At 69.7% G+C, this 56,115-nt stretch carries 51 protein-coding genes (1 of these 51 only partly in view); 31 read left to right on the forward strand and 20 right to left on the reverse strand.

Annotation, left to right across the window (positions count from 1 at the left end):
• Positions 1-1,017: hypothetical protein (locus D7X32_RS09565; RefSeq protein ID WP_120602267.1), on the forward strand; the 1,017-nt coding region annotated here is incomplete at its 5' end.
• Between the two features lies 1 nt (position 1,018).
• On the opposite strand, the gene D7X32_RS09570 is transcribed toward D7X32_RS09565, so the two are convergent.
• The gene (locus tag D7X32_RS09570) at positions 1,019-2,128 is read right to left on the reverse strand and encodes a ferrichrome ABC transporter substrate-binding protein (RefSeq protein WP_167506459.1); all 1,110 of its coding nucleotides are present in this window, start codon (positions 2,126-2,128) and stop codon (positions 1,019-1,021) included.
• Between the two features lie 91 nt (positions 2,129-2,219).
• Complete coding sequence (locus D7X32_RS09575) at positions 2,220-3,389, reverse strand: LLM class flavin-dependent oxidoreductase (RefSeq protein WP_244238929.1); 1,170 nt, start codon at positions 3,387-3,389, stop codon at positions 2,220-2,222.
• 85 nt (positions 3,390-3,474) lie between these two features.
• Between D7X32_RS09575 and D7X32_RS09580 the strand changes: the two genes are divergently transcribed.
• The gene (locus tag D7X32_RS09580) at positions 3,475-5,283 is read left to right on the forward strand and encodes a CBM96 family carbohydrate-binding protein (RefSeq protein ID WP_120602213.1); all 1,809 of its coding nucleotides are present in this window, start codon (positions 3,475-3,477) and stop codon (positions 5,281-5,283) included.
• Between the two features lie 195 nt (positions 5,284-5,478).
• On the opposite strand, the gene D7X32_RS44925 is transcribed toward D7X32_RS09580, so the two are convergent.
• Positions 5,479-5,883: a hypothetical protein gene (locus tag D7X32_RS44925; protein WP_147450093.1), complete on the reverse strand. Its 405-nt coding sequence runs from the start codon at positions 5,881-5,883 to the stop codon at positions 5,479-5,481.
• Positions 5,884-6,019: 136 nt separating this feature from the next.
• Here D7X32_RS44925 and D7X32_RS09590 point away from each other — a divergent pair, with 136 nt between their 5' ends.
• Positions 6,020-6,292, forward strand: coding sequence for a DUF2277 domain-containing protein (locus D7X32_RS09590; RefSeq protein WP_120602215.1), 273 nt, complete (start codon positions 6,020-6,022; stop codon positions 6,290-6,292).
• 10 nt (positions 6,293-6,302) lie between these two features.
• On the opposite strand, the gene D7X32_RS09595 is transcribed toward D7X32_RS09590, so the two are convergent.
• Complete coding sequence (locus tag D7X32_RS09595) at positions 6,303-7,892, reverse strand: glycoside hydrolase family 43 protein (protein WP_120602216.1); 1,590 nt, start codon at positions 7,890-7,892, stop codon at positions 6,303-6,305.
• 161 nt (positions 7,893-8,053) lie between these two features.
• Between D7X32_RS09595 and D7X32_RS09600 the strand changes: the two genes are divergently transcribed.
• The 6 genes from D7X32_RS09600 to D7X32_RS09625 all read left to right on the forward strand — a co-directional run bounded on the left by D7X32_RS09600 (position 8,054) and on the right by D7X32_RS09625 (position 12,968).
• Positions 8,054-9,064, forward strand: a complete 1,011-nt coding sequence (locus tag D7X32_RS09600; RefSeq protein WP_120602268.1) for a siderophore ABC transporter substrate-binding protein — start codon at positions 8,054-8,056, stop codon at positions 9,062-9,064.
• Entirely contained in the window at positions 9,027-10,061 is a 1,035-nt protein-coding gene (locus D7X32_RS09605; RefSeq protein WP_244238930.1) for an ABC transporter permease, read from the forward strand. Before D7X32_RS09600 ends, D7X32_RS09605 begins: the two co-directional genes overlap by 38 nt.
• Positions 10,051-11,022 (forward strand): iron chelate uptake ABC transporter family permease subunit, encoded by a 972-nt coding sequence (locus D7X32_RS09610; RefSeq protein WP_120602217.1) that lies wholly within the window; start codon positions 10,051-10,053, stop codon positions 11,020-11,022. Before D7X32_RS09605 ends, D7X32_RS09610 begins: the two co-directional genes overlap by 11 nt.
• A complete protein-coding gene (locus tag D7X32_RS09615; protein WP_120602218.1) occupies positions 11,019-11,777 on the forward strand; it encodes an iron ABC transporter ATP-binding protein in 759 nt (252 codons plus the stop codon). The genes D7X32_RS09610 and D7X32_RS09615 overlap by 4 nt, the downstream gene beginning before the upstream one ends.
• 17 nt (positions 11,778-11,794) lie before the next feature.
• Entirely contained in the window at positions 11,795-12,385 is a 591-nt protein-coding gene (locus tag D7X32_RS09620) for a hypothetical protein (RefSeq protein WP_120602219.1), read from the forward strand.
• Positions 12,386-12,464: 79 nt separating this feature from the next.
• Positions 12,465-12,968 (forward strand): nuclear transport factor 2 family protein, encoded by a 504-nt coding sequence (locus tag D7X32_RS09625; protein ID WP_120602270.1) that lies wholly within the window; start codon positions 12,465-12,467, stop codon positions 12,966-12,968.
• Between the two features lie 30 nt (positions 12,969-12,998).
• On the opposite strand, the gene D7X32_RS09630 is transcribed toward D7X32_RS09625, so the two are convergent.
• Positions 12,999-13,922 carry a LysR family transcriptional regulator gene (locus D7X32_RS09630; RefSeq protein WP_158625647.1) on the reverse strand — a complete coding sequence of 308 codons (924 nt, stop codon included), beginning with the start codon at positions 13,920-13,922 and terminating at the stop codon, positions 12,999-13,001.
• Positions 13,923-14,023: 101 nt separating this feature from the next.
• On the opposite strand from D7X32_RS09630, the gene D7X32_RS09635 reads away from it, so the two are divergent.
• Positions 14,024-14,467 (forward strand): DUF4437 domain-containing protein, encoded by a 444-nt coding sequence (locus D7X32_RS09635; protein WP_120523419.1) that lies wholly within the window; start codon positions 14,024-14,026, stop codon positions 14,465-14,467.
• A gap of 24 nt (positions 14,468-14,491) precedes the next feature.
• On the opposite strand, the gene D7X32_RS09640 is transcribed toward D7X32_RS09635, so the two are convergent.
• Positions 14,492-15,286 carry an intradiol ring-cleavage dioxygenase gene (locus tag D7X32_RS09640; RefSeq protein WP_120602221.1) on the reverse strand — a complete coding sequence of 265 codons (795 nt, stop codon included), beginning with the start codon at positions 15,284-15,286 and terminating at the stop codon, positions 14,492-14,494.
• 143 nt (positions 15,287-15,429) lie between these two features.
• On the opposite strand from D7X32_RS09640, the gene D7X32_RS09645 reads away from it, so the two are divergent.
• Complete coding sequence (locus D7X32_RS09645) at positions 15,430-15,837, forward strand: DUF3224 domain-containing protein (protein WP_120602222.1); 408 nt, start codon at positions 15,430-15,432, stop codon at positions 15,835-15,837.
• Position 15,838: 1 nt separating this feature from the next.
• On the opposite strand, the gene D7X32_RS09650 is transcribed toward D7X32_RS09645, so the two are convergent.
• Both D7X32_RS09650 and D7X32_RS09655 read right to left on the reverse strand, forming a co-directional pair.
• The gene (locus D7X32_RS09650) at positions 15,839-17,398 is read right to left on the reverse strand and encodes a putative metal-binding motif-containing protein (RefSeq protein WP_147450094.1); all 1,560 of its coding nucleotides are present in this window, start codon (positions 17,396-17,398) and stop codon (positions 15,839-15,841) included.
• Positions 17,399-17,473: 75 nt separating this feature from the next.
• The gene (locus D7X32_RS09655; RefSeq protein ID WP_120602224.1) at positions 17,474-17,965 is read right to left on the reverse strand and encodes an anthrone oxygenase family protein; all 492 of its coding nucleotides are present in this window, start codon (positions 17,963-17,965) and stop codon (positions 17,474-17,476) included.
• Between the two features lie 77 nt (positions 17,966-18,042).
• Here D7X32_RS09655 and D7X32_RS09660 point away from each other — a divergent pair, with 77 nt between their 5' ends.
• From D7X32_RS09660 to D7X32_RS09680, 5 genes are all read left to right on the forward strand, one after another.
• A complete protein-coding gene (locus D7X32_RS09660) occupies positions 18,043-18,831 on the forward strand; it encodes a helix-turn-helix domain-containing protein (RefSeq protein WP_120602225.1) in 789 nt (262 codons plus the stop codon).
• Between the two features lie 182 nt (positions 18,832-19,013).
• A complete protein-coding gene (locus D7X32_RS09665; protein WP_120602226.1) occupies positions 19,014-19,688 on the forward strand; it encodes a hypothetical protein in 675 nt (224 codons plus the stop codon).
• A gap of 43 nt (positions 19,689-19,731) precedes the next feature.
• Positions 19,732-22,602, forward strand: a complete 2,871-nt coding sequence (locus D7X32_RS09670) for an endo-1,C4-beta-glucanase (protein ID WP_120602227.1) — start codon at positions 19,732-19,734, stop codon at positions 22,600-22,602.
• Between the two features lie 173 nt (positions 22,603-22,775).
• Positions 22,776-23,843 carry a lipocalin-like domain-containing protein gene (locus D7X32_RS09675; RefSeq protein ID WP_120602228.1) on the forward strand — a complete coding sequence of 356 codons (1,068 nt, stop codon included), beginning with the start codon at positions 22,776-22,778 and terminating at the stop codon, positions 23,841-23,843.
• Between the two features lie 95 nt (positions 23,844-23,938).
• A complete protein-coding gene (locus D7X32_RS09680; RefSeq protein WP_120602229.1) occupies positions 23,939-25,177 on the forward strand; it encodes a serine hydrolase domain-containing protein in 1,239 nt (412 codons plus the stop codon).
• A 17-nt stretch (positions 25,178-25,194) separates the two neighbouring features.
• Here D7X32_RS09680 and D7X32_RS09685 read toward each other — a convergent pair whose 3' ends face one another.
• The 5 genes from D7X32_RS09685 to D7X32_RS09705 form a co-directional block, all read right to left on the reverse strand.
• Positions 25,195-25,740 (reverse strand): tetratricopeptide repeat protein, encoded by a 546-nt coding sequence (locus tag D7X32_RS09685; RefSeq protein WP_244238931.1) that lies wholly within the window; start codon positions 25,738-25,740, stop codon positions 25,195-25,197.
• Positions 25,741-25,797: 57 nt separating this feature from the next.
• Complete coding sequence (locus tag D7X32_RS09690; protein ID WP_120602230.1) at positions 25,798-26,904, reverse strand: DUF1521 domain-containing protein; 1,107 nt, start codon at positions 26,902-26,904, stop codon at positions 25,798-25,800.
• Positions 26,905-27,063: 159 nt separating this feature from the next.
• Positions 27,064-28,467 (reverse strand): hypothetical protein, encoded by a 1,404-nt coding sequence (locus tag D7X32_RS09695; RefSeq protein WP_120602231.1) that lies wholly within the window; start codon positions 28,465-28,467, stop codon positions 27,064-27,066.
• A 277-nt stretch (positions 28,468-28,744) separates the two neighbouring features.
• On the reverse strand, positions 28,745-30,439 hold the full coding sequence (locus D7X32_RS09700) for a hypothetical protein (protein WP_158625648.1): 1,695 nt from the start codon (positions 30,437-30,439) through the stop codon (positions 28,745-28,747).
• Between the two features lie 46 nt (positions 30,440-30,485).
• Complete coding sequence (locus D7X32_RS09705) at positions 30,486-30,914, reverse strand: helix-turn-helix domain-containing protein (protein WP_120602233.1); 429 nt, start codon at positions 30,912-30,914, stop codon at positions 30,486-30,488.
• Positions 30,915-30,989: 75 nt separating this feature from the next.
• Here D7X32_RS09705 and D7X32_RS09710 point away from each other — a divergent pair, with 75 nt between their 5' ends.
• Positions 30,990-31,853, forward strand: a complete 864-nt coding sequence (locus D7X32_RS09710; RefSeq protein ID WP_120602234.1) for a class I SAM-dependent methyltransferase — start codon at positions 30,990-30,992, stop codon at positions 31,851-31,853.
• Here D7X32_RS09710 and D7X32_RS09715 read toward each other — a convergent pair.
• On the reverse strand, positions 31,841-32,578 hold the full coding sequence (locus tag D7X32_RS09715; RefSeq protein ID WP_120602235.1) for a dienelactone hydrolase family protein: 738 nt from the start codon (positions 32,576-32,578) through the stop codon (positions 31,841-31,843). The two genes, D7X32_RS09710 and D7X32_RS09715, sit on opposite strands and share 13 nt — an antisense overlap.
• 260 nt (positions 32,579-32,838) lie before the next feature.
• Here D7X32_RS09715 and D7X32_RS09720 point away from each other — a divergent pair, with 260 nt between their 5' ends.
• Entirely contained in the window at positions 32,839-33,606 is a 768-nt protein-coding gene (locus D7X32_RS09720; RefSeq protein WP_120602236.1) for a zinc-dependent metalloprotease, read from the forward strand.
• A 53-nt stretch (positions 33,607-33,659) separates the two neighbouring features.
• Here the strand turns inward: D7X32_RS09720 and D7X32_RS09725 are convergent, their stop codons facing one another.
• Together D7X32_RS09725 and D7X32_RS09730 are read right to left on the reverse strand one after the other, a co-directional pair.
• On the reverse strand, positions 33,660-36,767 hold the full coding sequence (locus tag D7X32_RS09725) for an efflux RND transporter permease subunit (protein ID WP_120602237.1): 3,108 nt from the start codon (positions 36,765-36,767) through the stop codon (positions 33,660-33,662).
• Positions 36,768-36,786: 19 nt separating this feature from the next.
• Positions 36,787-37,965, reverse strand: a complete 1,179-nt coding sequence (locus D7X32_RS09730; protein WP_120602238.1) for an efflux RND transporter periplasmic adaptor subunit — start codon at positions 37,963-37,965, stop codon at positions 36,787-36,789.
• A gap of 454 nt (positions 37,966-38,419) precedes the next feature.
• Between D7X32_RS09730 and D7X32_RS09735 the strand changes: the two genes are divergently transcribed.
• The 4 genes from D7X32_RS09735 (at position 38,420) to D7X32_RS09750 (ending at position 43,669) form a co-directional block, all read left to right on the forward strand.
• Positions 38,420-39,670: a tellurite resistance TerB family protein gene (locus tag D7X32_RS09735; protein ID WP_120602239.1), complete on the forward strand. Its 1,251-nt coding sequence runs from the start codon at positions 38,420-38,422 to the stop codon at positions 39,668-39,670.
• Positions 39,671-39,845: 175 nt separating this feature from the next.
• Positions 39,846-42,803 (forward strand): cation-translocating P-type ATPase, encoded by a 2,958-nt coding sequence (locus tag D7X32_RS09740; RefSeq protein ID WP_120602240.1) that lies wholly within the window; start codon positions 39,846-39,848, stop codon positions 42,801-42,803.
• Positions 42,800-43,039, forward strand: a complete 240-nt coding sequence (locus tag D7X32_RS09745) for a hypothetical protein (protein WP_120602241.1) — start codon at positions 42,800-42,802, stop codon at positions 43,037-43,039. Before D7X32_RS09740 ends, D7X32_RS09745 begins: the two co-directional genes overlap by 4 nt.
• A gap of 9 nt (positions 43,040-43,048) precedes the next feature.
• The gene (locus D7X32_RS09750) at positions 43,049-43,669 is read left to right on the forward strand and encodes an HMA2 domain-containing protein (protein ID WP_120602242.1); all 621 of its coding nucleotides are present in this window, start codon (positions 43,049-43,051) and stop codon (positions 43,667-43,669) included.
• Between the two features lie 54 nt (positions 43,670-43,723).
• Here D7X32_RS09750 and D7X32_RS09755 read toward each other — a convergent pair whose 3' ends face one another.
• From D7X32_RS09755 to D7X32_RS09770, 4 genes are all read right to left on the reverse strand, one after another.
• Positions 43,724-45,232: an aldehyde dehydrogenase family protein gene (locus tag D7X32_RS09755; RefSeq protein WP_120602243.1), complete on the reverse strand. Its 1,509-nt coding sequence runs from the start codon at positions 45,230-45,232 to the stop codon at positions 43,724-43,726.
• A gap of 229 nt (positions 45,233-45,461) precedes the next feature.
• Positions 45,462-46,295, reverse strand: a complete 834-nt coding sequence (locus tag D7X32_RS09760) for a hypothetical protein (protein ID WP_120602244.1) — start codon at positions 46,293-46,295, stop codon at positions 45,462-45,464.
• Between the two features lie 222 nt (positions 46,296-46,517).
• Complete coding sequence (locus D7X32_RS09765; protein WP_171446304.1) at positions 46,518-47,429, reverse strand: RluA family pseudouridine synthase; 912 nt, start codon at positions 47,427-47,429, stop codon at positions 46,518-46,520.
• 91 nt (positions 47,430-47,520) lie between these two features.
• Positions 47,521-48,339: an SDR family NAD(P)-dependent oxidoreductase gene (locus D7X32_RS09770; protein WP_120602245.1), complete on the reverse strand. Its 819-nt coding sequence runs from the start codon at positions 48,337-48,339 to the stop codon at positions 47,521-47,523.
• Between the two features lie 164 nt (positions 48,340-48,503).
• Here D7X32_RS09770 and D7X32_RS09775 point away from each other — a divergent pair, with 164 nt between their 5' ends.
• The 9 genes from D7X32_RS09775 to D7X32_RS09815 all read left to right on the forward strand — a co-directional run.
• Positions 48,504-49,049, forward strand: a complete 546-nt coding sequence (locus tag D7X32_RS09775) for a DUF2378 family protein (protein ID WP_244238932.1) — start codon at positions 48,504-48,506, stop codon at positions 49,047-49,049.
• Positions 49,050-49,079: 30 nt separating this feature from the next.
• Entirely contained in the window at positions 49,080-49,586 is a 507-nt protein-coding gene (locus D7X32_RS09780) for an SgcJ/EcaC family oxidoreductase (protein ID WP_120602247.1), read from the forward strand.
• 149 nt (positions 49,587-49,735) lie between these two features.
• Positions 49,736-50,683 (forward strand): 3-hydroxyacyl-CoA dehydrogenase family protein, encoded by a 948-nt coding sequence (locus D7X32_RS09785; RefSeq protein ID WP_279635570.1) that lies wholly within the window; start codon positions 49,736-49,738, stop codon positions 50,681-50,683.
• The gene (locus D7X32_RS09790; protein ID WP_120602249.1) at positions 50,680-51,279 is read left to right on the forward strand and encodes an MPN domain-containing protein; all 600 of its coding nucleotides are present in this window, start codon (positions 50,680-50,682) and stop codon (positions 51,277-51,279) included. The genes D7X32_RS09785 and D7X32_RS09790 overlap by 4 nt, the downstream gene beginning before the upstream one ends.
• Positions 51,280-51,656: 377 nt before the next feature.
• Positions 51,657-52,565, forward strand: coding sequence for an ABC transporter ATP-binding protein (locus D7X32_RS09795; protein ID WP_158625649.1), 909 nt, complete (start codon positions 51,657-51,659; stop codon positions 52,563-52,565).
• Positions 52,562-53,371, forward strand: coding sequence for an ABC transporter permease (locus tag D7X32_RS09800; protein WP_120602251.1), 810 nt, complete (start codon positions 52,562-52,564; stop codon positions 53,369-53,371). Before D7X32_RS09795 ends, D7X32_RS09800 begins: the two co-directional genes overlap by 4 nt.
• Positions 53,358-54,608 (forward strand): aminotransferase class I/II-fold pyridoxal phosphate-dependent enzyme, encoded by a 1,251-nt coding sequence (locus tag D7X32_RS09805; protein WP_120602252.1) that lies wholly within the window; start codon positions 53,358-53,360, stop codon positions 54,606-54,608. Before D7X32_RS09800 ends, D7X32_RS09805 begins: the two co-directional genes overlap by 14 nt.
• Positions 54,605-55,516, forward strand: coding sequence for a nucleotidyltransferase domain-containing protein (locus D7X32_RS09810; RefSeq protein ID WP_120602253.1), 912 nt, complete (start codon positions 54,605-54,607; stop codon positions 55,514-55,516). The genes D7X32_RS09805 and D7X32_RS09810 overlap by 4 nt, the downstream gene beginning before the upstream one ends.
• On the forward strand, positions 55,513-56,115 hold the 5' end (the start) of the coding sequence (locus D7X32_RS09815) for an alpha-amylase family glycosyl hydrolase (RefSeq protein WP_120602254.1). 1,098 nt of this gene lie beyond the right edge of the window; the window shows 603 of its 1,701 coding nt (coding positions 1-603); the start codon lies at positions 55,513-55,515; the stop codon falls past the right edge of the window. Before D7X32_RS09810 ends, D7X32_RS09815 begins: the two co-directional genes overlap by 4 nt.

Here is a 56,115-nt window from a genome sequence, read left to right on the forward strand (position 1 = left end):
GTTCCTCCACCGGTCATCCCCGAGCCGCCGCCCCCCGAACCCAAGCCTGTCCCCGAGCGCCTCCAGTGGATGGAAAGGGGCGCGCCCGCGTTCGTGGACGTCAACGGGGATGGGACGGAGGACATCGTCGGCCACGTGAGCCGACACGAAGGAGGCTCCGAGTTCCGCCATTTCATCGCCGCGTTCGACGGCCGGACGTTCCAGAAGCTCTGGGAGTCGCTGCCTTCGGAAGGCCCGGACGCCTCCAGCCGGACGAAGGTCATCGCGCAGAACGGCCGGCTGGTGATGAGCGAGCAGCGCGCGGTGGACCTGCTGGAGTTGGAGACCGGCAAGCGGCTGGGGCGCGTGCCGCTGACCGACTCGCCGCGCCGGCTCTGCATTCCTCCGGGGGACACGACGTCCGTCTGGGTGGAGGTGGTGGACCACCAGCACCTGCTCTTCGACACGCGCACGGCCACCGCGAAGCCCGCGCCCCGGGCCCCGAAGGGCTGCGCCACACCGCCCTTGAGCCCCCAGACCTGCAACATGAGCCGGCCCGCGGAGCACCCCACCACCTGCGAGCGCTCCAGCTATCCGCCCTCCGACATCCGCGGCTTCTCCACGAAGTACCTCTACCGCGCGAACGGCTACACCCTGTCACTGGGCACGCGGTGGCCGGGGACGCAGGTGCCCCTGGTGGCGCTGTACGCGCCGGGCAACCGCAAGCCGCTGTGGCACGGCGTCGTGGCGGAGCGGGACCCGCTCGAGCTGCGGGACACCGCGCCAGAGGTGGGGGAGATCACCCAGGACGCCGTCTACGTGGTCTACGAGTTGGAGAAGGGCGGCCAGCGGCTCGTCCGGCGCGACCTGCGCACCGGCGCCGTCACCTGGGACGTGGCCCTGCCCGAGGCCCGCTCCATCTCCATGCTGACGGCCCTCTGGGTCCGCGATGGCCGGGTGTACGTACCGCAGTGGGGCGACCTGCACGTGCTCGACGCCGCGACGGGCAACCGCATCGGCGGCATTGGAGCGCCCTGAGTCAGTAGATGGAGATGAGGTGGACCCGCACGCGGGGGTTGCCCAGGTACTCCTCCAACCGCCAGCGGGTCCGCATCCCGTCCTCGCGGATGCCCACGCCGCCGTCCTCGGGGGCGTCCGCGCTGGCGAGCGCGTCGCGCAGATGGGACACCGCCCAGCTGTCGAACTTCGGGTCGCCGGAGCCCTCCAGCACCTGGAGGTCGATGAGGCTGCCGTCGCGCGCCTGCCGCACCTCCACGATGGCGACGAGCGCGAGCACGGGGGCCGTGACGTCAGCCATGTACATGTTCGCCGCGCGCCCGGCCTCCACGGCCGCGCGCATCCGGTCGGACGTTTCGCGGCGGACGTCCCGCTCCTGGGGCGCGAAGGGCGTGCCCGTCCGGCCGAACCGTTCGATGGACTCCAGCTGCTCGCGCTTCAGCCGTCCAAGGACCACCTGCTTGTTGGGAGGCGGCGGGTTCACGAGCCGGTCCGCGAAGCCCTGGCGCAGCTTCGCGAAGTACGGAGGCGTCGCGCCCGAGCCCCTCGCGGACGCGGTCGCATCCTTGGCCCAGCCATCCACCCGCTGGCGCGCCTCCTCCGCCTCACGGGCCGCCAGGGCCTTGGGGTCCGGCTCCGAGCCGGGGACGTTGCGAAGGGTCCGCCCCGTCGACGGAGGTCCCTTCAAGAGCCCACCGCCCAGCAGCCCGGGAGGTTCCAGCTGGAGCGGGACGTCCCGGCCCCGGGGTGGAGCGCTCCTGTCGGGTGCTTCCGCGAGAGGCTCCCGAACCGCATTCCCGGTGGGCGGGGGCGCCTCGGCAAGCGCGGGCGCTTCATCCTTCTCCCGCGCGCGCTTGGGGGGTTCGCGCTCCGTCAGGTGCGCCGGCGCTTCGTCCTTCCGCGCGCGCGGAGAAGGTTCACGCTCCGCCGGCCGCGCGGGCGAGCGAGGCTCCGCTTGGGATGCAGGCGGCGCGGGGCGTGCGTCCCGGGTGACGACCTCCAGCTCGATGACCTGCGACGGCGCGGGGCGCGCGACGCGGGCGGACGGGCTCCGCGACAGCGCCACGAAGAGCGCCGCGTGCAGGAGCCCCGACACCAGGAGCAGGAGGAACAGCTGTTTGCGGCGGGACACGAAGGTCAGCTTGCTCCGTCCCGCCGCGCGGGAGAAGTGGCGCGGAGCGTGGGTGTTGGACCTCCACGCTCCCCTGCCCTCTCCACGCCCGCTACGGCGCCGCCGGTGTCTTGAATTCCGGGATGAGCTCGCCCGTGAGCCGGATGCTCTTCAGGACCTTGTCGTGCGCCAGCGCGCCCACCTGGTGGAAGGACATGAGCGCATCGATGCCCAGCGCCTGATAGCGCTTGAGCCCCGCGCGCACCTGGTCCTGGGTGCCGACGATGAGTGAATCCTGCGCGCTCAGGACCTCCCAGACCTGTTCGTCCGGAACGGTCTCACCAGACATGATGCGCCCCAGGATGCGCTGCGCCTGGGACTGCGGCGCGTTCGGGTCCTTCTTGCGCAGGTACTGACCCGTCAGGCCTCCGCCCGCCGGGTCCTTCGCCAGCACCTCCAGCTCCGCGGCCGTCTTCACGAAGGCGTCCTTCGCCTCGAAGAAGGTGAACGACCCGCTCGTATACCAGGCGGCGGCCTTCGCGGCGCCGTTCTCCATGGCCTCGCGCTCGCTGTCCGCGCAGTGCACGAAGGTGAAGAAGGCGACCTGGTTGTTGACGGACGCGCCCACCGGCTCGCAGCGCGTGCGCAGGGCCTCGCGGTAGATGTGGATCATCTCCGCGACCTCTTCCGGAGAAGCCCAGAGCGTCACGCCCAGCGCGCCCACGCCGTTGCGCCCCGCCTGTTCGAACGACGCGGGGCTGGAGCACGCCTGCCACAGCGGCGGGTGCGGCTTGCGGTACGGCTTCGGGATGACGCTCACGTCCTTGAGCTTGAGGTCCGGCCCGTCCCAGGACACCTTGTCCTGCGTCCACAGCTTCGGAATCAACTCGAAGGCCTGCTGCATCTGCCCGCGCGTGGAGTCAGGCTCGATGTTGAAGGTGCGCCACTCCGGGATGGTGCTGCGCGCCAGCCCCAGCTGGAAGCGGCCTTCGCTCAGGTGGTCGATGAAGGCCGCGCGCTCCGCGATCCGGATGGGATGGTTGAAGCGCGTGGGCGCCAGCACCGACGAGTGTCCGACGTGCAGGTTCTTCGTGCTCCGCGCGATGGCGGTGAGCATGACCTCCGGCGCGGAGCTGTAGCTGAACTCCACCGCGGCGTGGTGCTCCACCTGCCACCAGACGCCGTACCCCATCTCGTCCGCCAGCCGCGCCTGCTCCAGCGTCTCCAGGATGATCTGGTGCTCGTGGTCCGGACCGCTCCAGCGCTCCTTGGGATGCTGCATTTCCGAAAAAATATCGAGTCGCACGATGCCCCCCTTTTAATCAGCTTAAGCTGATTTCAACCCGAAACACGGGATCGAACCCACCATGCGCACGAACATTCCGGGGGCGCGGCTCCTGCGCGTCACCTCCCTGACCCTGTCCTTGTCTGGCTGCGGCACCGAGACAGGCAATGAAACACCTGACACACAGCGGCAAGCGCTCACGACGCTGCCCGCGTCCGAGGACGCCTACGTCCATGAGAGCAACGCGGGCTCCAACTACGGCTCCGCCACGTCGCTGTACGTGAAGACGGATGCGGGCGCGAGCCGGCTGGCCTATCTGAAGTTCTCGCTGGCGGGCATCTCCGGCGTCACCAGCGCGAAGCTGCGCGTGTACGGAAGCGCGTCCTCCAGCACGACGCTCCAGGCGTTCCAGACCCTGGACGGCTGGGCGGAGTCCTCGCTCACCTGGACCAACAAGCCCGCCGTGGGGAGCCTTGCGGGCAGCGTGGCGTTGACGACCACCGCGCAGACCTACGACCTGGACGTCACGGCCTACGTGAACGCGCAGGCCGCGGGCGACGGCACGGTGTCCTTCGTGCTGCAGGAGAGCGTGGGCAAGTACACCACGCTGGTCAGCAGCGAGGGCGGAGCGAACACGCCGCGCCTGGAGCTCACGACAAGCGGCGGCACGGGCGACACACAGGCTCCGTCCGTGCCCACGCAGCTCACGGCCACCGCCGTCTCCAGCGGTCAGATCAACCTGGCCTGGAGCGCGTCCACGGACAACGTGGGCGTCACCGGCTATGCGCTCTCCCGCGACGGCGCGTTCCTCAAGAACGTCACCGGCACCTCCACCAGCGACACCGGCCTCGGCGCTTCGACGTCCTACAGCTACACGGTGAAGGCGCTGGACGCCGCGGGCAATGCCTCCGCGAGCAGCGCCGCCGTCACCGCGACGACCCCGGGCGGAGGCGGCACGTCGTGCGCGAACGCGCTGGGCTCCACGGCGGCCATCCAGGCGGCCCTGAAGAACGCCGCGCCCGGCGCGGTCATCCTCCTGGCGCCCGGCACCTATACCGGCGACCGCAAGAACAGCGGCGACCCGGGCGGCCAGGGCCTCTTCTACTCAGGCCAGAGCGGCAGGTCCGACAGCCCCATCGTCCTGAAGAGCTGCGACCCCGCGAACCCGGCCACGCTCCAGGGCACCTCCGTGAAGGACGGCTCCTACGGCCTCCACCTCACCGGCGATTCCTGGCAGGTGCGCGACCTGCGCGTCATCACCGCGCAGAAGGGCATCGTCATCGACAATGGCAACCGCAACCTGCTCTCCCACGTGGAGGTCCACACCATTGGCGACGAGGCGGTCCACTTCCGCGACGGCAGCTCCTACAACACGCTCGAGGCGTCGCGCATCCACGACACAGGGCTGTATCAGGCGAAGTACGGGGAAGGCGCCTACGTCGGCTCCGACGAGAGCAACCCGTACGAGCACGTCGTCGTGGGCAACGTCATCCGCACCACGGTGTTCGCGGGAGGCATCACGGCGGAACACATCGACATCAAGGAGGGGGCGGACGGCACGCTCGTGGAGGGCTGCACCTTCCAGGGCGCGGGCATCTCCGGTGAGAACAGCGCCGACAGCTTCGTGGACGTGAAGGGCGTCAATACGGTGGTGCGTGACAACCGGGGCTACCGCCAGGGCAACCCCCAGGTGCTGGATGCCTTCCAGGTCCGCACGCACGGCAGCAGCTACGCGACGGGGCAGAACAACGCCTTCTCCGGCAACATCGTCGACCTGGACGACTCGCCGGGCTACGTCGTGTACGCCACCAGCCAGGCCACGGGGACCACCGCGCAGGGCGACGTGCGCACCGGGGGCGGCAACCTCTACAGCAGCAACGTGAACGACTGACGCACGCTCCCGCGCCGTCCGGAAACAGGGCTCCGGACGGCGTGGAGTCAGACGGTCATTCCGACCAGTGGACCTTGCCCAGGCCGGCGGGGATCAGGTCGCAGACGTAGAAGATGTCGGGATAGGGCGCGTTGAACTCCGCGGCGAGCTGCTGGCAGTAGGCGTTGTCGCCCGTTCCACCGCACTCCTCGGGGCCTACGGCCCCTCGGGGGGAAGGGTGCAGGTCCAGGTGTTGTCGAACTTGCAGTAGCAGCTGCCCGTGGGCAGACCGCTCAGACAGCAATCCCGATAGGTGCCGGCGGAAGGACAGGAGGTGCCGTCAATGAACGTGCACGTATTGGCGCGCGAGCAGGTGATGGGCGGAGGAGTCGAGGGGCAGTACTGGTAGGCGCCATTGCACTGCACGTACTGACCGTCGGAGGAGGAGCAGGAGCTCCCCGAGCACGACAGCGTCGTCCCCGACGCGCAGGTCGTCGAACAGGTGGACAGGGCACCGGTGACCTGCCCCAGCTCCTCCGGCACGTCGCCGGAATCCGTTCCACCACAGGCCGCCAGCGTCGCGATGACCAGGGCCGCGAACACACCCGAGACAAGCTTCATGAGAACCACCCTTTCTTGCGGAGACATCCAGCTAGACAGTTTATCCCCACAAGAGCTGGCTCGGTAGGGTTCACCCGGGCGGCGGGAGCGCGGGCGTGGGGTACGCTGGGGGCTCTTCACGTCAGGGGACCCGCCCATGTGCCGGAGCATCAAGACGCTGTTCAACTTCGCGCCCCCCGCGTCCGACGCGGAGGTCCGGGCGGCGGCCCTGCAGTTCGTGCGGAAGCTGAGCGGCACCAGCGCCCCCTCCAAGGCGAACGAGGAGGTCTTCAACCGTGCCGTCGAGGACATCACCGAGGTCGCGCGGCGGCTGATGGACTCGCTGGTGACCACCGCCCCGCCGCGCAATCGCGACATGGAGGCCATGAAGGCGAAGCTCCGGTCCGCGAAGCGCTTCGCCCCGCGCTGACGCAAGCGCCTCAGGGGATGTTGATGCGCGAGTGCATGGCCCGCCCATCGTACGCGGCGGCGCCGCAGCGGGCATGGGCCCAGTCGCCATTCACCGCGGAGCAGACGCGGAAGGCCTGGATGTTGGAGGCCGCCACGTTGATGCCCGGCGTGTCACAGCGCCCCTGGTACGTCCACGCGAGGCTCTTGTTCACGGCGCCCACGCCGATGCACGGGCCAATCCACGCGCCCGTGTCCCGCCGCTGCACGTCGATGGAGTACTGGGCCGCCGTCTCCTCCTCGCTCCACTCCAGGTCCACGAAGGGCGTGACGCCGCCCGGCAGCTCCAGCAACACGTCGTCGGAGATGCCGTCGTAGGCCTTCTCCACGGAGGGGCCCCAGACGTTGTTGTTGGAATAGAAGAGGCGGAACGCGGCGATCTCCCCCTTCGTCACCACGCGGTCCCCCGCGCTGCGGCACACGCCGTCGAACACCGTCTTGTTGGACTGCCCCAGCAGCACCACGGATGAGCACGGGCCCACCACCGACCCGTCGCGCAGGACGACATCCAGCGAGTAGCTGTACCCGGCGAGCCGGTTCCACCGGACGTTCACCTGGTTGAGCGACGTCATCGCCCCGTCCGCCTTGAACGCGACGCGCTGCTTGTACGTGCTGCGCGAAGTGAGGTTGCCCGCGCTGTCGAAGGCGCCCATGTGGAAGATGTTGAAGTACTCGCCCCGCCGCTCGACGATGACGTTGTGGCCGTGGGACTGCACCAGCCGGCCCGCGGAGTTCTTCAAGGGCAGCGACAGCCGCCGCACCGCCCGCGCCCGCGTGAGCTGGGGGATGGAGTCCGCCATCACGTAGTACATGGCGTACTGGCTGTTGTACCAACCGCCGCTGAAGAGCAGGTAGTAGCGCCCGTCGCGCTTGAACAGCTCCGGCGCCTCGTTGATGCCCTCCTCGTAGGAAGGCGTCGCGAACACCGCCGGGCCCGCGTGGTTGTAGACGGTGCCGGGGGCGGCCAGGTTGAACGAGGAGATGTTGTTGCCGTTCTGGAACCAGACATAGAAGAGCCAGCGGTCCGCGCCGTCGTTGAACGTCGCGGAGTCGATGCGGATGTTCCGGTTGCACCCCTGCGGCAGGCACGCCGTGCCGGTGGTGGTGCGCGGCCAGGTCGTGTTGGCGTTGAGGGGCTGGGGCGCGCCGAAGGCCAGGTTCAGGTCCGGCGCCGTGGCGACGAAGGTCGTCACCTCCTGGCCGGCCGGTGGACACGCCGCGCCGTTGGGCACCCGGTGGCCGGAGAAATGGAGCTGGTAGACGCTCCCCACCTTGCTCAGGTCCGGCGCCCAGAGGAAGCAGTAGTCGTAGGTGGCATCCGCCGCGGACGGGTTGTAGTCGCGCTTGAAGCGGAACGCCGTGAGGTCGTTGGACTCATAGAGCGGCAGCACCCCCCCGTTGCCGGTGCCGGTGAGGAAGAACAGGTCGTCGTTCTCCTTGTAGACGTCCGGATCCGCCAGCCACTGCATGAGCAGCGTGCGCGCGTTGTCCTGCGCGTGGGCGGTCCCGGCGATGGCCGTGGCGAACAGGGATAGCAGCAGGACGGCTCGGACGGGCTTCATGAGGCCTCTCCATGGAAGTCTTGAAATCCAAGCTTCCAGGGAAGGCCCGGGCAGCGCAAGGTCGATGGGTTTTGACCGTCCAGCGGCGATCCGCTATATCCGAACTTCGATAATGAATATCAATTTCATTTGATATCACTTTCTCTGGATTGCATTCACCCGTGAGCACCTCTCCCCGGCGTTTCCCTCTCCTCGTCGCGGCCCTCCTCGGGGTCGTGGTCCTCGGCCTGGCGTTCTTCGGCCTGCGCGCCTCGCGCACTCCCTCCGTGGAAGCGGCGGCCCCGGAAACAGCGGCGCCCCCCGCCCCGGGCGCGGGACGGACCATCGCCCACGCGCAGGGCAGCACCGTGGTGGCCGAGCACCTGAAGCAGGTCGTGGTGTTCGACCTCGCGGCGCTGGACACGTTGGACGCGCTGGGGGTGGAGGTGCAGGGCGTGGCGGGTGAGTACTTCCCCGGCCAGCTGGCGAAGTACGCGGACCCGAAGAAGTACCCGCGCTTCGGGACGCTCTTCGAGCCGGACTACGAAGCCCTCAACGCCGCCCGGCCCGACCTGGTCATCACCGGCGGCCGGACCAGCGCCCGGTACGCGAAGCTCGCCGCCATGATGCCCACCATCGACCAGGTCACGGACGATGCGCACTACCTGGAGACCGTGGTGAGCAACACGGAGCGGCTGGCCACCGTCTTCGGCAAGGAGCCCCAGTCGCGCGCCCTGATTGAAGGGCTGCGCCAGTCCATCGCGACGCTGAAGGAGACCACCGCCGCCCGGGGCAAGGGGCTCATCGTCCTGACGTCCGGAGGGCGGATGAGCGCCTATGGCCCGGGCTCGCGCTTCGGCGTGCTGCATGAGTCCTTCGGCATCCCGCCCGCGGCCCCGTCGCTCAAGGCGTCGCTGCACGGCGAGGCCATCGGGTCGGAGTTCATCCTGGAGACCAACCCGGACTGGCTGTTCGTCATCGACCGGGACGCGGCCATTGGCGAGGGCGGCGCCGCGCAGCGGCTGCTGGACAACGAGCTGGTGCGCCAGACGACGGCCTGGAAGCAGGGGCAGGTCGTGTACCTGGATCCCGCCAACACCTATCTCATCGGCGGCGGTATCCAGTCCGTGCGGCGCCTGCTGGAGCAGATCTCCGATGCCTACGCGAAGCCCCGACAGCCCCCTGCTCCCTGAGCCGGCCTTCGCATTTCCCGGGTCCGGGGCCTCGCTGCCGCTGCTCATCGTGGCCGGGCTCGCGGTGGGGGTGCTCGCGGGAACCAGCCTGTTGATTGGCGTGAGCCACGTGTCGTGGGACGCGCTCCTGGCGCCGGCGGAGAACCAGCGCGCCGTGCAGGTGCTGGTCATCAGCCGCGTGCCGCGCACGCTGGCCCTGATGCTGGCAGGCATGTCCCTGGGCGTGGCGGGCCTCATCATGCAGATGCTCGCGCGCAACCGCTTCGTGGAGCCCTTCACGGCGGGCACCGCGGAGTCCGCGAGCCTGGGCCTGCTCGCCGTCACCATTTTCGCCCCCGGCATCCCCATCCTCGCGAGGACGGCGGTCGCCGCCTGCTTCTCCATGGCGGGCACGGCGCTGTTCCTGCTCATCCTGCGGCGCATCCCGCTGCGCTCGGCGCTCGTCGTGCCCGTCGTGGGGCTGGTGCTGGGCGCCATCTTCGACGCGACGACGACGTTCTTCGCCTACCGCTTCTCCCTGCTGCAATCGCTGATGGCCTGGACCACGGGCGACTTCTCCAGCGTGCTGCGTGGCCGCTACGAATTGCTCTGGGGCGCCTTCGTCCTGACGGTCATCGCCTACGTCGTCGCGGACCGCTTCACCGTCGCCGGCATGGGCGAGGCCTTCACCACCAACCTGGGCTTGAGCCACCCGCGCATCGTGGCGCTGGGGCTGGCCATCGTCGCCCTGGTCACCGCGGTGGTGGTGGCCACGGTGGGGATGATTCCCTTCATCGGGCTCGTGGTGCCCAACGTCGTCAGCCTCATCGTGGGCGACAACGCGCGCCGCTCCATCCCCTGGGTGGCGGTGATGGGCGCGGGCTTCGTCCTGCTGTGCGACATCGTCGGGCGGGTGGTGCGCCAGCCGTATGAGATTCCCGTGGGCACGGTGGCGGGCGTGGTGGGCAGCCTCGTCTTCCTCCACCTGCTCTTCCGGAGGGACAGCCGTGCCGGCTAGCGCGCTGCGCCTGGAGGGCCATGAGCGCCGGCTGCTCCTCCTGGGAGGCCTGGCTGCCTTCTGCGTGCTGGTGTTCATGACCGTGGACGCGGGCGGCCGGTGGGACTTCGTGCTGCCGTTCCGCGCGCGCAAGGTCGCCACGGTGCTGCTGGTGGGCTACGCCATCGCCGTCTCCACGGTGCTGTTCCAGACCGTGACGGAGAACCGCGTCCTGACGCCCGCCATCATGGGCTTCGACACGCTCTACGTGCTGCTCCAGACGTGCCTGCTCTTCTTCCTGGGCTCGCGCACGGTGGCGTCCCTGGACGTCCGGCTGCTGTTCGCGGTGGAGGTCGCCGTCATGGTGCTCTTCTCCGCCGTGCTGCACCGCTGGCTGTTCGCGGGCGGCGGGCGGAGCATCCACCTGCTGCTGCTCACGGGGGTGGTGCTGGGCGTGCTGTTCCGCAGCCTGTCCACCTTCCTCCAGCGCGTCATCGCGCCGGGCGAGTTCGCCTTCCTGGAGGACCGCTTCTTCGCCAGCTTCAACAACCCGGACCCGGACCTGCTGCTCGCCTCCGCGCTGCTGACCGTGGGCGCTTCCGTCCTGGGCTTCCGCCTGCTGCGCGCGTGCGACGTCCTGAACCTGGGCCGCGACGTGGCCATCAACCTGGGCGTGGACCACCGGCGCACGGTGTCGCTGCTGCTGGCGGTGGTGTCGGTGCTGGTGTCGGTGTCCACCGCGCTGGTGGGGCCGGTGACCTTCTTCGGCCTGCTGGTGGCGAACCTGGCGCACGGGCTGGTGCGCTCGCACCGGCACATCCACGTGCTGCCGGCGGCCGTGTTCCTCGCGGTGATTGGCCTTCTGGGCGGTCAGCTCGTGCTGGAGCGCGTCTTCTCCTTTGGCGCCAACCTGCGTGTCATCATCGAGTTCCTGGGCGGCCTCATGTTCATCACCCTGCTCATGCGAGGCGCGCTGCGATGATTGAAGCCCGCAACGTCTCCCGCCGCTACGGCGACACCCTGGTGGTGGACGACGTCACGCTGAAGCTCCCGGAGAGCGGCGTCACGTCCATCATCGGGCCCAACGGCGCCGGCAAGTCCACCCTGCTGTCGATGATCAGCCGCCTGCTGCCGCTGTCCTCCGGCACGGTGCTGGTGGACGGCATGGACGTGGCGAGGACGCCCGGCGATGCGCTGGCGCGCAGGCTGGCCATCCTGCGGCAGGACAACCCCGTCACCTCGCGGCTCACCGTGCGCGACCTGGTGACCTTCGGCCGCTACCCGCATTCCAAGGGCCGCCCCACGGTGGAGGACCGCGCCTTCGTGGAGGGGGCCCTCCACCACCTGGGCCTGGAGTCCATCGCCCACCGCTTCCTGGACGAGCTGTCCGGCGGCCAGCGCCAGCGCGCCTTCGTGGCCATGGTGCTGTGCCAGGACACGCACTACGTGCTCCTGGACGAGCCGCTCAACAGCCTGGACATGAAACACGCCGTGGCCATGATGAAGGAGCTGCGGCGCGCGGCGGACACGCTGGGCAAGTGCGTGGTGCTGGTGCTGCACGACCTCAACTACGCCTCCTGCTACTCCGACCACGTCATCGCCATGCGCGGCGGGAAGGTCGCGTTCCAGGGGAGGCCGGAGGAGCTCATGCGCCCCGACGTGCTGCGCGGCATCTACGACCTGGACATCGACATCCACCTGCTCGATGGAAAGCGCATCGCGGTCCACTACCGCTGAGCCCGGATCCCGGAACCATGCCCCACCACCGCGAAACCGCTCCGAACTTCCGCCTGCGTCACTGGGCATCCCGTCTGGTGCTCCTGGTCGCAGGTGTCAGCGTCGTCGCGACGTCGCAGGTCAGGTCGGCGGACGTCTTCTCCGCCCCGTACACAGGCCAGCCGGTGACGCTCACGGCCGAAGCGCCCCGGGTCACCCTTCCGCTCGTCGTGGGCGTCACGGCCTCGAAGTCGCCGGACAAGCAGGCCGAGGCGCTGATGAGGGTCAAGTTGACGGTCCGCTGGACGCCGGAGGACCCCAGCCAGACGAAGGCGGGTCCCATCCTCCGCGCCAGCCTGCTCGGGAACGGGACGCAGCTCTCCGGTCCGGAGGCGGCCACCTCCCCCCTGGTGGCGGGACAGCCGCTGCCCATGGACGTCCTCGTGTCCCATTCACGCAACTGCGAGCTGGGGAAGCGCTGCCAGTGGACCTCGGACCTGAGGCTGGAGCTGGAGTCCCAAGGCGCCGCCGGAACGGTGGAGGTGGCGTGGACGGCGACGGCCCAGGCCCACGTGGTGGGCACCTCCAGCACGCCCGAGGGATTCACCGTCACCGTCTCGGAGCCGTGAGCCCTGGATGTCTTGGGTTGCTCCGCACGCACGGAAGGTGAAAGCGTGCCGCCTTCCCTTGCCTGAAAGGCAGATGGCGATGCGCGAGAAGAACCTGGAGTACACGCTGGATTGGATTGCCATCCAGGAATTGGTGGCCGAGTACGGGCAGGCCATCGACCACGGCAAGGACACGGGCGACTGGACGCGGTGGGAGCGGGTCTTCGCCCCGGAGGTGACGTCGGACTACTCCCGCTTCATGGGGGTGCCTCCCTCCACCGCGCCGCGCGCCGTGCTGGCGCAGTTCGGCAACCAGGCGCTGGAGTGCTTCAAACGGGTGCAGCACTCCACGGCCAACACGGTGCGCACGGAGTTCACCAGCGCCACGCACGCCACGGTGCACGCCTATGCGGAGGTCTCCCACTTCTTCACGATGGACGGCTTCCCCCAGGAGTGGACCTTGGTGGGGCGCTACACGCACGAGGTGGTGAAGACCGCCGCGGAGGGCTGGCGCATCCAGAAGGTCACGCTGGATCCCATCCACCACCGGGGCAACCTGCTGGGCCTGGAGTACGCCCGGGGCAAGCGGCTCGGCACCCCGTGAGGCCCTGGCGCGAGGTGGGGCGGGACGTCCTCACCGCGCGCGCTTCTTCCGGGGCCTGACGGGAGGCTTCGCGAGCGCCTCCGCCTGCGCCCCGATGGTCTCCGCCAGGAAGTCCACCACCGCGCGCACCCGCGCGTTGTGGGCCAGGTCCTCGTGGAACACCAGCCACACGGTCCGCTCCAATTCCGGCAGCGCGTCACGCAGGGGAACGAGTTCCGCGTGCAGATGGCCGAAGTACGCCGGGAGCAGCGCCACCCCCAGGCCCTCACGCGCGGCCTGGAGCAGCCCCAGGATGGACGTCAGCCGCACCGCGACGGTGGCCTTCGCCGCGTGCACGTCCAGCCACTTCGACTCCGGCCAGCGCCGCGAGTCCTGCGCGTAGCCCACCACCGCGTGCCCCTGGAGCCCCGCGTCGAAGCGCACCGGCCCCCGGCGGGCGAGGTACGCCTTCGACGCGAAGGGCACGACCCCGATGGCCGCCACCTTCCGGGCCCGCAGCGACGCCTCCCGCGGCCGGACCAGGCGGATGGCGACGTCCGCCTCCCGGCGCACGAGCGACAGGGCCTCGTAACCGGAGAGCAGCTGCAACTCGATTTCCGGATGCCGCTCCTGGAAGCCAGCCAGCCACGGCATCACGTTGTGGACCAGGAAGGAGTCCGTCGCGGTGACCGTCACCGGGCCGGAGGGGCGCAGGTCCTCACCGCTGGCCAGCCGCTCCACCCGCAGCGCCTCCGCCTCCACCGCCTCCGCGGCGGGCAGGATGCGCAGCGCCACCGCCGTGGGCCGCAGGCCCGTGGGGGTCCGGTCGAAGAGGCGCGCTCCCAGCTCCTTCTCCAGCACCGCCAGCCGCCGGCCCACCGTGGTCTGGTCCACCTTCAACCGCCGCGCCGCCGCGGAGAGGTTCCCTTCCCTCGCGATGGCCAGGAAGTGCCGCAGGTCGCTCCATTCGGGCATGGTCTGCATCTTCGCAGAGGGGCTCTGCGGAAACGGGCATTTTCGCAGACCCGCTCCGCCGCCATCCTCCCCGGCGTTTCCTTCCACCGAGGAGTCCCCCCGTGAAGACCCTGCCCAAGCTCGTCGCCGCCGTCGCCGTCGTCTCCGCGTTCACCTTCGCCGCCGCCAAGGGCAAGGAGTCCGCCGCGTTCCAGCAGACCGCCTATGACAAGCTCACCTGGACGGAGATGATGCCCGGCGGCCCGTCCGTGCACGTCCTCTGGGGCGACATGAAGAAGGGCCCGTACGCCCTGCTGATGAAGTTCCCCGCCGGGTTCGACTCCGGGCCGCACACCCACTCCGCCGACTACCACGGGGTGCTGGTGAAGGGCCGCATGACGAACACCAGCGAGGGCGCCGCGGAGGCGGGCGCCGTGGAGGCCGGCAGCACCTGGGACCAGCCCGGCAAGGTGGTGCACCGCAACCAGTGCGCGAAGGACGCCGAGTGCGTGGTGCTCATCGCCCAGGACAAGCCCTTCGACTTCGCGCCCGCCAAGGCGAAGTAGCCGCCCGGCGGGCCCGGCGGCGCGTCAGACCTTGATGCCCACCACCAGGGACGCGGCGTAACCGTCCGTGGTGTTGCCCGTCACGGTCGCCAGCTGCGTGGACGCGCCGTCGCTGAACACGTTGTCGCTGGAGAGCGAGATTTGTCCGAGGTTGCGGACGCTCTGCGAATAGCCAGACGTCGCGTAGACGGTGTCACAGACGTCCTCCGGCAGGGCCAGCTGGGACGTGGCCACCTTGTTGCGCGAGGAGGAGGTCGCCTCCACCGAGGGGTAGATTTCGAAGTGGATGTGCGGCCAGCGGCCGCTGTAGCAGGCGGGGAAGATGCTGGTGAAGGTCACCTTGCCCTCCTCGTCCGTCACCTGCACCCCGCGCAGGTAGTTCTCGCTGGTGACGCCCGACGAGTACATCGAGTACCGCCCCGCCTGGTCGCAGTGCCACAGGTAGACGGCATAGCCCCGCAGCGGCGTGCAGCTGTCGTCGCTGGCGACCAGCGTGAGGGTGATGGTGAGCGGAATGCCCGCCGCGACACCGCTCGCGCCCGCGATGCTGGAGCGGATGTCGCTCCGGACGATGCCCGACAGCACCAGCGCGTTGGCCCCGTTGGAGCCGTCACCGGGATAGGGACCGGCCGTCTCCTCCGGAATCTTCGCACAGCCGGACGTGTCACCGCTGCCGCTGGAGTCCGGTCCACCGCAGCCGATGATGGGAATGAGGCTGGTGAAGGCCATCCAGCGCAGCAGCTCCCGCCGGTCCGTGCGCTTCGCCAGGACCCGCAGGTCCTGCTGGAGTCCGTCGTGGTGATTCTGTTCGTCGCTCATGTGCCCGACCCCCTTGGAGTGATTGTGACGGTAGGGCAAAGGTCTTAAGCGAGTCCTAAGACCCCGGCGCTGACGCGTTTTTGCAATCCAGGCGCGGGCTGCTGGCGTATCTGTCCGCCCATCCAGCAAGGGAGCAGGCCCCCATGACGAAGCGCGCGAACGGACCTTTCGACGTCAAGCTCACCCCCATGGCGCCGGAGGCGGGCGCGGTGGACGCGGCCCCGGGCCGGATGATGCTCGACAAGCGCTTTCACGGCGCGCTGGAGGCCACGAGCCAGGGGCAGATGCTCGCGGTGCGGACGTCCGTGGAGGGGTCCGCGGGCTACGTCGCGATGGAGCGCGTCAGCGGCACGCTGGACGGCCGGAGCGGCACCTTCGCGCTCCAGCACTCCGGGACCATGACGCGCGGTGCGCCCCAGCTCGTCATCACGGTGGTGCCGGACTCCGGAACCGGCGAGCTCACGGGGCTCGCCGGTTCGATGACCATCGACATCGCCCCGGGCGTGAAGCACTCCTACGACTTCCAGTACACCCTGCCCGACGGGCGGTGACTCAAGGGACGCAGTAACGGACCGCCTGGAGGGTGTGGGACCGCGGGCTCACCGTGGACGTCATCACGAGCGCGCCCATCCAGTTGCCCGGCAGTTCCTCCAACTGGACCCACTGCGCGTACCGGTGCAGGCGCAGCAAGGTGCCCCAGGGGGTCAGGTCCTCCGAAGCGCCGCCATTCCCCAGGGCCCAGAACCGGCCCTGCCAGCGGAACCAGGGGTCGCCACCCGGCGGGTCCTCGGAGACGGAGAGCCACGCCGTCTTGAGGCCACGGGACGTCACCGAGGTCCCGAACCAGGGAACTTCACCCGGGGTCGTCACGGCCAGGGGCCTCGAGGTCACTTCGCCGAAGAGGTTGCCCAGCACCTTCAGCACGCGCTCACTGCCCTCGGGACCGCGCAGCACGATGGCCGGCGACTCCAGGGCATCCCCCGCCGCCGCTCCCAGGTCCACGAGCCGGGCCTCCGGGTTCTCCTCCGAGGGGAAGGTCCGCTCCTCCCCCACGGGCTGGAGGGCGTTGTCGAAGCGCTGGAGCCGCAACAGTCCCTCCGTGGCTCCTTCCTTGATCTCCTGGACCAGGACCAGGAAGCCACCGTCCCGCAGCCCCATCACGTCCACACCGTAGAGGACCTTGTCCTCCGCGAGCGCCTGCATCAGGACGCGGGGCGCAACCACGCCCACTCCATCCAGCCCCGCGAGCGTGCCCCACAGCTCGCGGCCACCGAAGACGGATGCGGAGGTGTCCCGCCATGCCGCGAACACCCGGCTCCCGTCCGCCGACACGGCCGCCGCGGTGGCCCTGTCCCCCACGGCCTGGTCGAAGAGGAGCGCGCCGCCCTCGGGCTCGCCCGTCCTGGGAACGCGATGGCCCTGCTCATCCAGCAGGACGAGGTGGCCCCGCGTATGGTCGTGGTTCGGGCCCGCCGACGCGTAGTACAGCGCGGGCCCCTGGGACGTGCGCAGCAACCGGGTGCTCACCGAGTCCAGCGAGACGGAGGAGTCCATCACCTCCACCGGCACCTCCGTGATGCCCAGCCAAGAGAGCGCGGTGTCCAGCTGGATGACCCGGGCCACGTACTCCCGGTCGAAGACCACCGCCAGGACGCCGTTCGTCACCCGGAGGCTGCTGATCCGGCCCGCATGCGGGGGCAATCCCAGCGACTCGACCTGCGACCATGACAGGGGATCCTTCACCCCGTCGCAGTCGTTGTCCAGACCATCGCAGCGCGTCTCCGCGGCCTCGTAGTGGGTGCCATACGAAAGCGCGGTGCACACCGGCTCGTAGGCCCCATCCACCACGGCCCGCCGGGCTCCCGCGCAGATGCCTTCCGTCCGTTCACAGGGACGAGGTTCCCCCAGGGAACCCGCATCGGAGCCGGCATCCACCTGGGTGCCACCGTCGTCCACCTGCGTGCCGCTGTCGACCGTGGTCCCCGCATCGACGGTCCCCGCATCCGGACGCGGATTCGATGGCGGATCCGAATCCTCACACCCCCCGAGCATCCCGCTGCCCACCGCGACCACCACCACCCAAAGCCTTGCCCATCGCATTCGCACTTCCATCAACCCCTCTTTGGCGGACCGGAGCCAGGCTCCGCCCGGGGACTGAGTCTAATCCATTTCACAGACACTCACAGCTCAGACGCCTCCCTTCACCCGAATCCATGACAGGGCTTGAAGGGCCGCGAACCAGGACCCCGCCATCAGTGCATGGCGAAGGTGGTTCATCCGGGCCCACCGCATCGCGGTCTCCACGGCCGCTGGCGAGTCGGGGGATTGCATCAGCCGGACCATCGTGGGGATGAAGTACGAGAAGGTCAGGAGCCGGTCCGCGAGCGCCACCAGCGCGGCCCCCAGCCACCAGGAGCGCAGCGGCCCCGTGGCCTGCGTGGCGAAGTAGAGGCTCGCCAGCGTCAGCAGCGTCAACGGCCCCGTGCTGACGAAGCCCCAGAAGCGCCGCCCCACGTCATCCTGCCGCGCCGCCTCCGCGGACCAGTGCGCCCCCGAAGCGTCAAGCCAGCGGGGCAGCATCAGGCGGTGTTCATAGAGCCCCGCGCCGAACGCGACGCCCAGGTTGAGCACGAAGAGCCACAACAGGAGTTCCGCCCCGGAAGGCTTCAGGTTCATCATGGGGACAGCATGCGTCCCGGCCACGCGAGCGTCTTTCGCGCCCTTGTGCTGTTTTTCTCAATCCTGCGGTGTTTCCCATGAGCCCCCGGCACTCCCTGCTCGCCCAGATTGGCGCTGACATCGTCCGCTTCCAGGAAGCCTCCGCGGAGTTCGACTCGGCCGTGGGAGAGGTGCTCGCGCTCGGCCGCGCGGAGCTGACGTGTCTGGCGCAATTGCACTTCGGAGGCCCCGCTCCCCTGAGCGCGGTCGCGCGCGGCGCCGACGTGGAGCGGCTGGAGCTCGCCGGCTACGTCCAGCGGGAAGGCTCCGGAAGCGGCAGGCGGCTCGCGCTCACCGGGCATGCGCGCGAATGGATTGAAACCCTCTGGGGTCCCCTCCAGGCGGATGGCTTCCAATTGATGTCTCCCATGCCGGATGAGGAGCTGAAGGTCATCGCCCGCTTCCTGGGCGAGGCGAGGAAGGCGCAGGACCGCCATGCCGCCCGCGTGGCGAAGCTGCTCCAGGAACCCGGAGGGACGCGAGCGGCGCGGCGGCGAGGTGGCCTCTCCGCCGCCGCGCTCCACCGCGTGCGGCTCTTCATCGAAGCGCACCTCGCGCGGAGGATCCGCGTGGGTGAGCTGGCTCAACGCTCGGGCCTGAGCGTCTTCTACTTCACCCGCGCCTTCCGGCAGTCCATGGGCATGACACCGCATGCCTACGTGCAGCAGCGAAGGGTGGAGCGGGCGCGGGGCCTGTTGAGCCACACGACCCGCTCCCTGGGAGACATCGCGCTGGAGGTCGGCTTCAGCTCACAGAGCCACTTCACCACGGTGTTCCGCCGGGTGACGGGCCTGACGCCCGCCGTCCTGCGGCGCGCGGGACGCTGACCCCCACCCTGCCCGCGAGTCATTGCAACAACGGCTGAATCAAGTGGCGCTCCTGTAAATACTGACACGCATTCCCTGTCATGAAGCACCTCACACCGGGCTTTCAACATGCCCTGGGTTGACAGGAATATCAGCGTTCAGTCAATTTCGCGCCGGGTGAACACAAACGGGAGGGAGGGCCCGTGCCGTTTCGCTCCAAATCCATTGCATTCGTGGGCCTGGGTGGCGCCTGCGTGGCGGCGTTCTTCGTCCTCTGGCACCGCGCTCCAGAGGCCCCGGAGCCCTCGGCGGCTCACGCCGCGCCCGTCGCCGTCCGGCCAGAGCCGGGGCGCGCTCCGGAAGCCATTCCCACCGCGACGCCCGTGCCTTCGTCAGTGGCCCCCGCCCCCACGGTGCAGGGCGAAGCGGAGGCCGCGCTGCGACGCCGGTTGGAGGCCGCCCAGCAGGTCGTCTCCGTTCCTCCCGCGGGCCGGATGCCTTCCGCGGCGGGAGCGCAATCCCTCCCACCGCAGGTGGAGGCCCAACGGCAGGCGGCGCTCCTGGGCTGGAAGCAGGCCGCGCAGCGGTTGATGGATTCCTGCGCGGCACGCCCGAAGGAGCTCCGCCAGCCGGTGGCGCTGGAGGTGGGGTTCGCCCCGAGGCCCGGGGGCGCCGGGGCCTCCGCGTGGACGTTCACACCGGATTGGATCGCCATCCCTCCGCCCGAGCTCCAGCGGCTGTGGAAGGACACGGACCCCGACAAGCTCCAGGCCTGCCTGGACCGCGCGCGGAGCCTTTCCCTGGAAGTGTCTGTCCCTGGCGACACCCCGGCCCATGACGCCCCGCTCTTCGCGGAGAGCGTGCTCGTGCAGCTCTGACGGGCGCGAGTTCAGCACGCCGTAGACAAGGAGAGGAGCAGTGATGCGGATCCCAAGCCGAAGGCTCTCGTTGTGTCTTGCCGCGGTCGTGGCCGCGGTGTCAGGGCTGGCCATCGCGGATGTGGTCATCCTCAATCCCGCGGAGATGAAAGGCCAGGTCTCGTTCGGAAGTGAGACCGTCACCCAGTTCAAGGTGCGCGCCTTTTCACAGGACGGGTTCCAGGCGGAGAAGCTCTTCACGGCGAATCCGTATTCGCTGCTCGCGGAGAGCGGTCATGCCTATCAACCCACGGTCCGGGCCTACTTCAGCAACGCGACCGCGTCGGAGTCCTACCTGGAGGTGACCCAGACCGCCGCCGTCATGCTCACCCAGAGCAGCCCGACCACGGTGAACTTCAACCACGCCAATGCGAGCCGTGTGAACTTCTCGCTCAGCGTGGTCGGGGGAACGGTCTCCAGCTACTCCATCTACGCGTACGCGAACGCCCCGGCGGAGAACACCTTCGCCATTACCTCCAAGAGCTTCAGCACCCCGCAACCCACGTCCGCCTCCAGCTGGGTGTCAGCGCTCCCCGATGACGCGGTGACGGTGTACGGCACGGTCTACCTGACCACCGCGGGCGGAACCCAGGTGCAGCGCAGCCTCAGCCAGCAGACGGTCAACCTGCTCCAGGGACCCACGAGCGTGAACTGGCAGATCGACCTCACCAACACGGGCCAGCTCCACGGTGCGCTGGCCATCAGCCCCAGCAGCGCGGTCTCCAGCCACTCTGTCTACTACCAGGGCGTGGGAGGCACGGCCACCAGCGGCATCAGCGGTAACAAGTACCTCAGCGCCAACTCGCCCTACTCCATCGACCTGCCACCGGGCGCGTATGACGTCTATCTGCGGACGTACTTCCTGCCGGGAAGCCAGAACTCCACCACGAAGTCCTACCGTGTCACCCTGGCCGCTGGCGCCTCGAGCACCCTGGACTTCATCGAAACCCAGGGCACCGGCCAGGTTCCGCTGACCGTGAGCGGCTTCTACACCAACGCGGATATCGCGTCGTTCCAGCTGGGCCACCAGCGCACCGACCCTGCCCCGGGGCTCTCCACCTATGGCTATGACTACACGCTGAAGAACGGAGCGTTCGAGTCGCTGCTCTCACCGGGGAATTGGAAGCGGTACTACCTCTCCCTGAGCCTCTACGACAATTCCAACCCGTTGTTCCCGCTCAACGCCTACGTCCAACGCCAGTATTACAATGACAGCAGCGCTCCGTGGGTCGCGGTCGCGCCTGGCGCGACGGTGAGCCTGGGCGCGGAGAACGTGACGCTCGTCAAGACCACGGCGTACTTCGACGTGCAGGAGTCGTCGGCGGAGGCGCCGGAAATCCCGCTCAGCAGCCCCTACGCCTATCTGACCCGGTACGTCATGAACAGCGACAACACCACCCGGTCGTACCACTACGCCCGGGGCTACGGCTCCAGCGCCAGCCAGGCCCTGTCCTCGTTCACGCTGGTCGCCGAGCCGGGCACGTACAGCATGCAAGCCTTCGCCACGGTCAACGGCGGCCTCACGCAGTTCTCCAACCAGAGCATCACCTTCGCGGCTCCGGCCCAGACACCGGAAGGGGTGGACGTGACCGTCACACCCGTGGAGAACGAGGACCTCGTGGTGAATGTCACCTTCCCACTGGTGACGGACCCGGGTGTCACCACGGTGGTCGAAACGCCGCTCGCGCCCGAACCGCCGAAGGGCATCCAGCTGTTCTGCGCCGACGGCGCGAGCGCGGAGGGCATCGAGTGCAGCCCGCTCTATTACGACATCGAGACCACGGCCGGGTTCTCCGAGGCGACGGTGTGCGTCCGCAGGAAGTTCAAGGGCGCCAACGGGCTGGCGTTCTTCCTGCGCCTCTTCCACTTCAATGAAAACATCCCGCCCGCGGGCAAGTGGGAGGAATTGCCCGCGCCTCCGGGCATGGACAGTCCGGCCATCGACTGCGCGGACGACCTGGCGGCCTGCGGCTGCACCAGCCTGGAGGACTGCGGCATCGACTACAGCTCGGATCCTCCGGTGAGCGTCATCCAGGTCTGCGGCGTGACGACCGGCTTCTCGCCCTTCGCGGTGGGCGCGGTGAAGGAGGAGTTCACGAACACGGTGGGCGGCGTGGAATACACGGGGCCCACCGGGCCGCCGTCGCTCCAGACCTGGTCCGTGCCCGCGACCGGCACGTACAAGGTCACCGCCGTCGGCGCGAGCGGCGCGAGCGCCACGCAGGCCCAGGCGCAGCAGATCCAGGGAGGCTGCGGCGCGGAGCTCAGCGGCACCTTCGACCTCCAGGAGGGTGACACGCTGCAGATATTGGTGGGCCAGAAGGGCACCGCGGCCACGTACAGCGGCGGCGGCGGTGGCGGCACCTTCGTGCTCCGCAATGGTTCGCCCCTGCTCATCGCGGGCGGCGGCGGCGGCGTCCGCGCGGGCGCGACGGTGGCGGGACGCCCTGGCAGCGCGGGCACGGCCGGCGTGGCGGGCTCGGTCAGCGCCAACTACACGTCCGGGTTCGTGGCGGGCGGAACGGGAGGCCTGGGCGGCTCGCGGTCCGCGTCCTACGGCGCGGGCGGCGGTGGCTGGTCCGGCAACGGCGCGGTGGATGGCAACTACGGAGAAGGCGGCTTCGCGCTCCGTGACGGCGGCCAGGGCGGCACCGCGAAGACCTGCGGCGGCCTGGCGCACGGTGGCTACGGCGGTGGCGGCTCGGGCAACGGCTGCTACGGCGGTGGCGGTGGCGGTGGCTACTCCGGCGGCGGCGGCGGCCGCGTCGGCGGTGGCGGCGGCTCGCTGAACACCAGCACCAAGCCCGAGGCCACTGAAGGCACGTGCACGCCGAACGGCCACGGACGCGCCACCATCTCCATCCAACCCGGATAGTCCTCCGGGCAGGCAGTCCCATGGCGGCCGTCCCCGCGAACACCGGGGAGGGCCGCCATGTCGTTTCAGGGAGCAGGGGTTGGGAAGATCAGGCCCGGAGCGCGTAGAAGCGAATGACCGGCGCTTTCACCGGAACCTCCCGGCGGCTGAGCCCTCCTCCCAGGCACCCCATCATGGCCCGTCCCAAGAGTCCCCTCGTCTGGATCCTCCTCGCGGTCGGAGGCGCCTGCGCGCTGTGCTGCACCGGTACCCTGGGGCTCATGGCCCTGGGCCTCTTCGCCGGAGACAGCAACACTCCCGGAACTCCGGCCGCGGTGGCAGGCGGCGCGGTGAACCGGGCGCGCGGCAGCCCCGGCGAACCTGGAGGCTTCGCGTTCGACGCGCCCCAGGGCTGGAAGACCCAGCAGGACGGGCGGTTCATCCTCGAGTGGACCGACCGGGGCGACACCCTGGGCGTGGAGGCGCTCCGGCTGCCGGCCGTACCCGGGCTCGACGGTGCCGAGGGCAAGCTCGCGCGGCTGTGGCAGGAGCGCATTGGCGCGGACTGGAACGACGTGAAGCCGAACCCGCTGGTGATGCGGCGCTTCGTGGCCAACGGGGCCCGCGCCTTCTTCACCGCGGCGGTGGTGCGCGCGAAGAACAACGGCCGGACCTTCCGCGTGAGCCTCTACCTGGTGGAGGCGGGCGACCGGTTGGAGCCGCTGGTGTTCATCCAGAGCTTCATGAACCCGCCGGGCAGCGCGGGCGAGGAGATGTCGGCCTCGTTCTCCTGGAACACGACCTACGTCCGGGTGGAGGAGGCGCTGAAGGGCGTGCGCGGAAGCCCCGTGGGCCTGCCGCTGGTGGACGACGCGGAGGTGGTGGGCCACTTCATCTACGGCACCAGCACCGCGGGCCAGTGGGTCAACACCTATACCGGGAGCACGACCATGACGGCGGTCTCCTACAGCGTCGACTACACCTTCGGCGCCGATCACGCGTTCCAATACAAGTACGCGGGCGCGTCCGGCCAGGTGGGCGCGATGAAGTTCGGCTCCGAGGACGACCAGGGCACCTGGAGCGTGAAACACGACGTGCTGACGCTCACCGGAGCGAAGCGGACACGCCGGTACCTGCTCATCGGGGCCGCGCGCATGCCGGAGGGAAAGCGCACGCTCTACCTCATGCCCGAACACCCGGGCTGGTCGCTGGCCCCGGGCGCCATCGGGCAGAACGGCGAGCTGTACGTGGCGGCGGACTGAAGTTCCGCCCTTCCTGGTGACACCGCCAGGAAGCACCGGTGTTCCATCCGCCGGCCGCGAAGCGCCGGCCCTTCCCTCACAGGAGATGGAACAACATGGCTGTCCTGCACCGAGGACTGCGGGTGGGTATGGCATTGCTCGCGAGCGTCATGGCCCCCGCCTGCGGACCGGAGCTCCCGTTCGGAAGCGACCTGGACCTGGGCGAATTGAAGGCCCAGGAGCTGGGGGTGGAGACGGCGCTGCCGCCCTTGAACCGCGAGGCGCTTCGACAGGCCATCGCGGGGCTGCCGAACGCGGAGGTGTCTGGCGCGCTGGTCCGGGTGAGCGGCGCGGACGGACGCTGGCTGGGCACGTCCGGAGTGGCCGACCTCCGCACCGGCGCCCCGGTGCCCGCGGACGCGCACTTCCGCATTGGCAGCATGACCAAGACGTTCACGGCCACCGTCGTGCTGCAGCTCGCCGCCGAGGGGCGCGTGGACCTGGACCGGCCCGTCCAGCACTACCTGCCGCGCCTGCTGCCCGCGGGCGTCTACGCGCCCATCACCGTGCGCCAGCTGCTCAATCACACCCACGGCCTGCCCGGCGTGCCGGTGCCCCAGAAGGACCCGGCGTGGTTCGCCGAGAACCGGTTCCGGCGCTTCAGCCCCCGCGAGCTCGTCTCGCTGTCGCTGCCGCCGGGCCCGCGCTTCGCCCCGGGCACGCAACAGGAGTACGGCAACATCGGCTACATCGTCGCGGGGCTGCTCATCGAACAGGTGACGGGCCGCCCCTATGGGGACGCGGTGCGCGAGCGCATCCTCCGGCCGCTGCACCTGCGCGACACGTTCGTGCCCGGCAACGACGTGACCCTTCCCGGGCGGCATGCGCATGGCTATGAGGAGGTCTCGCCGGAGGATGGACAGTGCCCGGCGGGCGCCATCCCCTACGGCACGCGCTGCCTGGTGGACGTCACCGAGGCCAGCCAGTCCGTCCCCTGGGCCGCCGGAGAGATGATCTCCACCGCCGAGGACCTGGACCGCTTCCTCGTCGCGCTCTTCCAGGGGCGGCTCCTGCCGCGCAAGCAACTGGAGGAGCTGTTCACCGTCCCGGACCTGCCCGCCACGGGAGGCGGCCGCGCCAGCTACAGCGCGGGCCTCAGCCGCTACGAGCTGGGCGGCGTCACCTTCTGGGGCAAGAGCGGCGACCGGCACGGCTACAACAACGGGATGGGCGCCACGCGGGACCTGCGCCGGCGCCTCGTCTATTCGGTCAACACGCTCCACATGGGAGGGGACCAGCCCGCCATCGCCGCGCGGATCATCGCGGCGGCCCTGCTGGGGCCCTCCCAACCTTGAGAGGGCCCTGAAGGCGCCTACTTCTTCGCGGCGGGCTTCGCCTTCGCCTGCTCCGCCTGCTTCTTGAGGGCGAGCAGCGTCCCGCGGGCCCGCTGCGTGGACTTGCGGCGCAGGGCGGGGTCGTACTCGATGGCCTTGCCCAGGTCCTTCAGCCCTTCCGGCACCTTGCCGCGCCGCAGGAGGATTTCGCCGCGGCCCACCAGCGCGTCCACGTTGGAGCTGTTGAAGCGCAGGGCCTGGTCGTATGCCTCGAAGGCGTCATCCACCCGGTCCACCGTCATGTACGCGGCGCCCAGCTGCGCACGGAACACCGTGTCGTGCGGCGAGGCGGCCACCAGGCCTTCGAAGATCTGCAGCGCGACCTTCGTGCGGCCGGCCTGGAGCATCTGGTGGCCCGTGGCGGCGTACTTGTAGAGCCGATCGTTCGACAGCCCGAGGAACTGGCCGAGCGTGACCTCTCCCCGGATGAGTTCCTCCGCCAGCGGCGGTGCATCCTTCGGCCCGTCCTTGGGGGACTCGGCCTTGTTGCTCACGGCCTTGCTGCTTGCGGCCTTGCTGCTCACGGGCACCTCACGCCGGGGGACCTGGTGCAAGCGCCCCCCGAAGTCAGCGGGTCAAGATCAAACGAACAGGTTGCGCTTGACGATATCATTCAAGCGGCCGACGTCGTCGAGCGCGCCGAACATGTTCTTCACGCTGTCGAAGGCCTTCTGGATGCCCTCGCGGTGCTCGTCCTTGTCGTACTTGCCCAGGTCGTCCGCGCCCGTGAACGGGTTGAAGCCCAGCGCCTGGGTGTTGCCCAGCGCGTTGAAGGTCTTCGTGACGGCCTCGGTGGCCTTGCTCAGCGCGTTGTCGCGGGTCGCGTCGAAGGTCGCCTTGTTGAACGTGGCCGAGCTGGTCTTGCCGTCCGCGCTGGAGATGGACTTCTCGCTCAGCGTCATGAAGTCGCCGGTCTTGAACTTGTCCACGGTGCCATCGTTGCCCGTCACCTCGCGGCCCACGTAGGACCAGGAGGCCGTGGAGTCGCCCATGTTCAGGCGGTCCTCGATGTGCTTGGTGGTGAAGTCCGCGGAGGTCTCCCAGCCGTCCTTCGTGATGGGGCCGACCTTGCCCTTGCCCTTGTCGACGTCCGTGACCTGCACGTGGTCGTCGCCGCAGGTGATGTCGAGCTTGCCCGTCACCGTCATGCCGTTGCCGTACGGCACGGTGCCCACGTGGATCTGCGTGCCGTCACCCAGCACGAAGGTGGTGTCGCGCTTGAAGTCGAACTTGCCGCCGTCGCTCTCGTCGACGTGCGGGTCGCCCCAGATGCGGGTGCTCTTGCCGTCCGGGCCGGAGATCTTCCACTCCTGCGTGCCCAGCTGTTCAATCTTGTAGCCGCCCGGCGTGGTGATGACGCCGTTGTTGTCCACCTTGAGCTTGTCCGCGGGGCGCATCTGCGCCTCCCACTTCGGCGCCTCCGAGGGGAAGGCCCCGTTCGTCGCGTTCTGCTGCGCGTCGGACGTGGGCGACTGGCCGGTCACGAACGCGCTGCCGTCGGCGGTCTTCGTGGAGGCAGGCTGCGCGGCCGCCTGCTTGAGCTGCGCATCGATGAGCGACAGCGCCTCGTTGGCGGTCGACTCGATGAGCTTGATGTTCTTCGCCAGCTCCGCCTCGCTCAGGCCGGGGGCGTTGGTGTTGGTCTGGAGGACGCGCGCGCTGTTGCCGGTGGAGGTGATACCAGCCATGTCTTCCCCTCGATGATGGGCGCGCCTCAAGAGGCGCGGGGTGTCTGAAACGGGATTATCCAGAGCCCGCGATCAGAAGTTGTGCCTACACGGTGAATTTCAGCAGGGAGGGAACCGGAGCGCCAGTCCCGGCAGGAGGCTGGCGCCAAGCCCGCGAAACTACTGGTTATCCAGCGCGGTGCGCAGGCCGGTGAGGAAGGCGTACTTGATGGCGGTGGCGCTCTGCTTGTCGTCCGCCATCTTGGTGGCCATCTGCATCCAGGCTTTGATCTCCGTGTCGCCGGGGGGCCGGGAGTTGGGCCCCAGGACCTCGCGGAAGGCCTCGAGCAGCACGCGGGTCAGCGTGCCCCGGTCCGTCTTGTCCAGGCCGTCGCGGGCCTCGCGCATCATGGACGGCAGCGTGTTCTTCACGCCGGAGGCGTTCAGCTTGTTGTCGTCCACCAGCTTCTTGGCCTCCTTCTCCCAGTGGGCCAACTCCGAGGGATTGGGGTCGCGGCCGTAGGTGTTCTTGAAGGCGTCCTTCGCCAGCCGGCTCAAGGTGGCGGCGTCCGTCTTGTCCAGGCCGTCGCGCACGTCGCGCATCATGGCCGGCAGCGTGTTCTTCACGCCGGTGGCGTTCATCTTGTTGTCGTCCACCAGCTTCTTGGCCTCCTTCTCCCAGCGGGCCATCTCGGTGGGGTTGGGCTCACGGCCGAAGGTGGTCTTGAAGGCGTCCTTGGCCAGGTTGCGCAGGGTGGCGGCGTCCGTCTTGTCCAGGCCGTCACGCACGTCGCGCATCATGGAGGGCAGCGTGGTCTTCACGCCGGTGGCGCTCATCTTCTGGTCGTCCACCAGCTTCTTGGCCTCCCCTTCCCACCGGGCCAGCTCGCTGGCGTTGGGCTCGCGGCCGAAGACGGACTTGAAGGTCTCCTTCGCCAGGCCGCGCAGCGCGGCGGGGTCGGTCTTGTCCAGGCCGTCGCGCACCTCTCGCATCATGGAGGGGAGGTTGTACTTGATGGAGATGGCGTCCATCCCCTTGTCCGCCAGCTTCTGGGCTTCGTTGACCCACCGGCTGAGCTCGTCTCCACCGGGGGCCCGGCCGAAGGTGGTCTTGAAGGTCTCGACCGCCAGGTTGCGCAGCTCGGCCGCGCCAGGCTTCACGGTGGTGCCGGCCTGGATGGCGCGGAGCTTCTCGATGACGGCGTATTTGATCTCCGTGGCGTTCTTGCCCTTGCCGGCGAGCTCGTTCGCGAGGTTGATCATCTCCCTGCGCTCGCTGGTGGTGGGGACGCGGCCGATCTGCTGGTAGGCCTCGGTCACCTTGGTGTCGATGGCGGACGGGCTGGGCCGGCTGTCAGGCAGCAGCGGCCCCTTGGGCGCGGGGGCCGCCTGCGCCGTGACGTAGCTGGTCCGCGCCACGTCCGCCGTCGGAGCCGCCGCGGGGGTCGCCGCCACCGCCTGCGTGGCGGTCAGCTGCTGAAAGCTTTGCAGGAATTGGAGTTCCGTTGCCTGTCCCGACTTCACCGGTGTCTGGGTCTGGGAACTGGAAGGAACAGCATTGAGCGCGCGCTCGGTAATCTTCACGGAATCTCCTTGGGAACAGCGGGAGTCCTCCCCCGTCTTCGATTATCCCAGGATACCCAGCAAAGTTGTCCTAAGCGCAAGAACCGGAAATTTCTACAGGAAATGCAAAGAAAATCGATGTCTGGCATCCCCCGGGTGGGCGCTTGTGTTGTGCATTGCCACACAACGCAACGCATCAACAAAGACGCACAGGCCAGACGTCTGCTTGCTTGCCGGTGAGGGCATGGCCCGCGCGCTCAAGCTGCGTCAGTCATTGCGCAAGGGCCGGACCGTCTGCTCACGGGGTGCCGGAGCCGGGGCGGTGGTGGGCCAGCGGGTCTTGCTTCGTCTCCACGCACCTGGCGCCCTGCGCCTGGGCCCTGCGGACCCGTGCATCGCAGTGCTGCCACGCTCCAGCGGGCGTGGCGAAATGCCCACCCAGGTGGACGCCGCAGGAGGGGGTGTGTCCCCAGATGTCGCCCTGCAGCCAGTAGAGGAACGTCTCCGTCATTTCCCCTCCCCTCGAGCAGGCGATGTAGTGCGGCTTGCCATCCGCCTGGAAGAACGCGCTCGTCGTCGCGTTCGGGACCTGTATTTTCGGCGGAAGGACGGTCTCGAAGCGCGCCTGGAAGGCCGGCACCCGGGTGCCATCCGCCGCGAGCCGGAGAGGCGGCGTCACCTTCTGACCCGCGAGCTCGTCAAAGAGGCCATGCACCACCACCGACCCGTCCGGCATCGCCGCCACCAGCGAGAGGAAGCCCGAGGTGTCGGGGTTCTGCTTCACGGCCTCGGCCGCCTTGCGGTAGCGCAGCCCCGTGCCAAGCCCCGCCTGGAACCGGGCATCCACTGAACCGTCCGCCTTCAAGCGCACCAGGCCCGGAGCGCGCCAGGGGCCCTGCGGCGGATCCACCACGGGGATGTTGTTCTGGGCCAGGACGATGGACCCGCCCGGTCCCATCCCCATCTGCGGCACGAACATGAAGCGGCCCTGGGGATACTCCCCCTCCTGCCGGAAGGGCTGAAAGGCAGGGTCGAGCCGTCCGCCGGACGTCAGACGCACGACGTGCGCGCGCGTGTCCCCCTGGGAGAGCTCCCCCACCCCAACGACCGAGCCGCCTGGCCCCGGGGCGATGAGGCTCAACTCGAGACCGCCCTCGTCCTCCATCAGCCAGGAGATGAGGGGCGTGTTGAAGCGCGTGTCGGGCTTCCATTCCGCGTTGAGCGCGAGCACGGGAATTTCGGTCCGGCGTCCCTCCGCGATGAACCGGCCGCTCAGGAAGAGGCCTCCATCAGCGCGCGCGCGGACCTGCTTCAACACGTACCAGCCCAGCCGCAGCTGCCTCAGGTTTGAGTCGAAGCGCTGGGCGCGGTCGAGGGCGCCGTCGGGGGTGAAGCGCAGCAGCCACAGCGGCGCCTCCTTCAGGTACGCCTCATCGGGCGTCGACGCCGCGACGATGAGCCGCGACTTCGCATCCACCTCCGCGGTGATGATGAATGACGAAGCGCCCACCTTCTCGAGCAGCGCCTGCTGGACCTTCTGATTGAAGGCCTCGGCCCGGGCGCCTTTCGCCGTGTGGCGGATGAGCACGTGGGCCACGTCCGCGGGCCCGCTCTCGCCGCTGGGCGCCTTCGCGTCGCGGGAATGGTACGTGGCGATGTAGCCGCCGGAAGGCACGGCGAGCAGTTGCACGAGCTCCTTCATCCGGTCCCGGTCGGACGCGGCTTCGAGCGCCACGGACACCGGCGACGTGTCGCGTTTGCCCAAGGCGTCGATGACCACGAGGCTGCCTACGGGCTCGCCGTTCAGCCGGTTGCAGGTGTGCCCCACCACGCCCCAGGCGCCCTTGGGCGCGGGCACCAGGGCCACGAGCTCGCAGTCTTCATTCGGCGCGTTGAACTTGTCATAGGGCGACCAGATCTCTTCCTCGGCGAAGGCCGCACCGCTCAGCGCCAGCACGAGCAGCGCCGTGCCCGCATTCCTCAAAGCCATCATCACGCGCTCCCGTCCGGGTCCAGGCCGCGCCATCGTGGCACGGGGTCTACCGCCGCGGAGCCTGCTTCCTTCGCGCGCCCATCGCGCCTGACGCGGCGCCCCGCAGGAGTCGGCGGAAGGTGGGGCATTCCATATGACTGGGCGCGGAACAGGCCGCGGCGTGGCGCAGGCCGTCGCGCATCGCGCTCAGCTCACGGATGGTCTTGTCCAGTTGCTCCGCCCTGTCCGCGAGCATCCGCCGGTCGATGCGCGGATGGCCGTCCGGCGCGAACATGCGCGCGATCTCGTCGAGCGAGAAACCGGCCGCGCGCCCCATGGCAATCAACGCCAGCCGCTCCAGCACGCCGGGTTCGAACAGGCGGCGAAGACCCCGCCTGCCACTGGAGGCGATCAGCCCCTTCTCCTCATAGAACCGCAGCGTCGAGGCAGGAACGCCGGAGCGCCGCGCCACCTCCGTGATGTCCAGTGCCGTCATCCTCTTGACCTCAAGTCGACTTGAAGTGGCACCCTGCGGCTTCTGGTTCATGAAGGCAAGCAGGAGGAGACGCCCATGGATGACACGCGCAAGCCCGAGGATGAGCAGACAAAGCTTTGGAATGGCTCCGCCGGATGGGCCTGGGTCGAGACACAGGAGGTGCTCGATTCGATGTTCAGGCCGTTTGAAGACCTGCTCGTGGAGGCGGCCGTCGCCCGCTCCGCGCGCCGGGTGCTCGACGTCGGCTGCGGCACGGGCGGCACCACGCTCGCGGTCGCCAGGCGGCTCGGTGAGCAGGGGCGCTGCACTGGCGTCGACATCTCGGAGCCCATGGTCGCCGCCGCCCGGACCCGCGCCGAACGGGAAGGCACTCCGGCACGCTTCATCCGAGCCAACGCGCAGCTCCATGCCTTCGAGCCCGCGAGCTTCGACCTGCTCCTCTCGCGCTTCGGCGTCATGTTCTTCGACGACTCCGTCCAGGCCTTCGCGAACCTGCGGCGTGCCGCGCGGGATGACGCCGGGCTCCTGTTCATCGCCTGGAGGAGCCCCGCGGAAAATCCGTTCATGACGACGGCCGAGCGTGCCGCGGCGCCGCTCATGCCGAACCTCCCCGCCCGCCGGCCGGACGCGCCAGGGCAGTTCGCCTTCGCGGACTCGCACCGGGTCCACCGCATCCTGGAGGAGAGCGGCTGGTCAGGAATCGACATCCAGCCGCTGGATGTGACCTGCACCCTGTCTGAGCGGGAGCTGGTCCGTTACTTCACCCGGCTCGGTCCCGTCGGCCGGTTCCTGCACGAAGCGGACGAGCGGACCCGCACCCGGGTCATCGAAACGGTCCGCGCCGCCTTCGAGCCCTATGTGTTTGGGACGGAGGTCCGGTTCACCGCGGCCTGCTGGAAGGTCGGCGCCCGAGCGCCAGCCGCCCGTCACTCCCGATAGAGGGTGCGGCTCAGGAAGCCGAGCGCCCGGCCCCACGCGTTGTTCCAGTCCTCCGCCCGCATGGTGTGGTCCGACTCCGGGTACTCGTAGTGGCTGACGTGCGAGCCCAGGCCGGGGAACTCCCCCCAGAGACGGTGCGCGAAGTCCCGGGCCTGATGCGCGGGGACGAGCTGATCCCTCCCCGCGTTCAGCAGGAGCAAGGGATTGCGCGCGCAGTCCCAGGGGCGGTGGACGGGCGCGTCCTGCATCAGCCAGCGCAGCTCGTCCGTCACGTGGCCATCCCGCGGCGTCCAGTCCGGCGAGCCAAGGATGGACACCGTCGCCTGGACGCGGGCGTCCCGGGCCGCCACGGCCAGCGCGGTGTATGCGCCGAACGACACACCCACGAGCCCGATGGGCCCATGGCCCTCGGCCACCACATGGTCGATGACCCGTGACACCTCCGGGACGGCCTCGCGGATGAAGTACAGCAGGCGCGCGTGGTAGTCCGTCGGGCCCAGCGAGGGCATCCCGTCGAGCCAGCCGTCGCGCCGGGCGCCATGGTGCGGGGCGTCCATGCCGACGGCGGCCATGCCCCACGTCGCGAGCGCATCCAACTCCCCGCGCTGCGCGTCGGCATTCGAGAACAGCCCATGCAGCACGATGACAGCGGGGCCGGGCCGGGGCTCGTGGTGCACCTTGAGGACGGGGATGTGACCGTCCACGTGGAAGCGGTGTGATTGCATGGCTGAAACAAGCGATCCGTACATGCGGCAAGCAGGAGACACGCGCTCCGTGAAACCACGAGCCCGCATCATGGGGGCCCATGAGAAATCGTGGCGTGTTGGCAGGTATTTCCACACTCGCGAGTTAGGTTCGCTTGACTACAATTTCTCGTTTTATTGGATTCCACGAATAGAACCCTCTAAAACATCGACAGTCCATCCCGGCGCTCCCGTACTGGGACCGGGAGCTGGGCTGATCCACGTCAAGAGGGGCGACGAACATGTTCAAGAAGGCTGCTGTCCTCGTGGTGAGCTGTGGCGCGCTGCTGACGGCCTGCGGTGGCGATGCGCAGAGCGAGAATGAGGAGATCGTCTCCAACCTGATCGAGGCTGGCTTTCCGGCCAGCGACATCATGGTCGTCGACAACGCGGTGTACGTGGGGCGCGACGCTCACGTGAGCCTGGATGCCTCCCGGGAGATGCTCCAGGCCGGCAGTGAGACGGCGGAGCAGTACCGGACGACCAACCTCGTCGGCACCAGCGTGACGAAGATCTGCGTCATCCCCACCGCCCAGTTCAACAGCTACAGCCGCCTCAGCGCGGGGCTCGACCTGGCCATCGAGAACTACAACAGCCAGGGGCTGCGCATCACCTTCGCGCGCGGCTCGGCGTCCGACTGCACCGCGACCATCTCCGCGAAGACGACCAGCGGTGTCGGCGGCTCGTCCGGCTTCCCCAAGGGCGGCAAGCCCTACGGCACCCTCAACATCGGCGTCGGGCTGCAGGACTACAGCGTGGACGTGAACGAGCACGTCATCACCCACGAGATTGGCCACACCATCGGGTTCCGCCACACGGACTACTACGACCGGTCCATCAGCTGCGGCACCGGCGGCGACGAAGGCGCGTCCAACGTGGGCGCCATCCACATCCCCGGGACGCCGACCACCGCCACGCGGGGCGGCTCGGTGATGAACTCCTGCTTCAGCTCGAACGAAAGCGGCGAGTGGAGCAGCTCCGACCGCACGGCGCTGGACTACCTCTACTAGCGCGGGCCGTGCGCTGGGACCCGTGAGCACGGGTCCCAGCCCCTTCGCCGCCTCTACGTGGCGGCGTCGTGCTGCTCCCGGAGCGCCACGGCTTCACTGGCGGCCACGGTGCGCGTCTTGGCGATGAGCAGGTAGATGGCCGGGACGAAGTAGAGGGTGAAGAGCGTGCCGAGCGCCATGCCCGTCACCAGCACCAGCCCGATGCTGTTTCGCGCCGCCGCGCCCGGTCCCGACACCAGGACCAGCGGGAAGTGGCCCGCGACCGTGGCCACGGTCGTCATCAGGATGGGACGGAGCCGTTCGGCCGCCGCTTCCTTCACCGCCTCGAGCTTCGACTTGCCCTCCTCCTGGAGGCGGTTGGCGAAGTCCACGATGAGGATTCCGTTCTTCGCGATGAGCCCCACCAGCGTCACCAGACCCACCTGTGAGTAGATGTTGAGCGTGGTGGTGAAGCTGTCCGTGAAGTACGGCATCGTCGGGTTCGGCATCCGCAGGAACGTGGTCGTCAGCGCGCCGAAGAGCGCCAGCGGCACCGACCCGGCGAGGATGATGAGCGGATCCCGGAAGCTGTTGAACTGGGCCGCGAGCACCAGGAAGATCAGCACCACCGCGAGCCCGAACGCCGGGGCGAACGAGTCACCCTCCAGGCGAAGCTGCCGGGACTCGCCCGTGTAGTCGATGCGGTAGCCCGCGGGCAGGATCTTCCCGGCCTCCGTCTCCAGGTAGGTGAGCGCCTCATCCAGCGGGCGGATGGCCACGCCGCTGAGCTTCACCGCGTTGAGCTGCTGGAAGCGGTTGAGCGACCGGGGCGCCACCTTGTCCTTGAGGGACGCGATGGCGGACAGCGCCACGAGCTTGCCGTCGGGGCCGGTGACGTGGATGTCCTTGAGCTGCTCAGGGGTGAGGCGGGAGGTGCGCAGGACCTGCGGGATGACCTTGTAGCTGCGGCCGGCGATGTTGAACCGGTTGACGAAGTTGCCGCCCACGGCGGACCCCAGGTCCATGCCCACGGTGCCCAGGTTCAGGCCCAGCTGCGCGACCTTCTCACGGTCGACCTCGACCTCCGACTGGGGCTGGTCCAGCTTCACGTCGATGATGGGCGGGAAGGCGAACAACCCGCTCTGCGTCGCCTTCTCCTGGAGCTGCTGCGCGAAGCCCAGGAGCTCCTCCGCCTCCGCCGTGGAGGCGATGACGAACTCCACCGGGAAGTTGCCACCGCCCGGCAGCGCGGGGGGCTGGAGGGCGAACGTCTGGACCGCCGGGATGGTGTTCACCCGCTGCTGCGCCTCCGCCAGCACCTGCGCCGCGGAGCGCTGGCGCTCCTTGAACGGCTTCAGCACCAGGCCCCAGAAGCCGTTGCTCGGCTGCATGATCTGGAAGTTGAAGCCGGCCTCCGGCATCTCCATCAGCAGCTCGCTCACCTTGGTCACGGACGGCTTCAGTTGATCCAGGGTGGAGTTGGACGGAGTGCTGACGATGCCGATGACGAAGTCCTGGTCCTCCACGGGCGCAAGCTCCCGGGCCGACTGGCTGAACATCATCAGCGCGAGCACGCTCAGGAAGATCCACGCCGCGTAGACCGGCCCGCGAACCAGGAGCGAGCTGTCCAGGGAGCGGGCATACGCGCCCCGCAGGCGCGCGAAGCCGCGGTTGATGACGCCCGCGAACCCCTGGTCCTCGTGGCCCGCCTTCAGGAGCACGGAGGACATCATCGGGGAGAGCGTCAGCGCCACCACGCCTGACAGCGTCACCGCTCCGGCCAGCGTGAGCGCGAACTCGCGGAACAGCGAGCCCGTGAGCCCGCCCTGGAAGGCGATGGGCGCGTAGACCGCGGCGAGCGTGAGGGTCATGGCGATGATGGGGCCCACCAGCTCCCGCGCGCTCCTGAGGGCGGCGTTCACCGGGCTCAGTCCGTCGCGCAGGTGGCGCTCCACGTTCTCCACCACGACGATGGCGTCGTCCACGACCAGGCCTACCGACAGCACCACCGCGAGCAGGGTGAGCAGGTTCACCGTGAAGCCGAACACCTGCATCAGGAACACCGTGCCGATGAGCGACACCGGGATGGCCACCAGCGGCACCAGGATGGAGCGCACGGACCCCAGGAACAGGAAGATGACCAGCACGACGATGATGAGCGTCTCGCCGAGCGTGCTCACCACCTCGTCGATGGCGTTGCGGATGTAGTCCGTGCCGTCGAAGGCGACGCCGCCGTGGATCTGCTCGGGAAGGTCCTTCTTGAGAGAGTCCATCTCCTTGCGGATGCGCTGCATGACGTCCAGCGAGTTGGCGTTGGGCAGCGACCAGATGCCGACGAAGACCGCCGTCTTCCCGTTGAGCGTCACGTCGGTGTCGTAGTCCTCGGCGCCGAGCACCACGTCCGCGATGTCCGACAGACGGACCACCGCGCCGCCGTCCTTGCGGACGATGAGCTGCTTGAACTCCTCCACCGAGCGCAGGCTGGTGTTCGCCGTGAGGTTCACCTGGACGAGCGAGCCCTTCGTCTGGCCCACGGCGGCGAGCGCGTTGTTGGCGGCGAGCGCCTGACGGACCTGGATGGGGCTGACGTTGAGCGCGGCCATCTGGTCCGGCTTCATCCACACCCGCATGGCGAACGTGCGCGCCCCGAGGATGTCCGCGCGCTGCACGCCCTCCACCGAGGACAGCCGGGGCTGGACCACGCGCACCAGGTAGTCGGACAGCTCGTTCAGCTCCAGGAACTCGGAGGTGAAGTTGAGGTAGGCGATGGCGAACTGGCTGTCCGCGGACTCGATGCCGATGACCGGCACCTGGGCCTCGGGCGGAAGGTCGCCGCGGACCTGATCCACCTTGGCGCTGATTTCACTCAGGGCGCGGTTGGAGTCGTAGTTGAGCTTGAGCCGGGCGCGGATGATGGAGACGCCCTGCGTGCTCGTGGACTCGACGTAGTCGATGCCGTCCGCCGCGGCGATGACGCGCTCCAGCGGCGTGGAGATGAAGCCACGGACCAGCTCCGCGTTGGCGCCGACGTAGACCGTGGTGACGGTGATGTCGGCGTTCTCGCTGCGCGGGTACTGCCGCACGTTGAGGGAGCGCAGGGCCTGCAGGCCGGCGATGATGATGATGAGGTTGACGACCAGCGCCACGACGGGGCGCCGGATGAACAGGTCGGTGAAGTTCATGGGTTCGCTTTCTGCGTCCCTACGGGTTCACCGGCTGGGGTGCGGCCTCGACGGGCGGCGCCAGCGCGTTGTTCACGACGACGGCCGCGCCGTTCTTCAGCTTGAAGACACCGCTGCTGACCACGGTCTGCCCGGGATTCAGGCCGGACGTCACCGCGACGTAGTCGCCCCGGCGCTCGCCCAGCCGCACGAACTGCTGCCGCGCCAGCAGGGCCGCCTTGCCCGCGGCGTCCTTGCCCTCGGCGATGGTGAACACCGAGTCGCCATAGGGGGCGAAGAGCACGGCGGTGGCGGGAATGGCCACCACCTGCTGGCTGGCGTCGGAGAGCACCTCCACGCTGGCGAACATGCCCGGCAGCAGCCGGCCGTCCGCGTTGGGCACGGTGGCGCGCATGCGCACGTTGCGCGAGGACAGCTCCACCTCGGGGTTGACGGTGGTGAGGTCCCCCTCCCAGGACTCGCCCGGGAACACGTCGACGTGGAGGCGCACCTTCTGGCCCTGCTTCACCTGGGCCAGCGCCTGCTGGGGAAGCTGGAACTCCACCAGGGCGGGGGTGGTGGACTGCAGGGAGGCGATGGGGTTGCCCGGGGAGACCAGCTGCCCCAGCTCCACCTGCCGGATGCCGATGCGGCCATCGAAGGGCGCGCGGATGGTCTTCTTGGCGATGAGGGACTTCAGGTGCGCCACGGCGGCGGAGGCCTGGATGGCCCGGGCCCGGACGGCATCGAGGTCCGACTGGGTGTTGGCGCCCTGGGCGTGAAGCTTGTCGGCGCGATCCTTGGTCAGCCGCGCGAGCTCCGCGTCGGCCTCGGCGCCGGTCAGCTGGGCCTGCTCGCTGGAGGTGTCGAGCTGGACGAGCACCTGGCCCTTCTTCACCGAAGCGCCGTTCTCGAAGCGGATGTCGGTGATGACGCCCGGCAGCTCCGCGCTCAGGGTCACACCCCGCAGCGCGAGCACCGTGCCGACAGCGCTCCGCGCCCCCTGCCAGCCGAAGGCCTCCGCCTTGGCGGACGTGACGGACTCCGGCGGCGGCACGAAGGTCTCACCGGCCTTGATCATCGCGATGATCTGGCCCGCCTTGACGGCGGCGAGCCCCACGAAGATCGCGAGCAGGAGCAGCACGCCGATGACCCACCGTTTGGCGCGGCTGGCACGGCGCGGGGGGGAGAGGGGGACTTCGAGAGAAGGGGCATCCATCGTGGGCACTCGAACGGGCTGGCGGGCGCAGCCGTGTCAGGGATTGCGCAGCCCTGTAGCCGAACCGCCCGGTGTTTGCGCCCTTGAAAGTACCATTTGGTTGTGGACACTCAACGTCGCGACCCGGCCCAGGGGGTTGGTCAAGCGGACCCGTGACTCGCACGTCACGGGCCCGCCCCGACGCGGAGCCCCAGGCGCGCGGCCGGGGGCGTCCCTGGCGTGTGGGTGCGCATCCTGGATGTATGGGTTCAGGAGGAGGAAGCCATGCTCGCGCATGTTTCATGACCTCTGGGCACGGCGGCAGGGGGGCATCGCGGGTGGGGGCCTTCGAGGGACTGTTCCCCTGGCACCGGTGCCTGCCTGGGCTTGTGTGCGTGTCCAACGTTCTCGCGAGGCGATGACACACGGGAATGCAGGGGCCGGCCCTGATGGGGCCAGTCCTCGAGGAGGCACCATGACGGAGACGATGGAACTGGCTCCACGAGAGCGCGGGGAAGGGGCGGCGCTCCTCCAGCGCTCCTGGCAGCTGGTAGGGGCGCTGACGCACGAGCTCTCCCCCAGGGACCTGCGCACGGGGCGCTGGTTCACCAAGCTGCTGGCCACCTACCTGCGGCACTACGACGCGCACCGGCTGCACCGGGCCGCCGCCGCGAAGGGGACAGGAGCGGACACCACCGAAGCCATCATCCGGCGCGCCTGCGGGGCCGCCTTCCTCTCCGGCGCGGGGAGCGGCTCGGTGACCTCCGGAATCACCGCGGTCTCAGTGGACGCGGGCGTCCCCGGGCTGGTGGTGGGCATCCCCGCCGCGGGGCTGGCCGTCACGACGGAGATGGTCGTGAATGCCCTCATCAACCTGCGGATGGCGTGTGACCTGGCCAGCGCGTTCCAAGTGCGCTTCGACCCGGAGGACCCCTCCGACTTCTCGCGCCTCTACGCCATCACCCGCGGCCAGGGAGCACACGACGAGGACGCGGAGGAGGACCCGCTCGGCCTGGGGCGCGTGGAGCACCTGGCGCGGGCGAAGGCGACCGACCTGGGCGAGGACCTGGGGGCGAAGTTGTTGGGCGAGAGCGTGTCGCGCAACCTCGTGCCCTTCCTGAACGTGGTGACGTCCTCCGTGGCCAACTGGCGGCGCACCCGGCGGCTGGGCGGGTCCGTGCTGGGGTACGTGCGGCTGCGCCGCGCGCTGGAGGACGCCGACACCGCCATCCGCCGCGTGGCCCCGGAGGCCGTGAGCCTGCTGCTGGAGAGCGCCTGGTTCCTCTTCGTCTCCGACGGCCGCCTCAGGGAGGAGGAGTCCGCCGTGCTCGCCCACCAGCTCGCCCGGCTCACCCCGTCACGGCGCCGGGAGACCACGGACCGCTTCGTGGAGGATGCCTCCGCGTGGCTCAAGCGCCTGCGCTCGGCGCCGGCCAGGGCGCGCGAGGTCCTGATGTGGTCGCTGAACCAGCTCTCCGCCGCGGACCTCACCGTGTCCGCCCCCGAGCGGGACCTGCTGCGCAAGGCCGCGGAGGCCCTGCACACCTCCATGGACAGCGGGCACCTGGACACGCTGGCGCGGCGCTACCGCACGGAGGGCGTGACCCACGCGTTCGCCGCCCCGGCGAGAGCCGCCACGCGGCCCGCACGCAAGCCGGCCGGCCGCAAGGGCGCGCGGGCTCCACGGGCGGCGAAGGCCCAGGAGACGCCAGCGCGCCTCCACTGAGCCCCCACCCCTTCCCTCCAGGCCCTGCCTCCAGGCCCTGGAGGTCGAGCGGGGTGTTGACAGGTGGAACGGCCAGCGCGCGGGTGTCACCCCATCATCTTCCCCCGGCGCGCCGGGCCGCCTTGTCCGGACGGGCCGCCATTCCCACCTCTCAGGCCAGGTCGGGGGGCGGCGCATGGTGGTGTTCCTCATGGACGGACAGGCGGCGCCCGCGAGGGTGGTCCGCCACTCGACCGCGGCGCGGCGGTTGCGTCTGGAGATCCCCGGCCTGCAGTGGAACCGCGTCCTCGGGGAGCGGCTGGAGCGCACCTTCGCCACCTGGCCCGGCATCCAGGACGTCAGCGCGGAGCCCCGCACCGGCCGCCTGCTGGTGCGCTACGCGCCGGAGGCCCCGCTGCTGGCCCGGCTGCTCCAGCAACCCGACGAGCCGGTCGCCTGGCCCGCCCCGCACCAGGCCCGCCCGGTGCGGGGCACGCGGAGCGCGCCCCGGGAGCCGTGGCACGCGATGACGGTGGAGGCGGTGCTGGCCCGGCTGGACGGCACGGACCAGGGACTCACCTCGGAGGAGGCGGCGCGGCGGCTCAAGCACTACGGCCCCAACCTGGTGGTGACGGAGAAGCCGCGCTCGCGCCTGTCCATGCTGGGCTCGCAACTGGCCACCGTGCCCACGCTGCTGCTGGCGGGCTCGGCGGGGGCCTCGGCGCTGGCCGGAGACGGGGTGGAGGCGACCGCCATCCTCGCGGTGGTGGGGCTCAACGCGGGCATCGGCTACCGCATCGAGCGCCACAACCAGGAGATGCTCGCCTCCTGGCAGAAGCTGGAGGCGGGCGCGGCGCAGGTGCTGCGCGGCGGCGTCCTCCTCATGGTGCCGGCGGCGGAGCTCGTGCCCGGGGATGTGGTGCTGCTGCGCGCGGGGGACGTGCTGCCCGCGGACGTGCGCGTGCTGGACGCGCACCGGCTCTCCGCGGACGAGGCGCCCCTCACCGGCGAGAGCGAGCCGCAGGCCAAGCAGGCGGCGCCCGTGGATGCGCGGGCGCCGCTGGCGGAGCGGACGTCCCTGCTGTTCGCGGGCACCTCGGTGGCGTCGGGACATGGGCGCGCCCTGGTGGTGGCCACCGGGGCGGACACGGAGCAGGCGCGCGTGCGGGAGCTGGTGGCCCAGGAGTCCGCGCCCCCCACGCCGCTGACGCGCAAGCTGGGCCAGCTCGACCGGCGCGTGGCGGTGGCCTCCGTGGGCGCGGCGGGGCTGTCCGCCCTGGTGGGGCTGGCGCACGGCCGCTCCGGGGCCCAGGTGCTGCGCGGCGCGGTGGCGCTGGGCGTGGCGGCGCTGCCAGAGGGCCTGCCCCTGGTGGCGACCGCGGCGCTGGTGCGCGCCATGCAGCGGCTGTACGCGCGCGGCCTGGTGGTGCGGCGCGTCTCCGCCGCCGAAGCGCTCGGAGGCGTCACCGTCATCTGCACCGACAAGACGGGCACGCTCACCCGCAACGAGATGCGGCTGGACGTGCTGGACCTGGGGGACGGGGCCCTGGACCTGTCCTCGCTGCGCCCGAGGCCCGACGCCGTGCTGGAGGACCCACCCACGCTGGCGCTGGCGCTGGGGCTGCTCAACAGCGACGTGGACGTCCACCGCAACGGCAAGGAGCTGGCGGTGTCCGGCAGCTCCACGGAGAAGGCGCTGGTGGACGCCGCGCACGCCGCGGGGATGGACGGGGCCGCGCTGCGTCGCGCCTTCCCTCGCTGCCACCTCCTCGAGCGCTCCGAGGGCATCCACTACGTGGTGAGCGTCCACCGCGCGCCCGGCTACGGCATGGTGGCCTTCGTCAAGGGGGCCCCCGAGCAGGTGCTGACCCTGTGTGAGCGGGACCTGAAAGGGCCGCTGGACGCGCGCACGCGGGAGCGGCTGGCGCGGCGCAACGACGCGCTGGCGGCGGACGGGCTGCGGGTGCTGGGGCTGGCATGGCGGAGGCTTCCCGGAGACGGAGGACACGCGCCCGCGGACGGCTACACCTTCATCGGTTTCGTGGGGTTGAGAGACCCGCTTCGAGAGGGCGCGGCGGAGTCGGTGCGCAAGGCGCGCGGCGCGGGCATCCGCACGGTGCTGCTGACGGGAGACCAGCCCCGCACGGCCGAGGCCATCGCCCGGCAGGTGGGGCTGGAGGGCGACACGCTCACGCCGGGGACGCTGGCGCGGATGCTCGAGCTGCCGGGCGACGAGCTCGCACGGAGGCTCGAGCGCACGGCGGTGCTGGCGCGCGTGACGCCGGAGAACAAGCGGGATCTGGTGAAGGCGCTGCGCGCGCACGGAGAAATCGTCGCCATGGCCGGAGACGGCATCAACGACGCCCCGGCGCTCCAGGCGGCGGACGTGGGCGTGGCGGTGGGCGTGCGCTCCAGCGACATGGCGCGCGCGGTGGCCGACGTGGTGATGTCCAGCGAGGACCTGCGCAGCATCATGTCCGCGGTGGGCGAGGGCCGCATCGTCCAGGACAACCTGCGCCGCGCGCTGCGCTTCCTCTTCGCCACCAACCTCTCGGAGATGACGCTGGTGCTGGGCGCGGGCCTCCTCGGGCTTCAGGAACCGCTCACGCCGCTGCAGCTGCTGTGGATCAACCTCCTCACGGACACGCTGCCGGGAATCGCCCTGGCCATGGAGCCGGGAGACCCGGCCGTTCTCGACCGGCCGCCCGCGCCGCCAGGGATGCCGCTGCTGACGCGCCCGGCGGTGCGGCGCGTGGTGCGGGACGGAGCGCTGATGGCGGGCGTCGGAGGGCTGGGGCTGGCGCTGGGCGGGCCGCCGCTGGCTTTCGGGACGCTCACCGCGGTGCAGCTGGGCTACTCGGCCGTGTGCCGGGCGCCAAGGCAGACGCGGCGCCATCTGCCCGCGGACGGCGAGTGGCGCCTCCCCGCCTTCATCGGAGGGGCCGCGGCCGTGCACGTGGCGGCGCTCACCCTCCCCCCGCTGCGGCGGGTGCTGGGCCTTCCGGCGCCCACGGCGCTGACGTTCGGCGGGCTGGCCGTGGGCCTCGTCCTGCCGGCCCTGATGGGCACGGTGCCCGCGTGGAGCGGCCAGGTGCGGCGCCGCGAGGCAAGGCCTGTGACTGATGCAACTTCCCCTCCGGAGGCAACGCCGTGAAGTTCGACCTTCCATCCTTTCTCATGGGCTATGGCGCGGGAGCGGGCACGATGCTGCTGGGCAAGCACCTGCGGCCCCTCCTCATGGAGGTGGCCACCGCGGCCTACCGGTTCGTCGACAGTGTGGCCGCGCGCGCCGCCATGAAGCAGGAGGACCTCGAGGACCTGCTGGCCGAGGCGAAGGCCCGCGCCCGCGGCAGCGAGCGCACGCGCCCGGTGGGCGAGGCCCAGGCCTAGGGAGTGGACATGCCGCGAGCCATCTACGTCATCCACGCCTCTCCGGGGCGCACGCGCCTGCGGCTGCCGTGGTTGCGGCACGACGCGAAGCAGGCCACGTCCCTGGCGGACGGGCTGATGCGGGTGGAGGGCATGCACGAGGTCCAGGTGCGGCCCTACACCGGCAGCGTGCTGTGCATCCACGCCCCCCAGGACCTGGGCGTCGAGGGCGTGCTGGAGGAGGTGCGCCGGCGCACCGGCGTGGACGAGGTCTTGCGCCCCGGCGAGGAGCCCGCCGAGGAGGAGGGGGCGCTGCTGCGGGCCCTTTCGGAGGGCAGCGGCGTGGCGCGCGCGGCCAGTCAGTTCTTCAAGGGCGTCAACCTGGACCTGCTGCGTGCCACCGAGGGGCGCATGGACCTGGGCGCGCTGGCGGCCCTGGGCTTCGCGGTGGCGGGCGCGGCGGAGGTGGCCGTGACAGGCAGGATGTCCCGCCCGCCGTGGTTCAACCTGGCCTGGTGGGCCTTCCGCACCTTCGCCACCCTGGAGGATGTGGCCATCCGGAACACCGCCCCCCCGGTGCGCAACAACGGAGGCAACGCCGCGGTCCCGCCCGGCCCGGGCGCCGCCAGGACGCCCGGGCACGACGCATGACTTGAACCCCCCGGACCGCTGGGGGACGGCTCCTGGCGACGCGCTGGGCCGGCTTCAGTCCGGCCAGTTGCCTTCGAGAGGATGGGGGCCGCCGGTGAAGGCGCGCACCAGGTGGGTGCCGCCGACGAAGGCGCCCGCCCACGAGCCTCCCCTGCCGCCGAAGGACTCCTCGCGGTCACCGCGCGAGCGCAGTGCGTTGATGCCGACCTTGAAGGCGTGGAGCCGCGAGGCGATGCGCTGGGCGAGCTCGGGGTCGTCCGTCGCCACCGAGGCCACGAGCGCGCCGTTGGAGACGTTGGCCTCCCGCACCAGCTCCTTCTCGGAGTCCACCGACACCAGGACATCGACGGGACCGAAGGGCTCGCGCAGGTAGAGCTCACTGTCGCGCGGGACGCCGAAGAGCAGGACGGGCGGCAGGTACGCGCCCCGCTCCTGTCGCGAGGTGAAGGCGTCTTCCGCCAGCTCGCCCTGATGCAGCACCGCCGTGCCCAGCGCTTGCGCTTCGGCGATGAGGGTTCGGAGCTCCTCCGCCTTGCTGGGGGAGATGAGCGGCCCGAAGTCCACGTGCGCGCCCAGGACCGGATTGCCCACGCGCAGCGCCGACACGGTGTCGACGTACGTCCGGACGAACCGCGGGACGAGCGACTTTTCGACGACCCACCGGGTGTAGGCCGTGCAGCGTTGCTTGCCGAAGTCGAAGCCCGCTCGAATCTGTTTCGCGAGCGCGTCCCAATCCGTGAAGTGCGTGATGGCGTAGGCGTTCACGCCCTCCATCTCCAGCGCGTAGCGCTTGTCCGTTTCGCGCAGGCGGCGGTGGACCTCCGCGCCGTTGGCGCGGCCGCCAATGAAGGCGACACCCGCGATGCGCGGGTGGCCCACGAGCGCCTCGGAGAGGTCCCTGCCGCGCCCGCCGACGAGCGAGACGGGAAGGCCCGCACGGCGCAGCAGGGCGAAGGCGAGCGTGAGTGAGACACCGCCGCCCTGGGTCGGAATCTTCGAGATGACCGAGTTGCCCGAGAGCGCCTGCACGAGCACGTTGAGCAGCAGCACGGAGAAGGGATAGTTCCAGGAGGCGATGTTCGACACGAGGCCGAGCGGCTTCCGGCCGTCGAGCATCGGGCCCATCCGTTCCAGGTACCATGCGATGCCCGCGAGACACCGGTCCACGTCGTTGGAGGCCGTGGGCAGCGTCTTGCCGATGTCCCACGCCAGGATCCGCACGAGCAGGTCCCGGTGCGCGTGAAGCAGCACCACCGCCTCCACGACGGCTCGGGCGCGGTCCTCGAGCGGACGGGCCGCCCAGGGTGCGAACTCCGCCGCTGCCTGCTCGACGCCCGCGGCCACCTGGGCGGCACCGAGCAGCGGCAGCTCCGCGATGACGCTGCCGTCGATGGGTGAGCTGGCATTGAACCAGGCAGGCGGCTGGATCCACCTTCCTGCGATGGGTGAGAGCAGCCGCCCCTGGGCGTCGAAGGCTTCCGGGATGGCCCGCCGGGCTTCGGCCAGCAGGCGTCGGCTGTCCAGGTGAAGCAGGGGTTCGCCAACGGCTTCGGTATTCAGCACGGGTGTCCCTCCTCGCGCAGTGGATGCGCTCCGAATCAGTTGAAACCCGGCTCATGACGAGCCGCGGCATGAACGCAATATCGTCATGCGCGTTCCATCTGTCTGGAGAGGCAGGCAGGGGGTCGCGCGCTCCGAGGGTTCGGACACGCGTCGTGAAGAGCAACGGCAGGCAGGCGCCTGGGGCGGGCGGGAGCCGAACGCCCCCGCCCGCCCCTGCGGCGCCCGGAGCTCAGCAGTCCAGTGAATACGACTGGGTGTTGCCGTTCGGCCCGGTGACAGTGATGTTGTTGGATCCGTTGAACGACGAGGAGAACGTCCCGTCGCTCGTCTGCGTCGTCACCGACCCCGCCGAGGGGCACTGGTTGGCGCAGCGCTGGTAGCCCGAGACGGACGTCGTCGAGGTGAGGCCGTTGCGCGTGCCCGTCGACTGACTGTCCAGGGTGAAGCACCCGCTGCCCGCCACCCACGTGAGCGTGCTCTGGGACGATCTCGTGTCGAAGCGATCCGGCGAGAAGCTGTTGGAGGTGATGGTCACCTGGCGCTGGTTCCCGTTGGGAGGGGCGCCGGCGATCTGCATGGAGAGGTTGAATGGCGCTCCGTTGATGGTGAGGTTGGAGGAGGTGGCATTGATGGAGAGCTGCCCCTGGTTGTCCGCGAGCACCAGCTGCACGTTGCCGGAGATCTGCTGGATCACGACCGGCGCCGCGCAGTTGTTGAAGGTGTAGTTCACCGTCGCGCCCGACGCGGTGGCGGTGGCGCACCCGGCGGGTGTGAAGGTGGATGAGGCGTTCGCCGCGAGCTGTGCGGCCGCCGCGTTCACGTCGACGGGGGCCTGAGGCTGCCCGCTGCCGGTGGACTGAGGCAGCACCCTGCCAATGCTGTAATACCAATAGCTGTAGACCGGATCGACCCAGGCGTAGCTCCACGCCGCGTCGTACGACCCGTAGTACGGATCGTAATAGGCGGAGTCGTAGTAGTACGGGTCGTAGTAGGCGTCATCGTCCTCGCAGCCAGTGATTGCGAGCAGCGACAAGAACCCCAGCGCCCATTTCATCTTCTTCATCTTGCCCCCATCCTGTTTGTCTTCTGACCGCGTGCTCACCGAACGGTGGGCGTGCAGGGCCGACCGATGCACCCGAGTCCTCTCGGGCGGGTCGGAACCGGGACGAAGGTGGAAACAGGGAGCCAGCGTAAGAATTGGCCCAAGGACCAGCCCGAGTGCGGGCTGGCGGTCATTGGCGTCACGTGCCGCGGATCCCGAGAAGCGGGGCGTGGGAAGGGAACGTCAGTCCCCGGGGGTCCTCAGCCCGAGAGGCGGTGGCGCGTGCAACCGCAGGCGTTCCCCCGACAGCGGGTGGGTGAAGGCGAGCGTCTCCGCGTGGAGCAGGTAGCCACCGTCTCCAGGCAGGCCGGGCGAGTGCTCGCGTGGCAGCCCCCCCGCGGCGAACAGCGGGTCTCCGGCGAGCGGGTGGCCGATGAACGCCAGGTGGATGCGGATCTGCTCGGGACGCCCCGTGTGGATGTGCACTTCGAAGAGCGTGTGGCCGGCACGCCGCTCCAGCACCCGGGCGCTGCTGCTCGACGCCTTGCCCTGGGGGTTCGCCCCGTGCACGGTGCCCAGCAGGGGATGGGGCACCAGCCCGATGGGCGCACGGATGTCGTAGTGATCCTGCGCCGCCAGCCCATCCGAGAGCGCGCGGTAGCGCTTCTCCACGTCGCCCTCGCGCCAGTCGCGCGAGAGGCGCGCGGCCGCCTCGCGCGTGCGGGAGAAGAGCACGAGCCCCGAGGTCGCCCGCCCCAGGCGGTGCAGCGCCGAGGCCTCCGGCCAGCGCTTCCTCACGAACGAGAGCAGCGTGTTCTTGAGGAAGCCGCCCGAGGGAATCGTCGGCAACCCGCTCGGCTTGATGACCGCGAGAAGCATCTCGTCCTCGAGCACCAGCTCGAAGCTGTCCGGCGTCTCCCCCTCCTGCCAGGGCGGGCGGTGCCAGCAGAGCACCTGGCGGGCGCGCAGCACTTCGTCGCCGGTCGCGGTGACGCCATCCAGCTGGACCTCACCGCGCAGGAAGCGGGCGCGCCACTCCGCTTCGGAGGAGTGGCGGTACGTGTCCGTCAGGTAGGCAAGCGCACTGCGCCCGGCGCCGGCTTCAATCTGCTCGCGGTACACGTAGCCGTCATTCAGGCCGGAATTGGACGTCACCCGTCCATCCTATCGCGGGCCTCCGCCAGAAGCCGCCGTGACGGACACCCGCGGGCAGGCAGGCGTCCGGGGACCGCGAGCAGGGGAAGGCTCAGCCTTCCACGGGACGGGTGAGGCCCAGGGTGTCCGCGTAGCTGTGCAGCCCGCGAATGTGATTGCCACCATCGACGGCGAGCGTGTCGCCGGTGATCCACGACGCGAGGTCGCTGCAGAGGAACGACACCACCTTCGCCACGTCCTCCGGCTCGCCACACGGCTTTCCGAGCGGCGTGTGGGCGAGGAACTCCCGCCCCATGGCGCCCTTCATGAGGCCGGCCCCCTCGGCCAGGGGCGTGCGGATGGCTCCCGGGGCCACGACATTCACACGAATGCCGTACCGCCCCAGCTCCGAAGCCGCGACCTTCGAGAAGTTCGCGAGCCCCGCCTTGGAGGCGCAGTAGTGGGCGAGCCCGTCCGTCACGGCCGTCTGATTCAACGAGGAGATGTTGACGATGGAGCCCGGCTGCTTCGCGGCGACGAGCGCCTTCGCGAGTGCCTGGGTGAACAGGAAGGGCCCCTTGAGGTTGATGGCCAGGATCTGGTCGAACTCCTCCGCCGGCAGCTCGAGGAGCGGGCGGAGGGTGGCCGACCCGGCGTTGTTCACCAGGATCCCCGGGAGGCCGAACTCACGCGTGGCCACCTCGATGGCCCGCGCCACGTCCTCCGCGCGGACCACGTCTCCCGCGAAGGGCACGGCCCGAGCGCGCCCCTCCATCACCCGGTTGAGCTCGCTGGCGGCCGCCTCCACCTTCTCCGGGGTCCGCCCGAAGAGGAGGACGTTGGCTCCGTCCCGCATGAGGCGCGCGGCGATTCCCAATCCAATGCCCTGCCCCGCTCCCGTCACGATGGCACTGCTCGATATCAGCTTCATGGTGGCTCCTGTGTATTTCACGGACGGTGTGATCCTACTTCAGGGAACCGTGGGCCCGCTCCACCCGTGCCTTCACGCCGTGCGCGAGTGCATTGCAGGGGCAATCCAGGGATGCTCCCGCACGTCCTGTCCCGGTGGGACGGCCGCAGGGGATGGGTGCCGCGTTGAGTGAAGAGATCGTCTATCGCCATGCCATCGAGGGGCTGTTCCTGCGCTCCGTGGGGAAGCGCCTCACGCCGGAGCTCAAGGACCGGCTGCGCGCCATTGGCCTGGACCTGGACGTGAAGCTTCCGCACCACACGCCCCGCCGTGTCTTCGCGGAGGCGCTGGCCATCACCGCGCGATACCTCTATCCGGAGCTGGATGCACAGGAGGGCTACCGGCGGCTCGGGACGGGCATCATCACCGGGCTGGAGCACACGCTGCTGGGCAAGGCGCTCGTGTCGCTGTGGCCCATCTTCGGGCCTGACCGGGTCCTCTCCCGCATGCAGGAGAGCTTCGCCACGGTGAACAACTATCTGAAGACCGAGCTCATCACCCACGGCCGCGCGAACCACACCATCCGGGTGAGCGAGTGCAACGGCAACCCGGGCTACCTGATGGGCATCATCGAAGCGGGGCTGACCCGGGCCGGCGCGAAGCACGTCCGCGTCGAACCCTTCAACTTCGACGGCCACGCCTGCGCCTACCGCGTGCGCTGGGACCCGTGAGCGCGGGCTTCCTCATGGCAGACTGCGGCCATGACACGCTCTTCTTCTTTCGCAGTCGTCGCGGCGCTGAGTCTGGTGTTGGTGTCCACGGCGTGCACGCCCGCTGATCATGCCCAGGACGAGCAGGACCTCCGCCAGCTGGTGAAGGCGCAGACCGAGGCCTGGAACGCCCACGACGCGACGGCCTGGACGCGGGACTTCGCGGACGACGCCGACTTCATCAACATCGTCGGCACGGTGTTCCAGGGTCGCGCGGAGATTGAAACGCGCCACGCCGCCATCTTCGCGAGCATCTTCAAGGCCAGCCACGCCGAAGTGACCGTGCGCAAGATCCGCTTCCCCAGCGAGGACACCGCCGTGGTGGACACGACGCACGAGGTCACCGGCCACACGGGCCTCCCACCGGGAGTGCAGAACACCGAGGAGGGGCTGCTCCGCACGCAGATGCGGTATGTGCTCAAGCGCACCCAGAAGCAGTGGCGCATCGTCGCGGGCCAGAACACCGACGTGAAGCCGGTCCCCAAGCCCGTGCCCTAGATGATGTGGATGAGCGCGTGCCCCTCCCTGGCTCGTGAAAAGGCACGGCGCGTCACGCATGGGCCCTGGACAATTGCAGCCACCATTCAAGTGATTGCCATGCGTGCGGCGGAACGCCACGCTTTCGCCGCATGGGACACAAGCGGCTGATGCGGGTTGGCGTTGTCGGTGGTGGAGCCATGGGGTGCGGCATCGCGCTCGAGCTCGCCATCGCAGGCAGGCAGGTGGTGCTCTTCAACAGAAGCGCGGACAGCAGCGAGGCGGCGCGCGTGAAGCTGGAGCGCGATGCGGCGCTGCTGGTGGAAACGGGGTTGCTCGCCGCGGAGCGCTGCACCGCCGCGGTCGCGCGCATCCGGCGCACCACGGTGCTCGCCGAGGCCGCCGTGGACCAGGACCTGGTCATCGAGTCCATCCCCGAGGACCTGGCGCTCAAGCAGCAACTCTTCCGCGAGCTGGACCGGCTCGCATCGCCGGACACCCTGCTCGCCACCAACACCACCGCGCTGAGCGTGACGGCCATTGCCCGCGACTGCGCGCGGCCCGAGCGCGTCCTCTCCGCGCACTACTACCTGCCCGCGCACCTCGTGCCGCTGGTGGACGTCATCCCCGGAGAGAAGACCTCGCCCGGCGCGGTGGAGACGGTGCGGCGATTCCTCGAGGAGCTGGGCAAGTCGCCCGTGGTGTTCGCACGGGACGTGCCGGGCTCGGTGGGACCGCGCCTCCAGCAGGCGCTCATCGGCGAGGCCTTCCGGCTGGTTCAGGAGGGTGTGGCCACGCCGGAGATGGTGGACCGCGTCCTCACCCAGGGCATCGGGCGGCGCCTGGGCGCGTCCGGCGTCTTCGACCGGATGGACCTCGTGGGGCTGGACTTCATCACCGGTGTCCTGCGCGGCTCCGGACGTCCGGTGCCGCCGGTGCTCGAGAAGAAGGTGGACCAGGGCGAGCTGGGCCTGAAGACGGGCCAGGGCTTCTACCCGTGGACGCCGGACAGCGCCGCGGCCTTCGAGGAGCGCATGGCCCGCCACCTCATCACCCAGTTGCGCGAGGACCGGGCCACGGGCCGCTTCCGCACGCCCACGCCGGAGTCCGGCGAATGAGTTCCGACGTCGTGTTGATGGATCCGGAGGCGCTGTCGGGCTTCCTCGCGGACGCCATCCGGGAGTACACGGCGTGCACGCCGGAGCTGCCGCCCCGAAGCTGGGCCGTGCTGCTGGGGCGCTTCACGGACGACGCGATGCACGTGGAGCGCGTGGGCTTCGCCGCCAACATCCGCGAGACGGATGACAGCGTGCTCCAGGAGTTCGACGCGACCATCATCCCCCGCTTCGGCGCCTGCTATGCCAACGGGCGGCGCGGCTTCTGGTGTGAGCCCCACGAACTGCTGCGCATCACCACCGAGGCCGAGGCAGAAGGGCTGGAGGTGCTCGGCTCCATCCACCTGCACCCGGACTGGCATCGCATCGGCCCGCCCCACGAGCGCGGCCTGCGCGTCAGCCAGGAGCCCACGCCCATGGACCGGCATCTGTTCCAGGGCAGCGGCTGGCCCCTCAACATGATCCTCTACCTGGAGCGGCGCGAGGGCAGGCTCTACCACTCGTTGGGAGCGTGGGCCCCACCCTCCGACACAGAGCCCGACGCCAGCTGCCGCGCGCTCGCCATCCGCCTGCGCACCCCGGCAACGGTCGTTGAGTAGATCCATCCCTGGCGACCCTCTGGATGGCTTTGAACCTGCGACCCCGCCTGGCCGCGCGACCCGATGGCTTCGCGACCGCCTGGGTCGCGGTGCCTCCCGCAACCGGTGACGCCGCTTTCGCTTCCGGCGCGAGAGCAGGCTCCGACTTCTTGTCGCATGCGACACCGCGGAGGCGAGCAGGACGTATGAGATTGGGAAGGCTTTCCATGCGCACTCCGTGACGAGTACGGCCGCGTCATCTTCGACGCGGGGTGCTGACGCTGGATGTCAGACCATCTCTGTAGAAGGTCATCCCGACGATGACCGACAAAAACACTTTTCCTGAAAAAGCAGATTTTCAGGATCCAATCAAAACACCTGGGCGTCTTCGTCAATCCATGGGGACCGCGCACGGAACCGTCCTGCTCTCCGCGGAGCGGCTTTCGTTCGCCTTCACCCCGGGGACGCCCGTGCTCCGCGATGTCTCCCTGCACCTGAAGGGAGGAACATCCGTGGGGCTGCTTGGGGCCAACGGCGCGGGCAAGACGACGCTGCTGGGGGCGCTCACCGGCACCCTGCGGGGAACGACGGGCGGCTCGGTGCGGCTGGACGTGGGAGGGCTGCCCGCGCGCCGTGCCATCGGGTTCGCGACGCAGGCCATCGCGCTCTATCCCGTGCTCACGGTGGAGGAGAACGTCGGGCACCTGGCCCGGCTGTTGTTGGGGCGCGGGGAGGCGAAGGCCGCCATCGAGCGGACCCTGGAGGAGTTCGCGCTGGGTCCCATTGCCCGCACGCGCGTGCATCACCTGTCAGGGGGGCAGCGGCGGCTCGTGCACCTGGCGGCGAGCTTCGTCCATGCGCCGCCCATCCGGTTGTTGGATGAGCCCACCGTCGCGCTCGACTTCGAGGCTCGCCAGCTGGTGGTGCGCCGGGTGCGCGCCTGGCGCGAGGAGGGCGCCGCGGTGCTGGTCACCGCGCACTACCCCGAGGACATCGAGGAGCTGTCCACGGAGCTGGTGCTGCTGCGGGACGGAAAGACGCGCGACCTGGGCGCACTGGGAACGGTCCTGTCGAGCCAGGCGCGCACGCTGTCGTTGCGTGGCGCGCGTCCCGTGTCTCCGCCCGCCGATGCTTCGTGGGAGCTCACGCTCGCTACCAGCAGCCTGGAGGAGGTCCGCTCGAAGCTGGGCGAGGTCCCCTCCGATGTCCACCTGTCCGAGCTGCGCCTTTCCGGCAACCGGCTCCGCGACATCCTGCTGAGGGACCCGTCCCTGAGCGCCTTCGCCCGGGAGTCGGAAGGGCCATGAATCAAGACATCGCTTCCAGTGACGCCTCCGCGCCCAGCGGCGTGGCGGGCTTTGTCAACGTGGTGCGTTGCTACGCACTGACGGAGTGGCGGGTGCTCGCACGCGAGCGCACAGCCATGGTGTTCATCTTCATCCTGCCCGCGGTGCTCTCCGCCATCCTGGGCCCGGCGGTGTCGGGGCTCGACGCGGTCCCGGGCGCCATGGGCCGGGCCACCATCGGCTTCGCGGTGATGTTCAGCTACATGGTGGTGACCTACTCCGGTCACGCCTTCTACCGGGACTTCTGGTACCACACCGACGGCAGGCAGGCGTTGATCCGCCCCTCCCGGCTCGCGTTCGCCATGGGCAAGGTGCTGCCCGCGTGCGCGATGTCGTTCGTGCAACTGCTGCTCTTCACGGGCTTCGCGGCGGTGTTCCTGGGCCTGCCGCTGAACGGCGACGTCCTCCAGATAGCCCTCACCGGCGCGGCGCTGGTGACCAGCGGTTCGGCCCTGGGCTTCCTCCTCTTCGCCATCACACGCAGCACCGCCACGCTGTCCAACCTCTCCTACCTGGTGCTGGTGACGTTCAGCGCGGTGGGTGGGGCCATCGTCGCCACCGAAGCCCTGCCGGGTTGGTCTCGCACGCTCGGCTACGCCACGCCGCACTACTGGGCCCTGCGCGCGCTCAACGAAGCCACCTTCGGCCAGGGCCGCTGGAGCGTCGTGCTCCAGAGCACCGCCGTCATCCTCACCTTCACCGCTGTCTGCGCGACCGCCGCGAGCCTGGCGTTCGACTTCCGGAACCCAAAACATGACACGACCTGAACAAGACACGGCGGGCCGCCCTCGGGCACCCGTCATCCAGCGGCTGCTCGGAGACCCGCGCGTGGCGCAGGCCCGCCTGGGCAAGCGCATTGGCCGCCTCCCCTACTTCACGCGCGTGGAGTCGGCCACCGCCCCCATCACCCGCATGGAGGGCCGGGACATCCTCAACTTCGGCTCCAACAACTACCTGGGGCTCGCGAACGACCCTCGCGTCATCGCCGCCGCGCAGGAGGCCTCGGCCCGCTGGGGCGCGGGCGTGACGGGCTCGCGCCTGCTCAATGGCAACCTGGCGCTCCACGAAGAGCTGGAGGACGCCCTGCGGCGCTTCTATGGCCGCACCGGCGCCATGGTGTTCTCCACCGGCTACGGCGCCAACCTGGGCCTGATGAGCTCGCTCCTGGGCCGCAATGACCGCGCCTGGGTGGACGAGGAGATGCACGCCTCTGTCCTGGACGGGGTGTGGCTGGCGCGCGCGAACATGAAGCGCTTCGGCCACAACGACCCGGAGCACCTGCTGGCCCAGGCGAAGGACGACACCGCCTCCGGTCTCTGCGTCGTGGAAGGCGTCTATTCCATGCGCGGAGACCGGGCCCCGCTGCGCCGGTTCCTGGAGGTGTGCCGCGAGACGCGGCTGGCGCTCGTCGTGGACGAAGCGCACGGCCTGGGCACGGTGGGGGCGCGGGGGCTGGGCACCGTGGAGGAGGACGGCGTCGTCCAGGACACGGACTTCATCACCATCACCTTCTCCAAGAGCCTGGGTTCCTGCGGCGGCGCCATCATCGGGGACAAGGATCAGATTGAAGCGCTGCGCGTCCTCACGCGGCCCTTCCTCTTCACCGCCGCCAACACGCCGGCCTCCGTGGCCGCGGCGCTGTCCGCCCTGCGCATCCTCCAAGAGGATCCGGGGCTGGTGGCCCAGTTGAAGGAACGGGTGCGCTCGCTGCGCGAGGCGCTGGCCGCGCGCGGGCTGCGGCCCATTCCGTCGGACGGTCCCATCGTCAGCGTGGAGGTGGGCGCGGACTTCGACACGCTCCAGGCGTGGAGGCTGCTGTGGAATCGGGGCATCTACGCCAACCCGGTCATCCACCCGGCCGTCCCGGCGGGCCACGGCCTGCTGCGCCTGAGCGTGATGCGGACGCATGAGGAGCAGATGGTGCGCACCGTCGCGGACGCGTGCGCGGACGTTTTCTCGGACTTGCAGCTGTCCCAAGAGGGACGGGGGAAGGTGGCATCATGAAACGCACGCATCAGCTTTCCAGTGGTCAACCGCTCACCACGCAGACGCTTCGCGCCCACGGCGTGGACGTCGAACGCATCCTGTCGGAGCTGGTCAGCGACCCCGCCTCGTGCGGCGTGTTGCTGACGGGTTCGCTCGCGGCCGGCAATGGCACGCCCAGTTCGGACGTGGACCTGATGGTGCTGGTGCCACACCGCACGTCGCTCATCTCCACGAAGGAGGGCGTGCGCTTCAAGAACAGCCGCTTCAGTGAAGCGCTCCAGTACTGCGACGGCATCGAGGTCAACATCGAGCTGGCGGAGCGTGGCCGCGTCGCGGAGATCATGACGTGGATGACGGCCATCGCGCCGGCGCTCTACAAGCCGTCCGAGCTGAAGTTCATCCCCATCATCGACGGCCCGGAGCTGCGCTTCCTGCACCGGCTGCGCACGGGGCTTCCGCTGATGAACCCGAGCCTGGTGGCGAGCTGGCGGGACGAGTTCCTGGTGGAGCTGCTGCCCACCTACCTCACCGTGCGGCACTTCATGGAGGTCCACGAGTACCTGGAGGACGCCATCGGCCACCGCGCCGTCAGCGAGGAGTCCAGCCGGCACGTGGCGCGCATCGCGGTGGAGGAGGGGCTCGTCTCCATCCTCGCGACCCTGGGGGTGACGAGCGCCGCGCGCAAGTGGCTGCTCATCGAGTCGCGCAAGGCGATGGCCACCGCTGGTGAGGTGGACCGGGGCCTGCTGGCGGAGGGGCTCTCCATCCACGCGGACTGCGCGACGGGGCCGCTGGGGGAATGCCTCAATCGCATCGAGGCGCTCCACCAGCGCATGGCCAAACGCATGTCGACGGAGCCAGAGCTGGCACGCGCGGTGGAGTTCTTCCAGGGCAGCATCGACTACGTCATCGAGCACCAGGGATGAGCACCTCCGGGAACACGGCGACCCCAGTCCACGCCCCCGCGAGGGCACGGCTGGGAGACGCGCTGGGACAGCTCTACGGAACGGAGCGCGCGGAGGCGCTCGTCCGGGAGCTGGCCCCAGCGGCGGAGGGCGTCCGCGCGCGCCTGAAGCCCGGGCGCGCGGCGGTGCACGCGCGGCCCGCGGTCATCGCCGTGTACCCGGACCACGTGCTCGACGGGGGCCTGGCTCCGCTCGCGGCGCTGCGGCGCTTCCTCGAAGAAGAGGTGGGCGGTGTGGGGCCGGCCCTGCTGCATGTGCTGCCGCCCTATGTGTCGGACGGGGATGACGGCTTCGCGGTGGTGGACCACCAGGCCGTGCATCCGCGCCTGGGGGGATGGGAGGACCTGGAGCGGCTGTCGGAGGTGGGCGGCGGGCTGATGCTCGACCTGGTGATGAACCACGTGTCCACGTCTCACCCGGCGTTCCGGGACGTGCTGCGCGGGGAGGGACGGCCCGGGGACTTCCACCTCTTCTCCGAGCCACGGGCCATCGAATGGGGCACGCGGGTGCGGACCTCTTCCATCCTCCAGCGCTTCGATACGGGGACCCGCGCGGTCTGG

Source organism: Corallococcus carmarthensis, assembly GCF_003611695.1.
GTDB lineage: Bacteria > Myxococcota > Myxococcia > Myxococcales > Myxococcaceae > Corallococcus > Corallococcus carmarthensis.

What these genes read in the sequence shown, in the direction of transcription:
- D7X32_RS09575 (WP_244238929.1), bottom strand. Translation starts at nt 3,389, where the DNA reads ATGCAGCATCCCAAGGAGCGCTGGAGCGGTCCGGACCACGAGCACCAG.
- D7X32_RS09580 (WP_120602213.1), top strand. Translation starts at nt 3,475, where the DNA reads ATGCGCACGAACATTCCGGGGGCGCGGCTCCTGCGCGTCACCTCCCTG.
- D7X32_RS44925 (WP_147450093.1), bottom strand. Translation starts at nt 5,883, where the DNA reads ATGAAGCTTGTCTCGGGTGTGTTCGCGGCCCTGGTCATCGCGACGCTG.
- D7X32_RS09590 (WP_120602215.1), top strand. Translation starts at nt 6,020, where the DNA reads ATGTGCCGGAGCATCAAGACGCTGTTCAACTTCGCGCCCCCCGCGTCC.
- D7X32_RS09595 (WP_120602216.1), bottom strand. Translation starts at nt 7,892, where the DNA reads ATGAAGCCCGTCCGAGCCGTCCTGCTGCTATCCCTGTTCGCCACGGCC.
- D7X32_RS09605 (WP_244238930.1), top strand. Translation starts at nt 9,027, where the DNA reads ATGCCTACGCGAAGCCCCGACAGCCCCCTGCTCCCTGAGCCGGCCTTC.
- D7X32_RS09615 (WP_120602218.1), top strand. Translation starts at nt 11,019, where the DNA reads ATGATTGAAGCCCGCAACGTCTCCCGCCGCTACGGCGACACCCTGGTG.
- D7X32_RS09620 (WP_120602219.1), top strand. Translation starts at nt 11,795, where the DNA reads ATGCCCCACCACCGCGAAACCGCTCCGAACTTCCGCCTGCGTCACTGG.
- D7X32_RS09625 (WP_120602270.1), top strand. Translation starts at nt 12,465, where the DNA reads ATGCGCGAGAAGAACCTGGAGTACACGCTGGATTGGATTGCCATCCAG.
- D7X32_RS09630 (WP_158625647.1), bottom strand. Translation starts at nt 13,922, where the DNA reads ATGCCCGAATGGAGCGACCTGCGGCACTTCCTGGCCATCGCGAGGGAA.
- D7X32_RS09640 (WP_120602221.1), bottom strand. Translation starts at nt 15,286, where the DNA reads ATGAGCGACGAACAGAATCACCACGACGGACTCCAGCAGGACCTGCGG.
- D7X32_RS09645 (WP_120602222.1), top strand. Translation starts at nt 15,430, where the DNA reads ATGACGAAGCGCGCGAACGGACCTTTCGACGTCAAGCTCACCCCCATG.
- D7X32_RS09650 (WP_147450094.1), bottom strand. Translation starts at nt 17,398, where the DNA reads ATGGAAGTGCGAATGCGATGGGCAAGGCTTTGGGTGGTGGTGGTCGCG.
- D7X32_RS09655 (WP_120602224.1), bottom strand. Translation starts at nt 17,965, where the DNA reads ATGATGAACCTGAAGCCTTCCGGGGCGGAACTCCTGTTGTGGCTCTTC.
- D7X32_RS09660 (WP_120602225.1), top strand. Translation starts at nt 18,043, where the DNA reads ATGAGCCCCCGGCACTCCCTGCTCGCCCAGATTGGCGCTGACATCGTC.
- D7X32_RS09670 (WP_120602227.1), top strand. Translation starts at nt 19,732, where the DNA reads ATGCGGATCCCAAGCCGAAGGCTCTCGTTGTGTCTTGCCGCGGTCGTG.
- D7X32_RS09675 (WP_120602228.1), top strand. Translation starts at nt 22,776, where the DNA reads ATGGCCCGTCCCAAGAGTCCCCTCGTCTGGATCCTCCTCGCGGTCGGA.
- D7X32_RS09680 (WP_120602229.1), top strand. Translation starts at nt 23,939, where the DNA reads ATGGCTGTCCTGCACCGAGGACTGCGGGTGGGTATGGCATTGCTCGCG.
- D7X32_RS09690 (WP_120602230.1), bottom strand. Translation starts at nt 26,904, where the DNA reads ATGGCTGGTATCACCTCCACCGGCAACAGCGCGCGCGTCCTCCAGACC.
- D7X32_RS09700 (WP_158625648.1), bottom strand. Translation starts at nt 30,439, where the DNA reads ATGATGGCTTTGAGGAATGCGGGCACGGCGCTGCTCGTGCTGGCGCTG.
- D7X32_RS09705 (WP_120602233.1), bottom strand. Translation starts at nt 30,914, where the DNA reads ATGACGGCACTGGACATCACGGAGGTGGCGCGGCGCTCCGGCGTTCCT.
- D7X32_RS09710 (WP_120602234.1), top strand. Translation starts at nt 30,990, where the DNA reads ATGGATGACACGCGCAAGCCCGAGGATGAGCAGACAAAGCTTTGGAAT.
- D7X32_RS09715 (WP_120602235.1), bottom strand. Translation starts at nt 32,578, where the DNA reads ATGCAATCACACCGCTTCCACGTGGACGGTCACATCCCCGTCCTCAAG.
- D7X32_RS09720 (WP_120602236.1), top strand. Translation starts at nt 32,839, where the DNA reads ATGTTCAAGAAGGCTGCTGTCCTCGTGGTGAGCTGTGGCGCGCTGCTG.
- D7X32_RS09725 (WP_120602237.1), bottom strand. Translation starts at nt 36,767, where the DNA reads ATGAACTTCACCGACCTGTTCATCCGGCGCCCCGTCGTGGCGCTGGTC.
- D7X32_RS09730 (WP_120602238.1), bottom strand. Translation starts at nt 37,965, where the DNA reads ATGGATGCCCCTTCTCTCGAAGTCCCCCTCTCCCCCCCGCGCCGTGCC.
- D7X32_RS09735 (WP_120602239.1), top strand. Translation starts at nt 38,420, where the DNA reads ATGACGGAGACGATGGAACTGGCTCCACGAGAGCGCGGGGAAGGGGCG.
- D7X32_RS09740 (WP_120602240.1), top strand. Translation starts at nt 39,846, where the DNA reads ATGGTGGTGTTCCTCATGGACGGACAGGCGGCGCCCGCGAGGGTGGTC.
- D7X32_RS09750 (WP_120602242.1), top strand. Translation starts at nt 43,049, where the DNA reads ATGCCGCGAGCCATCTACGTCATCCACGCCTCTCCGGGGCGCACGCGC.
- D7X32_RS09760 (WP_120602244.1), bottom strand. Translation starts at nt 46,295, where the DNA reads ATGAAGAAGATGAAATGGGCGCTGGGGTTCTTGTCGCTGCTCGCAATC.
- D7X32_RS09770 (WP_120602245.1), bottom strand. Translation starts at nt 48,339, where the DNA reads ATGAAGCTGATATCGAGCAGTGCCATCGTGACGGGAGCGGGGCAGGGC.
- D7X32_RS09780 (WP_120602247.1), top strand. Translation starts at nt 49,080, where the DNA reads ATGACACGCTCTTCTTCTTTCGCAGTCGTCGCGGCGCTGAGTCTGGTG.
- D7X32_RS09785 (WP_279635570.1), top strand. Translation starts at nt 49,736, where the DNA reads ATGCGGGTTGGCGTTGTCGGTGGTGGAGCCATGGGGTGCGGCATCGCG.
- D7X32_RS09790 (WP_120602249.1), top strand. Translation starts at nt 50,680, where the DNA reads ATGAGTTCCGACGTCGTGTTGATGGATCCGGAGGCGCTGTCGGGCTTC.
- D7X32_RS09795 (WP_158625649.1), top strand. Translation starts at nt 51,657, where the DNA reads ATGGGGACCGCGCACGGAACCGTCCTGCTCTCCGCGGAGCGGCTTTCG.
- D7X32_RS09800 (WP_120602251.1), top strand. Translation starts at nt 52,562, where the DNA reads ATGAATCAAGACATCGCTTCCAGTGACGCCTCCGCGCCCAGCGGCGTG.
- D7X32_RS09805 (WP_120602252.1), top strand. Translation starts at nt 53,358, where the DNA reads ATGACACGACCTGAACAAGACACGGCGGGCCGCCCTCGGGCACCCGTC.
- D7X32_RS09810 (WP_120602253.1), top strand. Translation starts at nt 54,605, where the DNA reads ATGAAACGCACGCATCAGCTTTCCAGTGGTCAACCGCTCACCACGCAG.